57 protein-coding genes and 1 pseudogene (1 of these 58 only partly in view) are annotated in these 54627 nt (G+C 68.8%); 24 read left to right on the top strand and 34 right to left on the bottom strand.

Features of this window, described 5'->3' with window-relative positions:
- Positions 1-851 (top strand): energy transducer TonB (locus Q0C12_RS03510; protein ID WP_290886267.1); only part of this gene is annotated, 851 nt, incomplete at its 5' end.
- A gap of 76 nt (positions 852-927) precedes the next feature.
- On the opposite strand, the gene Q0C12_RS03515 is transcribed toward Q0C12_RS03510, so the two are convergent.
- On the bottom strand, positions 928-2163 hold the full coding sequence (locus tag Q0C12_RS03515) for an acyl-CoA dehydrogenase family protein (RefSeq protein ID WP_290886270.1): 1236 nt from the start codon (positions 2161-2163) through the stop codon (positions 928-930).
- A 152-nt stretch (positions 2164-2315) separates the two neighbouring features.
- Here Q0C12_RS03515 and Q0C12_RS14865 point away from each other — a divergent pair, with 152 nt between their 5' ends.
- Genes Q0C12_RS14865 through hemC form a run of 4 tightly spaced genes read left to right on the top strand, consistent with a single transcriptional unit; the run spans position 2316 to position 4913 of the window.
- Positions 2316-2501, top strand: a complete 186-nt coding sequence (locus Q0C12_RS14865; protein ID WP_343212430.1) for a hemin uptake protein HemP — start codon at positions 2316-2318, stop codon at positions 2499-2501.
- A gap of 52 nt (positions 2502-2553) precedes the next feature.
- The gene (locus Q0C12_RS03525) at positions 2554-3225 is read left to right on the top strand and encodes a dienelactone hydrolase family protein (RefSeq protein WP_290886273.1); all 672 of its coding nucleotides are present in this window, start codon (positions 2554-2556) and stop codon (positions 3223-3225) included.
- Between the two features lie 31 nt (positions 3226-3256).
- Positions 3257-3991, top strand: a complete 735-nt coding sequence (locus Q0C12_RS03530; protein ID WP_290886275.1) for a LytTR family DNA-binding domain-containing protein — start codon at positions 3257-3259, stop codon at positions 3989-3991.
- 13 nt (positions 3992-4004) lie between these two features.
- Entirely contained in the window at positions 4005-4913 is a 909-nt protein-coding gene (gene hemC, locus Q0C12_RS03535; RefSeq protein ID WP_290886278.1) for a hydroxymethylbilane synthase, read from the top strand.
- A 33-nt stretch (positions 4914-4946) separates the two neighbouring features.
- Here hemC and Q0C12_RS03540 read toward each other — a convergent pair whose 3' ends face one another.
- The 5 genes from Q0C12_RS03540 to Q0C12_RS03560 are packed head-to-tail and all read right to left on the bottom strand — an operon-like array spanning position 4947 to position 11983.
- Positions 4947-5885 (bottom strand): DmsC/YnfH family molybdoenzyme membrane anchor subunit, encoded by a 939-nt coding sequence (locus tag Q0C12_RS03540; protein ID WP_290886281.1) that lies wholly within the window; start codon positions 5883-5885, stop codon positions 4947-4949.
- Position 5886: 1 nt separating this feature from the next.
- Entirely contained in the window at positions 5887-6636 is a 750-nt protein-coding gene (locus Q0C12_RS03545; protein WP_290886284.1) for a 4Fe-4S dicluster domain-containing protein, read from the bottom strand.
- A complete protein-coding gene (locus Q0C12_RS03550; RefSeq protein ID WP_290886287.1) occupies positions 6636-8414 on the bottom strand; it encodes an SLC13 family permease in 1779 nt (592 codons plus the stop codon). The genes Q0C12_RS03545 and Q0C12_RS03550 overlap by 1 nt, the downstream gene beginning before the upstream one ends.
- Before the next feature lie 2 nt (positions 8415-8416).
- Positions 8417-11296 (bottom strand): molybdopterin oxidoreductase family protein, encoded by a 2880-nt coding sequence (locus tag Q0C12_RS03555; protein ID WP_290886289.1) that lies wholly within the window; start codon positions 11294-11296, stop codon positions 8417-8419.
- Between the two features lie 51 nt (positions 11297-11347).
- On the bottom strand, positions 11348-11983 hold the full coding sequence (locus Q0C12_RS03560; RefSeq protein WP_290886292.1) for a hypothetical protein: 636 nt from the start codon (positions 11981-11983) through the stop codon (positions 11348-11350).
- A gap of 79 nt (positions 11984-12062) precedes the next feature.
- On the opposite strand from Q0C12_RS03560, the gene Q0C12_RS03565 reads away from it, so the two are divergent.
- Positions 12063-13031, top strand: coding sequence for a YafY family protein (locus tag Q0C12_RS03565; protein WP_290886295.1), 969 nt, complete (start codon positions 12063-12065; stop codon positions 13029-13031).
- Positions 13021-13983, top strand: a complete 963-nt coding sequence (locus Q0C12_RS03570; RefSeq protein WP_290886298.1) for a patatin-like phospholipase family protein — start codon at positions 13021-13023, stop codon at positions 13981-13983. Before Q0C12_RS03565 ends, Q0C12_RS03570 begins: the two co-directional genes overlap by 11 nt.
- Positions 13984-14008: 25 nt before the next feature.
- Here Q0C12_RS03570 and Q0C12_RS03575 read toward each other — a convergent pair whose 3' ends face one another.
- The gene (locus Q0C12_RS03575) at positions 14009-14575 is read right to left on the bottom strand and encodes a lipocalin family protein (protein ID WP_290886300.1); all 567 of its coding nucleotides are present in this window, start codon (positions 14573-14575) and stop codon (positions 14009-14011) included.
- A 172-nt stretch (positions 14576-14747) separates the two neighbouring features.
- On the opposite strand from Q0C12_RS03575, the gene Q0C12_RS03580 reads away from it, so the two are divergent.
- Positions 14748-15122 carry a hypothetical protein gene (locus Q0C12_RS03580; protein WP_290886302.1) on the top strand — a complete coding sequence of 125 codons (375 nt, stop codon included), beginning with the start codon at positions 14748-14750 and terminating at the stop codon, positions 15120-15122.
- Here the strand turns inward: Q0C12_RS03580 and Q0C12_RS03585 are convergent.
- A complete protein-coding gene (locus Q0C12_RS03585; protein ID WP_290886304.1) occupies positions 15067-16566 on the bottom strand; it encodes a RimK family protein in 1500 nt (499 codons plus the stop codon). The two genes, Q0C12_RS03580 and Q0C12_RS03585, sit on opposite strands and share 56 nt — an antisense overlap.
- A gap of 67 nt (positions 16567-16633) precedes the next feature.
- On the opposite strand from Q0C12_RS03585, the gene rimI reads away from it, so the two are divergent.
- The 3 genes and pseudogenes from rimI to Q0C12_RS03600 all read left to right on the top strand — a co-directional run bounded on the left by rimI (position 16634) and on the right by Q0C12_RS03600 (position 21543).
- On the top strand, positions 16634-17122 hold the full coding sequence (rimI, locus tag Q0C12_RS03590) for a ribosomal protein S18-alanine N-acetyltransferase (protein WP_290886306.1): 489 nt from the start codon (positions 16634-16636) through the stop codon (positions 17120-17122).
- A gap of 196 nt (positions 17123-17318) precedes the next feature.
- Positions 17319-19340, top strand: a pseudogene (locus Q0C12_RS03595) (prolyl oligopeptidase family serine peptidase); the annotation flags it as partial.
- A 1-nt stretch (position 19341) separates the two neighbouring features.
- Positions 19342-21543, top strand: a complete 2202-nt coding sequence (locus Q0C12_RS03600) for a S9 family peptidase (protein ID WP_290886308.1) — start codon at positions 19342-19344, stop codon at positions 21541-21543.
- A gap of 109 nt (positions 21544-21652) precedes the next feature.
- Here Q0C12_RS03600 and Q0C12_RS03605 read toward each other — a convergent pair whose 3' ends face one another.
- Complete coding sequence (locus Q0C12_RS03605; protein ID WP_290886310.1) at positions 21653-22297, bottom strand: hypothetical protein; 645 nt, start codon at positions 22295-22297, stop codon at positions 21653-21655.
- Between the two features lie 45 nt (positions 22298-22342).
- Here Q0C12_RS03605 and Q0C12_RS03610 point away from each other — a divergent pair, with 45 nt between their 5' ends.
- Genes Q0C12_RS03610 through xerC form a run of 4 tightly spaced genes read left to right on the top strand, consistent with a single transcriptional unit; the run spans position 22343 to position 24947 of the window.
- Positions 22343-22471, top strand: a complete 129-nt coding sequence (locus Q0C12_RS03610; RefSeq protein ID WP_290886313.1) for a lipoprotein — start codon at positions 22343-22345, stop codon at positions 22469-22471.
- Positions 22468-23319, top strand: a complete 852-nt coding sequence (gene dapF / locus Q0C12_RS03615; protein WP_290886316.1) for a diaminopimelate epimerase — start codon at positions 22468-22470, stop codon at positions 23317-23319. The genes Q0C12_RS03610 and dapF overlap by 4 nt, the downstream gene beginning before the upstream one ends.
- Before the next feature lie 43 nt (positions 23320-23362).
- Positions 23363-24040, top strand: a complete 678-nt coding sequence (locus tag Q0C12_RS03620; protein WP_290886321.1) for a DUF484 family protein — start codon at positions 23363-23365, stop codon at positions 24038-24040.
- A 4-nt stretch (positions 24041-24044) separates the two neighbouring features.
- A complete protein-coding gene (xerC, locus tag Q0C12_RS03625) occupies positions 24045-24947 on the top strand; it encodes a tyrosine recombinase XerC (protein WP_290886325.1) in 903 nt (300 codons plus the stop codon).
- Positions 24948-24974: 27 nt separating this feature from the next.
- On the opposite strand, the gene Q0C12_RS03630 is transcribed toward xerC, so the two are convergent.
- From Q0C12_RS03630 to Q0C12_RS03655, 6 genes are all read right to left on the bottom strand, one after another.
- On the bottom strand, positions 24975-25328 hold the full coding sequence (locus Q0C12_RS03630) for a DUF971 domain-containing protein (protein WP_290886326.1): 354 nt from the start codon (positions 25326-25328) through the stop codon (positions 24975-24977).
- Between the two features lie 9 nt (positions 25329-25337).
- On the bottom strand, positions 25338-25931 hold the full coding sequence (locus Q0C12_RS03635; RefSeq protein WP_290886329.1) for a hypothetical protein: 594 nt from the start codon (positions 25929-25931) through the stop codon (positions 25338-25340).
- On the bottom strand, positions 25928-26473 hold the full coding sequence (locus tag Q0C12_RS03640) for a sigma-70 family RNA polymerase sigma factor (protein ID WP_290886332.1): 546 nt from the start codon (positions 26471-26473) through the stop codon (positions 25928-25930). Before Q0C12_RS03640 ends, Q0C12_RS03635 begins: the two co-directional genes overlap by 4 nt.
- Positions 26474-26559: 86 nt before the next feature.
- Positions 26560-27897 (bottom strand): ATP-dependent protease ATPase subunit HslU, encoded by a 1338-nt coding sequence (gene hslU, locus Q0C12_RS03645; RefSeq protein ID WP_290886335.1) that lies wholly within the window; start codon positions 27895-27897, stop codon positions 26560-26562.
- Complete coding sequence (gene hslV, locus Q0C12_RS03650; RefSeq protein ID WP_290886338.1) at positions 27897-28436, bottom strand: ATP-dependent protease subunit HslV; 540 nt, start codon at positions 28434-28436, stop codon at positions 27897-27899. Before hslV ends, hslU begins: the two co-directional genes overlap by 1 nt.
- An 80-nt stretch (positions 28437-28516) precedes the next feature.
- Positions 28517-28870, bottom strand: coding sequence for an ArsC/Spx/MgsR family protein (locus tag Q0C12_RS03655; RefSeq protein ID WP_290886342.1), 354 nt, complete (start codon positions 28868-28870; stop codon positions 28517-28519).
- Between the two features lie 43 nt (positions 28871-28913).
- Here Q0C12_RS03655 and ubiE point away from each other — a divergent pair, with 43 nt between their 5' ends.
- A complete protein-coding gene (gene ubiE / locus Q0C12_RS03660; protein WP_290886343.1) occupies positions 28914-29672 on the top strand; it encodes a bifunctional demethylmenaquinone methyltransferase/2-methoxy-6-polyprenyl-1,4-benzoquinol methylase UbiE in 759 nt (252 codons plus the stop codon).
- A 147-nt stretch (positions 29673-29819) separates the two neighbouring features.
- Here ubiE and Q0C12_RS03665 read toward each other — a convergent pair whose 3' ends face one another.
- Positions 29820-31508, bottom strand: a complete 1689-nt coding sequence (locus tag Q0C12_RS03665; RefSeq protein ID WP_290886345.1) for a GspE/PulE family protein — start codon at positions 31506-31508, stop codon at positions 29820-29822.
- A gap of 172 nt (positions 31509-31680) precedes the next feature.
- On the opposite strand from Q0C12_RS03665, the gene Q0C12_RS03670 reads away from it, so the two are divergent.
- From Q0C12_RS03670 to Q0C12_RS03690, 5 genes are all read left to right on the top strand, one after another.
- On the top strand, positions 31681-33558 hold the full coding sequence (locus Q0C12_RS03670) for a M1 family metallopeptidase (RefSeq protein WP_290886347.1): 1878 nt from the start codon (positions 31681-31683) through the stop codon (positions 33556-33558).
- Position 33559: 1 nt separating this feature from the next.
- Positions 33560-34516 carry an alpha/beta fold hydrolase gene (locus tag Q0C12_RS03675; RefSeq protein WP_290886349.1) on the top strand — a complete coding sequence of 319 codons (957 nt, stop codon included), beginning with the start codon at positions 33560-33562 and terminating at the stop codon, positions 34514-34516.
- Positions 34517-34521: 5 nt separating this feature from the next.
- Positions 34522-36045: an alpha/beta hydrolase gene (locus Q0C12_RS03680; protein ID WP_290886352.1), complete on the top strand. Its 1524-nt coding sequence runs from the start codon at positions 34522-34524 to the stop codon at positions 36043-36045.
- A gap of 76 nt (positions 36046-36121) precedes the next feature.
- Positions 36122-36631 (top strand): DUF1993 domain-containing protein, encoded by a 510-nt coding sequence (locus Q0C12_RS03685; protein ID WP_290886355.1) that lies wholly within the window; start codon positions 36122-36124, stop codon positions 36629-36631.
- Positions 36632-36772: 141 nt separating this feature from the next.
- The gene (locus Q0C12_RS03690) at positions 36773-37270 is read left to right on the top strand and encodes a hypothetical protein (protein ID WP_290886356.1); all 498 of its coding nucleotides are present in this window, start codon (positions 36773-36775) and stop codon (positions 37268-37270) included.
- A gap of 177 nt (positions 37271-37447) precedes the next feature.
- Here Q0C12_RS03690 and Q0C12_RS03695 read toward each other — a convergent pair whose 3' ends face one another.
- Entirely contained in the window at positions 37448-39169 is a 1722-nt protein-coding gene (locus tag Q0C12_RS03695) for a M28 family peptidase (RefSeq protein ID WP_290886359.1), read from the bottom strand.
- 62 nt (positions 39170-39231) lie between these two features.
- Positions 39232-39957 carry a hypothetical protein gene (locus tag Q0C12_RS03700; protein ID WP_290886361.1) on the bottom strand — a complete coding sequence of 242 codons (726 nt, stop codon included), beginning with the start codon at positions 39955-39957 and terminating at the stop codon, positions 39232-39234.
- Positions 39958-40091: 134 nt separating this feature from the next.
- On the opposite strand from Q0C12_RS03700, the gene gpmI reads away from it, so the two are divergent.
- From gpmI to Q0C12_RS03715, 3 genes are read left to right on the top strand one after another with little or no spacing between them, the layout of a single operon-like run.
- Positions 40092-41636, top strand: coding sequence for a 2,3-bisphosphoglycerate-independent phosphoglycerate mutase (gene gpmI, locus Q0C12_RS03705; protein ID WP_290886364.1), 1545 nt, complete (start codon positions 40092-40094; stop codon positions 41634-41636).
- A complete protein-coding gene (locus Q0C12_RS03710; protein ID WP_290886367.1) occupies positions 41633-42793 on the top strand; it encodes a peptidoglycan DD-metalloendopeptidase family protein in 1161 nt (386 codons plus the stop codon). Before gpmI ends, Q0C12_RS03710 begins: the two co-directional genes overlap by 4 nt.
- Positions 42794-42813: 20 nt before the next feature.
- On the top strand, positions 42814-44079 hold the full coding sequence (locus Q0C12_RS03715) for a S41 family peptidase (protein WP_290886370.1): 1266 nt from the start codon (positions 42814-42816) through the stop codon (positions 44077-44079).
- A 9-nt stretch (positions 44080-44088) separates the two neighbouring features.
- On the opposite strand, the gene Q0C12_RS03720 is transcribed toward Q0C12_RS03715, so the two are convergent.
- The 16 genes from Q0C12_RS03720 to Q0C12_RS03795 form a co-directional block, all read right to left on the bottom strand.
- The gene (locus tag Q0C12_RS03720; RefSeq protein WP_290886373.1) at positions 44089-44649 is read right to left on the bottom strand and encodes a hypothetical protein; all 561 of its coding nucleotides are present in this window, start codon (positions 44647-44649) and stop codon (positions 44089-44091) included.
- Positions 44650-44733: 84 nt separating this feature from the next.
- Entirely contained in the window at positions 44734-45432 is a 699-nt protein-coding gene (locus Q0C12_RS03725; protein WP_290886376.1) for a class I SAM-dependent methyltransferase, read from the bottom strand.
- A 103-nt stretch (positions 45433-45535) separates the two neighbouring features.
- A complete protein-coding gene (locus Q0C12_RS03730; RefSeq protein WP_290886379.1) occupies positions 45536-45826 on the bottom strand; it encodes a DUF3817 domain-containing protein in 291 nt (96 codons plus the stop codon).
- Positions 45827-45834: 8 nt separating this feature from the next.
- Positions 45835-46308, bottom strand: a complete 474-nt coding sequence (locus tag Q0C12_RS03735; RefSeq protein ID WP_290886381.1) for a hypothetical protein — start codon at positions 46306-46308, stop codon at positions 45835-45837.
- 90 nt (positions 46309-46398) lie between these two features.
- Entirely contained in the window at positions 46399-46812 is a 414-nt protein-coding gene (locus Q0C12_RS03740; protein ID WP_290886383.1) for a hypothetical protein, read from the bottom strand.
- A 3-nt stretch (positions 46813-46815) separates the two neighbouring features.
- Positions 46816-47211: an MAPEG family protein gene (locus tag Q0C12_RS03745; RefSeq protein ID WP_290886386.1), complete on the bottom strand. Its 396-nt coding sequence runs from the start codon at positions 47209-47211 to the stop codon at positions 46816-46818.
- Positions 47212-47380: 169 nt separating this feature from the next.
- Entirely contained in the window at positions 47381-47830 is a 450-nt protein-coding gene (locus tag Q0C12_RS03750; RefSeq protein ID WP_290886388.1) for a GNAT family N-acetyltransferase, read from the bottom strand.
- Positions 47831-47980: 150 nt separating this feature from the next.
- The gene (locus Q0C12_RS03755; RefSeq protein WP_290886390.1) at positions 47981-48277 is read right to left on the bottom strand and encodes a hypothetical protein; all 297 of its coding nucleotides are present in this window, start codon (positions 48275-48277) and stop codon (positions 47981-47983) included.
- A 19-nt stretch (positions 48278-48296) separates the two neighbouring features.
- Positions 48297-48701, bottom strand: a complete 405-nt coding sequence (locus Q0C12_RS03760; RefSeq protein WP_290886392.1) for a hypothetical protein — start codon at positions 48699-48701, stop codon at positions 48297-48299.
- Between the two features lie 146 nt (positions 48702-48847).
- Complete coding sequence (locus Q0C12_RS03765) at positions 48848-49432, bottom strand: lysozyme inhibitor LprI family protein (RefSeq protein WP_290886394.1); 585 nt, start codon at positions 49430-49432, stop codon at positions 48848-48850.
- A 535-nt stretch (positions 49433-49967) separates the two neighbouring features.
- Positions 49968-50327 (bottom strand): hypothetical protein, encoded by a 360-nt coding sequence (locus Q0C12_RS03770; RefSeq protein WP_290886396.1) that lies wholly within the window; start codon positions 50325-50327, stop codon positions 49968-49970.
- 55 nt (positions 50328-50382) lie between these two features.
- Positions 50383-50994, bottom strand: a complete 612-nt coding sequence (locus Q0C12_RS03775) for a hypothetical protein (protein ID WP_290886398.1) — start codon at positions 50992-50994, stop codon at positions 50383-50385.
- Positions 50995-51076: 82 nt separating this feature from the next.
- A complete protein-coding gene (locus Q0C12_RS03780) occupies positions 51077-51505 on the bottom strand; it encodes a hypothetical protein (RefSeq protein ID WP_290886400.1) in 429 nt (142 codons plus the stop codon).
- Positions 51506-51814: 309 nt separating this feature from the next.
- The gene (locus Q0C12_RS03785; protein WP_290886401.1) at positions 51815-52123 is read right to left on the bottom strand and encodes a hypothetical protein; all 309 of its coding nucleotides are present in this window, start codon (positions 52121-52123) and stop codon (positions 51815-51817) included.
- A gap of 58 nt (positions 52124-52181) precedes the next feature.
- Positions 52182-52457: a hypothetical protein gene (locus Q0C12_RS03790; RefSeq protein ID WP_290886403.1), complete on the bottom strand. Its 276-nt coding sequence runs from the start codon at positions 52455-52457 to the stop codon at positions 52182-52184.
- 1892 nt (positions 52458-54349) lie between these two features.
- Positions 54350-54627, bottom strand: partial view of an immunity 53 family protein gene (locus Q0C12_RS03795; RefSeq protein ID WP_290886405.1) — the 3' portion only. 34 nt of this gene lie beyond the right edge of the window; the window shows 278 of its 312 coding nt (coding positions 35-312); its start codon lies off the right edge, out of view; its stop codon occupies positions 54350-54352.

Below are 54627 nucleotides of genomic sequence, written 5' to 3' on the forward strand. Positions count from 1 at the left end.
CCGCGCCGGCCGCTGCCACGCCGGCCCCGACCGACGAAGCCGGCCTCCGCGAGGCCGTGCGCGAGGCCACCTCGGCCCAGCGCGTCTACGCGCCGGCCGGCGACAACGCCATCGAGTACTACTTGGCGCTGCGCGACCTGCGCCCGAACGACAGCGCCGTTGCCACGGCGCTCATGGAGCTGTTGCCTTATGCCGTGATCGGCAGCGAGCAGGCCGTGGGCCGCGAGGACTTCGCCGAGGCGCGGCGGCTGCTGGGCCTGATCGAGCGCGCCGATGACAGCGCGCCCGCACTGTCGCGCCTGCGTGAGAGCATCGCGGCGGCCGAAGCCAACGCCGCGCGCCGGGTGATCGCCGAGGCCGAGGCCGCGAAGCTGCGTGAGCAGCAGGCCGCGGAGCAGGCCGCGGCCGCCGAGCGCGAGCGGCAGTTGGCTGAGCAGGCCGCCCGGCAGGCGCCGACGGCCGCTGCGCCCGTGGCGGCGACACCGGTTGCGCCTCCGTCGGCGGCGTCCACGCCACCGGCGCCTGCTGCGGCACAGCCGCGGGTGTCGGCGAACGGCATCGGGACTGAAGTCCCTCCCACACGGGTTGCGGCGCCTGCCGCGCAGGAGCCGCGGCTGATCAGCGCGCCGCCGCCGCGCTATCCGCTGACCGCGATGCGCCGCAAGCTCGAAGGGCAGGTGACACTGGAGTTCACGGTGGAGCCCGATGGCAGCGTGTCGTCGCCGCGCGTGGTCAGCGCGACGCCCGAAGGCGTGTTCGACGAAGCGGCACTCGTGGCCGTGTCGCGCTGGCGCTTCGAGCCGATGCCGCGCGCGGTGACGACGCGCCGGCAGCTCCAGTTCAAGCCTTGACCAAAGCGGTCAGTCGCTGAAGGCCTGACCGAGGGCCGCAGCGCAAATCACAAGGCGCCAGGCCGAGCCGAGGGCTTCAGCGGTCGCGCTGGGCCGAAGCCTTCAGCTCGAGCTTGGCGATGGTCGCGTTGTGCACTTCGTCCGGCCCGTCGGCCAGCCGCAGCGAACGGGCGGCGACGTAGAACTGCGCCAGCGGGAAATCGTCGCTGACGCCGGCGCCACCGTGGGCCTGGATCGCCCAGTCCACCACCTGCTGCGCCACCTTCGGTGCGACGACCTTGATCATCGCGATCTCGCGCCGCGCGACCTTGTTGCCCACGGTATCCATCGCCTGCGCCGCCTTGAGCGTGAGCAGGCGCGCCTGTTCGATCAGGCAGCGCGACTCGGCGATGCGCTCGTGCCACACCGAGTATTCGCCGATCGGCCGCCCGAAGGCCACGCGCGTTCGCACGCGCTGGCACATCAGCTCCAGCGCGCGCTCCGCGAGGCCAATCAGCCGCATGCAGTGGTGGATGCGGCCCGGCCCCAGCCGGCCCTGCGCGATCTCGAAGCCGCGGCCTTCGCCGAGCAACAGGTTCGACGCCGGCACCCGCACGCCTTCCAGCGCGATGTCCATGTGCCCGTGCGGCGCCTCGTCATAGCCGAACACCGTGAGCGGCCGGATCACGCGGATGCCCGGTGAGTTCGACGGCACCAGGATCATCGACTGCTGGTGATGCACGTCGGCCGCCGGGTCGGTCTTGCCCATCACGATGAAAAGCTCACAGCGCGGATCGCCGGCGCCCGACGACCACCACTTGTGGCCGTCGATCACGTAGTCGTCGCCGTCGCGGCGGATGGCGCACTGGATGTTGGTGGCGTCCGACGAAGCCACCTCTGGTTCGGTCATCAGGAAGGCCGAGCGGATGCGGCCCTCGAGCAGCGGGTCGAGCCAGCGCGCCTTCTGCTCCTCGGTGCCGTAGCGCTCCAGCGTTTCCATGTTGCCGGTGTCCGGCGCCGAGCAGTTGAACACCTCGGGCGCCCAGGGCACGCGGCCCATCACCTCGCACAGCGGCGCGTACTCGAGGTTCGACAGCCCCTCGGGCGCGCGCTCGGACCGCGGCAGGAACAGGTTCCAGAACCCGCGCTCGCGCGCCAGCGGCTTGAGCTCCTCGATCACCGGGTTCGGCGTCCAGGGATTGCCGGCGGCGCGGGCCCTGTCGGCCTCGGCGCGGTAGCGGGCTTCGTTGGGATAGATGTGCGCGTCGAAGAAATCGCCCAGGTCGCGCAGCATTGCCTGCACGCGCGGGGAATAGTTGAAGTCCATGGCCATCCTGCGGAGTCGGGGATTCGCCAGGCCCGGCAGGGGCTTGCGGCGACTGCGGCCAGCCTAGGCCGCGCGGGCGAAGGCTGGCAAGGCCGCCCGGCTTGACATGCAAATGCGAACCATTATCATCAAAACCGACCCCCGTCCCGGAGCCCGCCATGAACCTGCCGCCCTTGCCCGCCCAGGCCAAAGCGCCCACCGCCGAATCCGTCGCCGCCGACCTGCCGCTCGCCTTCGACAGCCGCGAGCTGCTGCGCGGCGTCCGCGAAGTGCTGATCCGCCACGCCGGCCAGGTCTACCGCCTGCGCCACACGCGCAACGACAAACTCATCCTGGTGAAGTAAGGTCGCGCGCGCTGGGCATAATGGCGCGTCCCGCCACTGCCCGAAGCGCACCATGACCCTGCTCGAAACCGTCGAACACCAGACCGGCCCCGAACCGCGCTGGTCCATCCTCTGGCTGCACGGCCTCGGCGCCGATGGCCATGACTTCGCGCCGATCGTGCCCGAGCTGCTGCGCGCCGGCTGGCCGGCGCTGCGCTTCGTGTTCCCGCATGCGCCGGTGCGGCCGGTGACCATCAACAACGGCGCCCGCATGCGGGCCTGGTACGACATCCGCAACCTCGAGATCGACCAGCGCGCCGACGAGCAGGGCGTGCGCGAATCCATCGCCCAGGTCGAGGCGCTGGTCGCGCGTGAAGTCGAGCGCGGCGTGCCACCGGAGCGCATCCTGTTGGCCGGCTTCTCGCAAGGCGGCGCCATCGCGCTGGCCGCCGGCGTGCGGCGCGAGGCGGCGCTGGGCGGCCTGGTCGCGCTGTCCACCTACCTGCCGATGGCCAGCACCACCGCCGCCGAGGCGACGAAGGCCGGGCTGGGCACGCCGGTGTTCATGGCCCACGGCCAGCACGACCCGGTGGTGCCCGAATCCCTGGGCCAGCGCAGCCGCCAGGCGCTGCAGGCGCTGGGCATGGCCATCGACTGGCACGCCTACCCGATGCCGCACAGCGTCTGCGCCGAGGAGATCCGCGACCTTGGCGACTGGATGCACCAGCGCTTCCTCGCGGGCTGAACGCGGCGCGGGCCTCGGGCATACTTCCCGCATGAAGCTCCTGCTCGTCGACGACGAACCGCTGGCCCGCCAACGCCTGGCCGCCATGCTGCGCGAGCACGGCGACCACGACCTGGTGGGCGAAGCCGGCAACGGCCGCGAGGCGGTCGAGATGGCCGAGGCCCTCGGCGCCGAGTGCGTGCTGATGGATATCGCCATGCCGGTGATGGACGGGCTGGAGGCCGCCCACCACCTTGCCGGCCTGGCCGCCCCGCCCGCCGTCATCTTCTGCACCGCCTTCGACCAGCACGCGCTGGCGGCCTTCGAAGCCGCCGCGGTGGATTACCTGGTCAAGCCGGTGCGCGGCGAACGCCTGGCCGAAGCGCTGGAGCGCGCCCGTCGCCAGCTGGCCGCGCGCGAGCCCGCGCCCCGGCTGCCGGCCGACGCCGAGCGCCGCCGCAGCCACCTCAGCGCACGCCTTCGCGGCAGCCTGCGCCTGATCCCGGTCGAGGACATCCACTACCTGCAGGCCGAGGAAAAATACGTGGTCGTGCACCACGCCCGCGGCGAGGACCTGATCGAGGAATCGCTCAAGTCGCTCGAGGTCGAGTTCGCCGACCGCTTCCTGCGCATCCACCGCAACTGCCTGGTGGCCAACGACGAATTCGCCGAGCTGCGCCGGTCGCCCGACGGCCAGGTGCACGCCATCCTGCGCAATTCAACGACCCCGCTCGAAGTCAGCCGGCGCTGCCTGCCGCTGCTGCGCGAGCGGCTCAAGCATCTGTGAGGGGAGAGACCCGATGCCGACCATCCGCCTGGCCACCCGCGAAAGCGCGCTGGCGCTGTGGCAAACCAACCACGTCGCCGAGCGCCTGCGTGCTGCCCATCCCGGGCTCGAGGTCGAGCTGGTGCCGATGACCACGCGCGGCGACCAGGCCATCGACCAGCCGCTGGTCGAGATCGGCGGCAAGGGCCTGTTCCTGAAGGAGCTCGAGGTCGCGATACTGGAGGGCCGCGCCGATGCCGCCGTGCACTCGCTCAAGGACGTGCCCATGGAGCTCGACGGCCCGTTCGAGCTGCCGGCCATCCTCGAGCGCGCGAATCCCTTCGATGCCTTCGTGTCGGTGAAATACGAAGCCTTCGAGGAGCTGCCCTACGGCGCGAAGGTGGGCACGTCCTCGCTGCGCCGCCAGGCCCTGCTCAAGGCGCACCGCCCCGACCTGGTGCTGGTGGACCTGCGCGGCAACGTCAACACCCGCCTGGCCAAGCTCGACGCCGGTGACTACGACGCCATCGTGCTGGCCTGTGCCGGGCTGGAACGCCTGGGCATGGGCGATCGGATCCGCGAGCGGCTGTCCGCCCCGCGCTTCATCCCGGCCGCGGCGCAGGGCGCGGTGGTGGTCGAGTGCCGCGCGGGCGACGCCGCCATTCGCGACCTCGTCGCCGTGCTCGACCACGCTGAAACCCGCGCCTGCGTCAGCGCCGAGCGCGCGATGACCCGCGCCCTGGGCGGCAGCTGCCACGTGCCCATCGCCGCCTTCGCCACGCTCAACAAGGACCGCATGTCGCTCGAAGGCCTGGTGGGTGACGCCAAGACCGGCCAGACCGTCCGCGGCTACGCCAGCGGCCCGATGTCGGAGCCGGAGAAGCTGGGCACCCAGGTCGCCGACATGCTCGTCGCCCGCGGCGCCGACGCCCTGCTGCCGTAATGGCTGAGGCAGGGACAAGGTGAGCGACGGGATTCAGTAGTACAGCATCACCACGTGCTTCGCCTCGGCGAAGAACAGCCAGCGTTCGACCGCCGCGCCCAGCATCACCGACACCGCCGCGATGCCCATCGGCCAGGCCGCCGCCACGTGCGGCAGCAGATACACCGGCAGTGCGCACAGCGCCGGCACGACGGCAAACAGCACCAGCGCGATCATCCGCAGCCGCCTCGCGTGCTTGCGCGCCAGCACGTGGCCCATCTCGGTGGTGAGGTAGTTGGCTTCGGTATGCGGACGCTCGAACACGGTCGCCACGCGATCGGCCGGCAGGCCCAGCGCCGAGGCGCGCGTGGCCGGCAGCGGGTCGCGATCGATCGCGCGCCAGTAGCCGCGCTTGAGCCAGGCCAGCAGCAGCGACGACACGATGATGGCCATCCCGCCGATGTTCCAGAGCTCGCCGAACGCCGCCAGCAGCAGGGCCAGCAGGATGCCGCCGGTATGCAGCGCGAACAGCAGGTACACCGGGACGACCCGGCGGTTGGACCAGGCCGGGATCGGCCGCAGCGACGCGTAGATCATCGCCGTGCAGGCCACCGTGGCCAGTGACAGCAGGGCGAGCAGGGCCAGCAGCATCGGCCCCATCGCCTTGAGCGCATGCGAGCGGGTCAGCGCGCCGACCAGCAGCGCTACGAACGGCAGGTAGCAAGCCAGCGCCAGCACGCCCTCGCGCGACAGCCAGCTGCTGCGCCACTGGCTGAAGGCCCGCCACGCGCGCAGCGGCTTGCCCAGGTGCAGGGTCGAGCTGAGCAGGCCCGCCGTTACCAGCACGAATCCAAGCAGCATCGCGAAGCCATGCCCGGCCAGCGCGCCATGCCCGCCCGGCGACCACCACAGCGACAGCGCGGACCAGAACCACAGGCCATAGCCCGCGCCCGACAGCGTGGTGAAGAAGATGACGGAGAAGGCCGGATGCATGTCAGCGACTCAGCGCGCGGTCGAGCCAGCGCAGCAAGGGGTTGAGCTTTGAGGTGTCGAGCGTTTCCTCCGGCGCGGCCTTCGCCTCGCCCGGCGGGCCAGCGCGGCGCTCGCGCTGCGGCAGGTAGCGATTCACCGGCGCGTAGCCCAGCTCGGGCATCAGCGCCACGCCGCCGCGTTCGACCACCAGCTTCGACACCGCGGACTCGGGATCGCCGAGGTCGCCGAAGTGGCGCGCCTTGGTCGGGCAGGCCTGCACGCAGGCCGGCTGGCGGGAGGCCTCCGGGATGGTCTCGTTGTAGATGCGGTCCACGCACAGGGTGCATTTCTTCATCACGCCCTCGACCGCGCTGTACTCGCGCGCGCCATAGGGGCAGGCCCAGCTGCATAGCTTGCAGCCGATGCACTTGTCCTCGTCCACCAGCACGATGCCGTCTTCGGCGCGCTTGTAGCTGGCACCGGTGGGGCAGACCGTGACGCAGGCCGGGGTCTCGCAGTGCAGACAGCTGCGCGGGAAGTGCAGGGTGGTCGCGGGCTGCGCGGCCGTCGCTTCCACTTCGTAGGAATGCACGCGGTTGAACCAGACGCCGAAGGGGTCCTTGCCGTAGGGCTGCTCGTCGGTGAGCGGCCCGGCGATGCCGCCGGCGTTCCATTCCTTGCACGACACCGCGCAGGCATGGCAACCGACGCAGGTATCGAGGTCGATGACCAGGCCGAGCTTCTTCTTTCCGGGAGGGGCGAGCGTGGTCATCAGAACGGGAAGAACCTCGGGATGAAATAGACCGCCATGCCCCAGAACAGCAGGTTCAGCGGGATGCCCATCTTCATGAAGTCCACGAAGCGGTAGTTGCCCGCGTTGTAGACCATGGTGTTGGTCTGGTAGCCCACCGGCGTGGCGAAGCTGGTGGAGGCGGCGAACAGCACCGCCACCAGGAAGGGCGTCGGGCTCACGTCCATGGACAGCGCCGTCGAGTACGCGATCGGCGTGATCAGCACGGCCGCGGCGTTGTTGCTCATCAGTTCGGTCATCAGGGCGGTGATCAGGTACACCGCCGCCAGCACGGCCAGCGGCCCGAAGCCGCCGACCCAGTTCACCGAGAAATCGGCCACGCCCTGGGCCAGGCCCGACTTTTGCATGGCGATGCCCAGCGGCAGCACGCCGGCCAGCAGCACGATCACGCGCCAGTCCACGGCCTGGTAGGCCTGGTCGTTGCCGATGCAGCGCGTTGCCACCAGCGCGATGCCGCCCAGGATGGACGAGGCCACGATCGGCAGCCAGCCCAGGGCTGCGGCGCCGATCGCGGCGGCCATGATGCCGATCGCCAGCAGCGCCTTGCTGCGCGGCGGGTTGGCTTCGCCGCGTTCGTTGAGCACCACCAGGTTCTGGTTGGCGCGGATGGCGGCCAGCTCGGCGCGCGGGCAGAGCAGCAGCAGCACGTCGCCGACGTTCAGGCTGACGTCCTTGATCTTCTCGCGCAGCACTTCGCCGCGGCGATGCACGGCCAGCACGGTGGCGTTGTAGTTCCACTGGAAGTCGAGCTCGCGCAGGCTCAGCCCGATCAACCGTGCGCCCGGCGCGACCATGGCTTCGACCAGCACCTGGGCCGCATCGCCGTCTTCGCCCGTGAACTGGCTGTCCTGCAGCTTGAACTCCGGCTCGAGCTCGAGCTTGGCGCTGTCCTTGAGCAGCTTGAGCTTCTCCCAGTCGCCGCGCACCAGCAGCACGTCGCCCTCGCGCAGCAGCTCGGCGCGCGGGGCCCAGTGCTTGTCCTCGCCGCGCAGCAGCTCGAGCACGTACACCGAATGCTTCTCGGCCAGCTGCGAGGTGGCCACCGACTTGCCGATCAGCGGCGAGTCCGGCATCACCCGCAGCTCGGTGATGTACTTGCCCAGCTCATAGGTCTCGGTGATGCCCGAGGGCGGGTGGTGCGGCAGCAGCCAGCGCCGGAACACCATCAGGTACACGAAGCCCGCGGCCATCGTCACCAGGCCCAGCGGCGCGAAGTCGAACAGGCCGAAGCCGGGATGGCCCAGGTCCTTGGCCAGCGAGTTCACCAGCAGGTTGGTCGAGGTGCCGATCAGCGTACACACGCCGCCCATCTGCGCGGCGTACGACAGCGGGATCAGCACCTGCGAGGGCGAGCTGCGGTTGGCCGCGGTCGCCGCCAGCACCAGCGGCAGGAACACCGCCACCGCCGCCGTGTTGTTGACGAAGGCCGAGATCGGCCCGACCACGAACATGATCAGCAGCATGAACAGCCACGGCCGCTTCACCCGTCCGAACAGGCGGCCGATCGACAGCAGCGCACCGGTGTGCGCGAGCCCCGCGCTGAGCACGAACATGGCCGCCACCGTGATCGTCGCCTCGCTGCTGAAGCCCGACAGCGCCTCGGCCGGCGTCACCAGGCCCAGCACCAGCAGGCTGGCCAGCACCAGCATTGCCACCACGTCCACGGGCAGCTTCTCGGTGACGAAGAGCGCCACCGCGCCCACCAGCACCACCAGCGTCAGCAGGGCATCCATTTCCATGTTCAGGGCTTCCTGAAGCCGGCGCCGTAGCGTAGCGGCTGGTTGTCGTCGGGGCCGGCGCCGAGCGCCGGGAACTGGGGCAGGCTGGCCTCATGCGCACCGGCCTTGTGCAGCCGCACGCGCAGGTCGAACCAGGCGGCCTGGCCGGTCACCGGGTCGGCGTTGGCGTAGTCGCCGCCCGGCAGCTGGTCGGAGATCAAATGGTTGAGCAGGAAGCCCTTGCGCGATTCCGGTGCGTCAGGCGACAGCTTCCAGGCGCCACGCCGCTTGCCGATCGCATTCCAGGTCCACACCGTGTCGGGCTGCACGTTGCCGGCCAGGCGGCATTGCACCGTTATGCGGCCGTGGTGCGAATCCACGTGCACCCAATCGTCGTCCGCCAGCCCGTGGCGGGCCGCGGTGTCGGGGTGCAGGTAAAGGAAATTGCGCGCCGTGATTTGCCGCAGCCAGGCGTTCTGCGAACCCCAGGCGTGGTACATGAAGGGCGGCCGCTGCGTCACGGCACTGAGCGGGTAGTGCTGCAGGTCCAGGCGCGCGCCTTCGAAGGGTTCGTACCAGGTCGGCAGCGGATCGAAGTAGCGCGCCACGCGCGCGCGCTCCGCCTCGGGCGGCTGCACCGGGCCGTGGCCTTGCGCCGCGAGCCGGAACTTCTGCAGCGTTTCCGAATACAGCTGCAGCACCACCGGCTCGGCCTTGGCGATGAAGCCCATCGACTGCGACCACTGCAGGTAGTCGCGGTTGGCCATCTTGAAGTAGCGGCCGGCGGCCGGCACCGGCGCCTCCCAGAAGCCGCCGTGGCTGCGGTAGCGCTCAAGCTGGTGCGGGTTCGGCGGCCCCTTGCCGTGCTGGGTGCCGTCGCCGCGCCAGCCGGCCAGCAGGCCGACGCCGGGCGCGCGCTCGTGGTTGACGATGTAGTCGGCGTAGTCGGCGTAGCGTGGCGTGCCGTCGTCCTTTAGCAGGGCCGGCAGGCCGATGCGCGCGCCCAGGTCGAGCAGCACCGACTGGAAGCCGCGCACGTCGCGGCCATCACGCTGCGTGGCGGCGTCGAGCACCGGGTGCCGGATGGCATCGGCCGCGTGGTCGGCGTCGGAGATCGGGCGGTCGAGCAGCGAGATCGCGTCGAAGCGCTCGAGGTAGGTGGTGTCGGGCAGCACCAGGTCGGCGTACGCCACCATCTCGCTCGAGTAGGCATCCGAGTAGATGATCTTCGGGATGCGGTACTCGCCGCTGGCGTCCTTGTCGGTCAGCCACTGCTGGGTCTCGGCGGTGTTCATCGCCGAGTTCCAGCTCATGTTCGCCATGAACAGGAACAGCACGTCCACCGGCTTCGGGTCGGCGGCCCAGGCGTTGCGGATCACGGTGTGCAGCATGCCGTGCACCGCCAGCGGGTAACGCCACGAGTAGGCGTGGTCGAGCCGGCGCGGCTGGCCCTCGGCATCCACCAGCAAGTCTTCCGGGCCGTGGATGAAGCCCAGCGGTGGGGCGTCGAGCGCGCCGTTGGGCTGGCGCGCCTTGCCCGGCCGGTTCGCCGGCGGTATCGGCCGCGGGAATGGCGGCTGGTAGCGGAAGCTGCCCGGCGTATCCACCGCGCCCAGCAGCAGCTGCAGCAGGTGCAGCGCGCGGCAGGTGTGGAAGCCGTTGCTGTGGGCGCTGATGCCGCGCATCGCGTGGAAGGAGACCGGGCGGCCGATCATCTGCTCGTGGCGCACGCCGTGGCTGTCGGTCCACGGCTGGTCGATCACGCAGGGCACGTCGAAGGCGGCCGCGGCCAGCTCGGTGGCGATGCGGCGGATGGTCGCGGCCGGCACGCCGCAGCGCTCGGCCACGGCGTCGGGCGCGTACTGCGGGTCGAGGTAGCGCTCGGCGACGAGCTGGAACACCGGCACCGCGCGGCGGCCGTCGGGCAGCTCGAACTCGCCGACGATGGCGGGGCTGATGCCGGTGGATTCGGCGGGAGTGGGGCGGCCCTCTCCCCAACCCTCTCCCCTCGGGGGAGAGGGGTTGGGGAGAGGGCCGCTCTTCGCCTTGTCCCAACACAACGCCTTTCCCTCGGCATCCCGCGCAAACAGCCCGTCATCCGCCCCGCCCGGATTCCGCACGACCAGCCAATGCGCATTCGTGTACCGCACCAGGTAGTCGAGGTCGACCTTGTCCGCCTTCAGCAGCTCATGCACCAGCGCGAACGCGAACAGCCCATCCGTGCCCGGCCGGATCCCGATCCATTCATCCGCGATCGCGCCGTAGCCGGTGCGCACCGGGTTCACCGCCACCACCTTGGCACCGCGGCCCTTGAGCTTGCCCAGGCCCAGCTTGATCGGATTGGAGTCGTGGTCCTCGGCGACGCCCCAGAGCATCAGGTACTTCGAATGCTCCCAGTCCGGCTCGCCGAACTCCCAGAAGCTGCCGCCCAGCGTGTACAGCCCGCCCGCGGCCATGTTCACCGAGCAGAAGCCGCCGTGCGCGGCGTAGTTGATGGTGCCGTACTGCTGCGCCCACCAGCCGGTGAGCGCCTGCGACTGGTCGCGGCCGGTGAAGAACGCCAGACGGTCGGGGTCGCGCTCGCGGGTCTCGCGCAGCCAGCCGGCGGCCAGGGCCAGGGCCTGGTCCCATTCGATCTCGCGGAACTTGCCTTCGCCGCGCTCGCCCACGCGCAGCAGCGGCTTGTCCAGCCGGGCCGGCGAGTAGTGCTGCATGATCCCGGCCGAGCCCTTGGCGCAGAGCACGCCGCGGTTCACGGGGTGGTCGGGGTTGCCCTCGATGTAGCGGACCTTGCCCTCGCGCAGGTGCACGTTGATGCCGCAGCGGCAGGCGCACATGTAGCACGTGGTCTGTTTGACCGCGTCGCCGACGGGCTTTTGCAGTTCGAGCACGGGATCCGACATGGCGTCATTGTGCCGGTCGCGGCCGTCCGCGGCGAGGGCCGCGGCGCGCCGTCACTCCGGCGGCAGGATCCGGATCGCGCTGCTGTTGTAGTCGGAATAGCGGATTTCCGAACGTGTCGGCTGGCCGCCCTGCTGGCTGCTGACGTCGAGCCCGAGGATCAGCCGGGTCTTGGCGGACACCCAGGCCACGGTGGTGGCTTCGTCGCCGCCCGCGGCCGCGGCGGGCGCGCCCGGCATGGCCGAAGGCGGGGCCACGGCCTGCAGGTAGCGGAACTTGCGCACCGGCTCGCCGTCCAGGCTGTCCTCGCCCAGGTCCTCGACCAGCAAGCCGTCCTGCAGTTTGCGCAGGAAGGCTTCGTCGCGGTACTGCGAGGTCAGGCTGTCCATCGCCATCGGCAGCTTCATGGTGCGGCCGCCGATCTGCATGTAGCCAGAGTCGCCGATCACGACCGTGGTCGGGCCGTTCGGGATGCTGACGCGGTAGCGGTCGGGTGCCTGGAACTCGAGCCGGGTGATCGAGCGGCTCGGTTCAAGCAGGGTGATTTCGGCGCGGAAGCTTTTCACGGCAAGGAAGGCCTGCCAGGCCTTGAAAAGTTCGTCCCGGGCGTCGTCGGCGCGGGCGGCGGCGGGGGCCAGGGCGAGCAGCAGGGGCAGCAGGGCAAGCGACACCAGGAGGCGGCGGGGCATGGGGGGACTGTCCTTCGCTTGGAGGCAGGATGCGCCGATGCCATTCTAGGCACACCCGCGAACGAACTGGAATGAACCGATGGACCGCTACGAGCGCATCCTGGCCCTGCACCGCAGCCTCAAGACCGCCCGCTACCCGGTGCCGATCAAGGGGCTGATGGAGGAGCTGGCCTGTTCGCGCGCCACGCTGTACCGGGACATCGCCTTCCTGCGCGACGCGCTGGGCGCGCCGATCGAGAGCGAAGGCGAGGGCAGCATCCGCTACGACCAGAAGGAAGCCGAGCGCTTCGAGCTGCCGGGCCTGTGGCTGAACTCCGACGAGCTGCACGCGCTGCTGGCGGCGCACCAGCTGCTCGACCGCACCGGCCAGGGCGTGCTCTCGAGCGCGCTGGCGCCGCTCAAGGGCCGCATCGAATCGCTGCTGGCGCAGCAGGCCGGCGGCAAGCGCTGGCCGGTCGAGCGCGTGCGCGTGATCGCCAGCGGCGTGCGGCGCCGCGACGAGCTCGCCTTTCGGCTGGTGGCCAGCGCGGTGCTGGAGCGCCGGCAGCTGGCCTTCGACTACCTGGCGCGCTCGACCAACGAGCGCACGCATCGCACGGTGTCGCCGCAGCGGCTCACGCACTACAAGGACAACTGGTACCTGGACGCCTGGGACCACGACCGCGAGGGGCTGCGCAGCTTTTCGGTCGATCGCATCCAGCACGCCAAGCTGCTCGATGGCGCCGCGCGCGACCTGCCCGACGCCGACCTGAACCAGCACCTGGCCTCGAGCTACGGCATCTTCTCGGGCACGCCCAAGGGCATCGCCACGATCGTGTTCTCGGCCAAGGCGGCGCGCTGGGTGGCCGACGAGCACTGGCATTCGAAGCAGGAGGGCCGCTTCCTGCCCGACGGCCGCTACGAGCTGAAGCTGCCCTACAGCCACGCCAAGGAGCTGCTGATGGACGTGCTGCGCTATGGCGCCGACGCCGAGGTGGTGGCGCCGGAGGCATTGCGCCAGCAGGCGCGCACGCTGCTGCAGCTGGCGCTGTCGTCCTATGAGCGTTGAGGCATCCGCACAGCCGGCGGCACCTGGCAAGAACGTCGCGCTGGTGCTGGGCGCCGGCGGTGCCCGCGGCATCGCCCACGTCGGCGTGATCCAGGCACTGGAGGCGCGCGGCTACCGCATCGCCGGCATCGCGGGCTCGTCGATGGGTTCGCTGGTGGGCGGCATTTATGCCGCGGGGCGGCTCAATGAATACAGTGAGTGGGCGCGCGGGCTGGAGCGCGGCGACGTGCTGCGGCTGCTCGACTTCGCCTTCGGCTACCCTGGCCTGATCCGCGGCGAGCGCGTGATCGGTGCGCTGCGCGAGCTGGTCGGCGAGCACCTGATCGAAGAGCTGACGATTCCCTACGTCGCCGTTGCCACCGACCTGGTGCGGCAGCGCGAGGTGTGGCTCACGCGCGGCAAGCTGTTCGACGCGATCCGCGCGTCGATCGCCATCCCGATGGTGTTCACGCCGCACGTGTTCGACGGCCGCGAGCTGGTGGACGGCGGCCTGCTTTCGCCGGTTCCCATCGCCGCCACCCGTGCGATGCGCGCCGACCGCGTGATCGCGGTGGACGTGAACGGCCCGGTGAGCTGGGCCAACCCGGGCCTGGAGCCAAGGCACGAGGAAATGGCGGCCGGCCACGGCAGCGACGACGGCGCCGGGTCGCCCGATGACGACGGCCCCGCCACGTTGCGCGAACGCATGGCCGCGATCTGGGAAGGACTGGCGAAGTCCGGCAATGGCAACGCCAAGCCCGAGAAGAGCCGCGGCGTGATGGACCTGATGTCCCGCTCGCTCGACACCATGCAGGCGCACATGTCGCGCGTGCAGCTGGCCCAGGACCCGCCCGACCTGCTGATCCAGATCTCCCGCGAAACCGCCACCTTCTACGAGTTCTGGCGCGCCGCCGAACTCGTCGAAAAAGGCCGCGAAGCCGCCGAAAAAGCCCTCGACGCCGCCCGCCTGTGAATCAAATGAACCAGGTTCATTTGATTCACTGGAAGCCGGGTTGGCCGAGTTGTGACGGGAACTGCGGCACGCGCTGCAGCTTCGCTGGGTCGTAGCCGTAGGCGGCGAACTTCGCGCGAAGTTGCTGGTACTGCGCGTCGTCCATCGCCTGCTCGCGGGCGAAGATCCAGGCCAGGTTGCGCTTGGGGTGCCCGATCAGGGCCCAGGAATAGTCCGGGGCGACTTCGAGGATGAGGTAATCCGCCTTCACCAGCCCGCCGAAGAACGCGATCTTCCACTGCGCGTTGTTGGTGCCCGGCACCACCGTGGCGACGCCGTTCATCGTCTTCTCGGGCTTGTCGAAGGCCTTGCGGTAGGCATAGACGTTGCCGATGCGGCCGTCCGGGCGCAGGTCGTAGATGTCGGCGGTGGCCAGCTTCCCGTTCTCGGCGAAGTAGGGAATGTTCGCGATCACCCACCAGCGGCCCATGTAGCGGTCCAGGTCGACGACGGCGTTGGTGGTCAGGGGCGGCATGGCGGTTCCTCCGGTGCTGGCGCAGGCGGCGAGCAGCAGCAGGCCGGGCAGGAGCAGTAACAGCGCGGCGCGGCGCATGGCGTGCCTCCGTTTGGGATGTGCCCCGAGGCTGCGCCCCCCTTCCTGAAGCTGGCGTCAAAGCGAGCCCCTGTAGGAGGGACTTCAGTCCCGAACATCCCACCGGGACCAATCTCGACCCGTGAGACACCGCCCCGGCACGCTCTCCCCACGCCCACCGGAGATCGCCCGCATGCCCCGCCTCCAAGCCCTCGCCGCCCGCCCCGAACCCGTCGACCCGGTGCTCGCCCGCCTGCTCTGGCAGTGGCTGGCGCTGGGCCTGTTCGCCATCGCCGGGCTGGCGATGTTCCGCGGCCAGGTCCCGGGCGCGCTGGCCTTCTGGCTGCTCGCGGCCCCCGTCACCGCCCTGCTCACGCTGTATCGCCAGGTCCTGGCGACGGCGTGGCGTGCGCGCCTCGTCCGCGCCACGCCACGCCGCCGCCCCCAGCCAATGAACCAGGTTCATTCGCGGACGCGGGGCCAGGCCAGGAACCCGGCGCCGCGCTATCGGCTCAGTCGCGGACGCCGAGCCGCTTCCGCTCCAGCCGCCGCAGGAACTCCGACATGATGCGGCGGTAAAGGTCCTCGCCCAGGTAGGCGTCTTCCACGCCGGCATCGATGCTCGGGTTGTCGTTGACCTCGATGATGACGGTGCGGTCCTTCACCACCTTCAGGTCCACGCCGTACAGCCCGTTGCCGATGGCATTGCTGGCGCGCGTGGCCAGGCGCACCACTTCCGACGGCGCCTCGCGGATCGGCAGCGTCTTGAAGCCGCCGGACCGCACCGTGCCCTTGGCCGCGCCCGCCTTGGGTGCGTGGTCGTAGATCTGCCAGTGCCCGCGCGACATGAAGTACTGGCAGGCGTACAGCGGCTCGCCGTCCAGCACGCCGACGCGCCAGTCGAACTCGGTGTACAGGTATTCCTGCGCCAGCAGCAGCGCCGTCTGCTGGAACAGCTGGTCGGCGGCGGCGCGCAGCTGCTCGACCGTCTCGACCTTGTGGATGCCGCGGGAGAACGACCCATCCGGGATCTTCAGCACGATCGGCAGCCCCAGCAGGTCGGGGAGGGCGGCCAGTTTCTTCGCATCGTCGCGGAACACGATCTCGGTGCGCGGCGTCGGCAGCTTGCGGCTGCGCAGCCGGTCGTTGAGATAGATCTTGTTGGTGCAGCGAAGGATCGACACCGGGTCGTCCATCACCACCATGTCCTCGCGGTCGGCGCGGTGCGCGAAGCGGTAGGTGTGGTTGTCGATGGCGGTGGTTTCGCGGATGAACAGCGCGTCGTACTCCGCCAGCCGCGCGAAGTCGCGCTTTCCGATCGGGTCCACCTCGATGTCCAGCTCCTTGCCCGCCTCGATGAACTGCTTGAGCGCCTTCTTGTTCGACGGCGGCATCACCTCGTTCGGGTCCTGCAGCATCGCGAGGTCGTAGCGGTACTTGCGCCGCGCCCGCGGCTTGCGCCACAGCTTGCGGCTGAAGGCGTCGAGCGCGTTGGCGAAGGCGTCCTCCTGGTCGTCCGACAGCGTGTGCAGGCCGGCCGGCTTGATCGCCGCGATCTGCCACACGCGCTGGCGCTCGAACTCGATCCTCAGCACGGGGCAGGGGAAGGTCTCGAACACCTGCTGGGCCAGGTCCTCCAGCGGCGCGTAGTTGGTGCGGCCGAAGTAGACCAGCAGCCCGAAGTCGCTGGCGTCGCGCGAACCTTCGGGCAGGAACTTGCCCAGCTGCGTGTTCAGGTCCTCGATGTCGATGCCATAAAGCGAGCGGCGGCGCAGGTCGTTGATGGTGCGCACACTGGGAATCACCTTGTGCCCGCGCGCCTCGGCCAGCAGGGAGACGTAGTAGCCGGTGCCCATGTACTTGTAGCTGCGGCACAGGTTGATCACCTGGGTGCGTTCGCCCTCGGCGCCGACATCGCCGCGCAGGTAGTCGGCGGCGGCCACCACGTTGTCGGAAGGGTAATACGAGCCCCAGTCGGAGGGCTTTTCGACGACGATGACAAGGCGGCTCATGGCGGTAGCGCGGCGCGGGGGTGGCGCGAGTGTGAGCCTTCCCGCGAACCTTGGATAGACTGGCCCGATGCCGCCGCCCCTCCGCCTCCGCACCGCCCGCGCCGCCGACCTGCCGGCGCTGCTGGCGCTGGAGCAGACCTTCCCGGGCGACCGGATGTCGGCGCGGCAGTTCCGCCACCACCTGGCCAGCCCGCGGGCCCGCTGGCGGGTGGCCGAGGCGGGCGGGCGGCTGCTCGGCTACGCGCTGGTCCTGCTGCGCCGCGACAGCGACCGCGCCCGGCTCTACTCGATCGCGGTGGACCCGGCCGCCCGCGGCCAGGGCCTTGGCCGGCGCCTGCTGGCCGCCGCTGAAAAAGACGCCGCCCGCGCCGGCCGCACCGCCATGACACTGGAAGTCCGCCAGGACAACCCCGCCGCCAACGCGCTCTACCAGTCCGCCGGCTACCGCCGCCTGGCCGCTCTCCCGGCCTACTACGAAGACGGCGCCCCAGGCTGGCGCTACATCAAGCGCACCACCCCAAATGAACCCGGTTCATTTGCCAGAAGCAGCAAATGAACCGGGTTCATTTGGGGTGGGGACCGTGACTTTGGGCCTACGGCGGGTTCACGAGGGGGCGTGGTAGCGTCCGGGGCTTGCCTCACTTCCGGGGAACCACCCAATGCGCCTGACCACCCTCGCCTGGCTCACCGCCGGCGCGCTCTCCCTCTCGCTGCCCGCCGCGGGCCAGAATCCGACCATGCACACCACTCCCGACGACCCGCACCTCTGGCTCGAAGACGTCGAGGGCAAGGAAGCGTTGGACTGGGTCCGCGCCCGCAACGCCGTCTCCGAGAAGCAGCTCGCCGGCGACCCCGGCTTCGAGGCGCTGCGCACGAGCCTGCTCGAGGTCCTCGACTCCGACGCGCGCATCCCCTACGTCGGCAAGATGGGCGACTACTACTACAACTTCTGGCGCGACAAGAAGAACCCGCAGGGCGTCTGGCGCCGCACCACCCTGGCCGAGTACCGAAAGGACGCGCCGCAGTGGGAAGTGCTGCTCGACATCGACGCGCTGGGCAAGGCCGAGGGCGTGAACTGGGTCTGGGGCGGCGCCGACTGCCTGCGTCCTGAGTACGACCGCTGCCTGGTCTCGCTCTCGCGCGGCGGCGCCGACGCCGACGTGACCCGCGAGTTCGACGTCTCCGACAAGGCCTTCGTCGAAGGCGGCTTCTCCCGCCCCGAGGCCAAGGGCCAGATGGGCTGGATCGACATCGACACCGTCTACATCGGTACCGACTTCGGTCCCGGTTCGATGACCAGCTCGGGCTACCCGCGCATCGCCAAGGAGTGGAAGCGCGGCACGCCGATGGCCGAGGCCAAGGTCGTGTTCGAAGGCCAGGACGAAGACATCTCGGTTGGCGCCTACCGCGACGACACCCCGGGCTACGAGCGCGACTGGGTCTACCGTGGCCTGACCTTCTACACCAGCGAACTCTACCTGCGCGGCAAGGACGGCGGCCTCACCAGGCTCGACCTGCCCGACGGCGCCCAGAAGGGCGCCTTCCGCGAATGGCTGAGCGTCGAGCTGCGCCAGCCCTGGACCGTCGGCGGCAAGGAGCACGCGGCCGGCAGCCTGCTCGCGATCCGCCTCGACGATTTCCTGAAGGGCGACCGCGACTTCGACGTGCTGTTCGCGCCGACCGCCAACACCTCGCTGGCCAGCAGCAGCGTCACCAAGGACCACGTGTTCCTGAACGTGCTCGAGGACGTCAAGAACCGCATCTACGTGCTCACGCCGGGCAAGGACGGCTGGAAGCGCGAGCCGCTGGTCGGCGCGCCGGCCTTCGGCACCGTCGGCATCAGCGCGGTGGACGCGGACGAGTCCAACGACTACTTCATGACCGTCACCGACTACCTGACCCCGACCTCGCTGCTGATGGGCACCGTCGGCAAGAAGCCGGAAACCCTGAAGCAGCTGCCGGCCTTCTTCGACGCCAGCCAGCACGAGATCAACCAGCACTTCGCCACCAGCAAGGACGGCACGAAGGTCCCGTACTTCATGGTCTCGCGCAAGGACCTGCCGCTCGACGGCGACAACCCGACCTTGCTCTACGGCTACGGCGGCTTCGAGGTCTCGCTGACCCCGGGCTACTCGGCCGGCGTCGGCCGCGCCTGGCTGGCCGATGGCGGCGTGTACGTGGTCGCCAACATCCGCGGCGGCGGCGAGTACGGCCCGCGCTGGCACCAGGCCGCGCTCAAGGAAAACCGCAACAAGGCCTACGAGGACTTCGCGGCCGTGGCCGAGGACCTGATCGCCCGCAAGGTCACCCGCCCCGCGCGCCTGGGCATGCAGGGTGGCAGCAACGGCGGCCTGCTGATGGGCAACATGACCGTGATGTACCCGCAGCTGTTCGGCGCCGTGGTCTGCCAGGTGCCGCTGCTGGACATGCAGCGCTACCACAAGCTGCTGGCCGGCGCGTCCTGGATGGCCGAGTACGGCGATCCGGACAGGCCGGAGGAGTGGGCCTTCCTGCGCAAGTACTCGCCGTACCACAACGTCGGCAAGGACGTGGACTACCCGCCGGTGCTGTTCACCACCTCCACCCGCGACGACCGCGTGCACCCGGGCCACGCCCGCAAGATGATGGCGCTGATGGAGTCGCAGGGCCACGACGTGACCTACTACGAGAACATCGAGGGCGGCCACGGCGGCGCCGCCAACAACGCCCAGTCGGCCTACATGGGCGCGCTGGCCTACACCTTCCTCAAGCAGAAGCTGTTCAAGGACAACTGAGATGACCACCCGCCTGCTGCCCTTCGCCGCGAGCCTGCTCGCCGTCGCCCTGGCCGGCTGCTACTCGCCGCCGGCCGAGCCGGAGGCGGGCACCGACGCCGCCACCGTCGCCCCGGCCGTCCGCTCGCCGAGCGCGCTGGCCGAGCTGCCGCCCGCGCCCGTCGCCGCCACCAAGCCCTACGAAGTCAAGGCCCCGCACGGCGCGGCCCGCAACGACGAGTACTACTGGCTGCGCGACGACAAGCGCGAGGACCCGGAGATGCTCGCCTACCTCAACGCCGAGAACGCCTACACCGACGCGGTGCTGCAGCCGCTCGAGGCGCTGGAGGAAACCCTCTACAACGAGCTGGTCGGCCGGGTTAAGCAGGACGATTCCTCGGTGCCGTACTTCGAGGACGGCTACTGGTACTACACCCGCTTCGAGACCGGCAAGGAATATCCCATCTACGCCCGCCGCAAGGGCAGCATGGATGCCGAGGAGCAGGTGCTGTTCGAGGTGAACGAGCTCGCCGCCGGCAAGAGCTTCTACCAGATCGGCACCTACGAGATCAGCCCCGACGACCGCCTGGTGGCCTACGCCGAGGACACCAACGGCCGTCGCCAGTACACCGTGCGCATCAAGGACCTGGCCACCGGCGAGCTGCTGCCCGACGTGATCACCGGCGTCTCGGCCAACCTGATGTGGGGCGACGACGGCCGCACGCTCTATTTCGTCGAGAACGACCCGACCACCCTGCTCACCAAGCGCGTGAAGGCACACGTTCTCGGTGGCGACGTGGCGAAGGCGAAGCTGGTGTACGAGGAGGCCGACGAGACCTTCTACATGGGCATCGGCCGCACCCGCTCCGACGACTACCTGTGCATCAGCGTCTCCAGCACCGTCTCGTCCGAGATGCGCTGCACCGAGGCCGACGCGCCGGGCGAGTTCAAGGTGTTCGCGCCGCGGCAGCGCGATTTCGAGTACAACGCCGACCACTACGACGGCCGCTGGGTGGTGCACACCAACTGGGACGCCACCAACTTCCGCGTCATGACCCTGGCCGACGGCCAGCCCTGGGGCGACCGCGGCCAGTGGCAGGAGCTGGTGCCGCATTCGCAGGACGTGCTGATCTCCGGCGTCACCCTGTTCAAGGGCTTCATGGCGATCGGCGAGCGTTCGGGCGGCCTGCAGCGCGTGCGCATCCGCCACGACGACGGCAAGGAAGAGTTCGTGCAGGCCGAGGAGAGCGCCTACGCGATGGGCGTGTCGGTCAACGCCGAACCCGAGACCGACTGGCTGCGCTACACCTACACCTCGCTCACCACCCCGGCCAGCACGTTTGAAGTGAACGTGCGCACCGGCGAGCGCAAGCTGCTCAAGGAGCAGCCGGTGCTGGGCGGCTTCGACAAGGCCAACTACGTCACCGAGCGCCTCTGGGCCACGGCCCGCGACGGCACGAAGGTGCCGGTGTCGGTGCTCTACCGCAAGGGCTTCGAGAAGAACGGCCAGGCCGCGCTTTACCAGTACTCGTACGGCTCCTACGGCAACAGCTCGGACCCGGGCTTCAACGCCAACGTGATCAGCCTGGTGGACCGCGGCGCGGTGTATGCCGTGGCCCACATCCGCGGTGGCCAGGAAATGGGCCGGCAGTGGTACGAGGACGGCAAGCTGCTCAACAAGGTCAATACCTTCACCGATTTCATCGACGTCACCGACTTCCTGGTCAAGGAAGGCTATGCCGCGCCCGACCGCGTGGCGGGCATGGGCGGCAGCGCCGGCGGCCTGCTGATGGGCGCGGTGGCCAACATGGCGCCGGAAAAGTACAAGGTGCTGGTGGCGCACGTGCCGTTCGTCGACGTGGTGACGACCATGCTGGACGAGTCGATCCCGCTCACTACCAATGAGTTCGACGAGTGGGGCAACCCGAAGGACCCGGTGTTCTACGACTACATGCTGTCGTACTCGCCGTACGACCAGGTCGCGGCCAAGGACTACCCGGCGCTGCTGGTCACCACCGGCCTGTGGGATTCGCAGGTGCAGTACTTCGAGCCGGCCAAGTGGGTCGCCCGCCTGCGCGCGAAGAAGACCGATGGCAATCCGCTGCTGTTCCGCACCAACATGGAAGCCGGCCACGGCGGCAAGTCCGGCCGCTTCCAGCGCTACCGCGAGCGGGCCGAGGAATATGCGTTCGTGCTGGACCAGCTGGGGCTTGTGCAGCAGTAAGTGTTTGAACGCGGATCAAGGCGGATGGACGCCGATCAAAGCGGATGAAGCGGTTTGATTTCTTGAGGGGCTTCCCGGCGACGGGGAGCCCCTTTCCTTTTTTGGCCAGTTACCACCCCGCCTGGTCCAGCAGGGCCGCGGTGGCGGGGTCGGCGGGTTTGGCGACGAGGCCGCCGCGGGGGTTTACGTAGACCTGGTAGGTCGCGCCGTCGAGCATGGGCAGGTAGGCGGCGCTGCCCCAGCGGGCGTCGGCGATCGGCAGGTTGGCCAGCCAGCGCTGGCGGAACTCCCAGAAGTCCCAGTCGCCGCGCAGGTCGTGCACGCTGCGCTCGGCGGTGAGCTCCTGCTTCGGGTCACCGTAGCGGCCCGACAGGCGTTCGAAGCGATGGACCGGCGGCACGCCCGCCAGCTGGCCGGGCAGGGTCCAGCGGATGACGCGGGCATCGAGCTGCCATTCGTCGCCGAGCAGTTCCAGCGTGCGCGGCGCCTCGTCGCCCAGCACCAGCGTGGCTTCGTAGCGCTGCGGTGCGAGCTGGCGCAGGCTGATGGTCGCCGCCGGCACGTCTTCCAGCAGCCAGGCGTACTGGCGCAGCAGGCCGCCCAGGCCGGCCAGGCCCAGGGCCACCAGCACCAGCAGCGTGCCGACGCCGCGCAGCAGCCACTTGCCGCCGCCGCGGGTCTTGCGTGTCCAGGCCACCACGCCCACCAGGAAAAGCACCGCCGCCACCGCCCACAGCCAGGCCGAAATCGCCATCGTCCACCCCACGCGCCAGAACCTGCCCCGGACTATACTCGCGCCATGAAGACGACCCGCCTCGCCCTGCTGCTGTTGAGCCTCGTCCTGGTCGCCGCCTGCGGCACCAAGGGCGACCTGGTGCCGCCCCCGGCGGACGCGCCGCCCGCCAAGGCCGAAACGCCCGCGGCATGAGTGCGTCCCGCCCGCTGCATTTCTCGAAGATGCATGGCGCCGGCAACGACTTCGTCGTGATCGACCTGCGCGGCGGCCAGCCCGCCCCGCCCGCGGCGCTGGTGCGCACGCTGGGCGACCGCCACTTCGGCGTCGGCTTCGACCAATTGCTCACCATCGAGGACACCGACGTCCCCGGCTGCGTCGCGCGCTACCGCATCTGGAACGGCGACGGCTCGCCCGCGCAGCAGTGCGGCAACGGCGCCCGCTGCGTCGCCGCCTGGCTGCGGCGCGACGGCGCGGCCACCGGCCCGCGCTTCCACATGGACAGCCCCGCGGGCGTGATCGACGTCGAGTGCCTGCCTGAGGGCCGCTATTCGCTGGGCATGGGCCGGCCGGTGTTCGCGCCGGCGAAGGTTCCGTTCCACGCCGCGACCGACGCGCCCGTGCACGTGCTGGCGGTCGAAGGCAGCCCGCTGCGCTTCGGCGTGGCATCGATGGGCAACCCGCACGCCGTGATCGAGGTCGACGGCGTGGACGCGGCGCCGGTGCACCGGCTGGGCCCGGCGCTGCAGGCGCGGCCGGAGTTCCCCGAAGGCGTCAACGTCGGCTTCGCGCAGGTGATGGCGCGCGAACGCATCCGCCTGCGCGTGTTCGAGCGCGGCGCCGGCGAAACCCTGGCCTGCGGCAGCGGCGCCTGCGCCGCGGTCGCGGTGCTGGTGCGCCAGGGCCGCGTGGATCGCGCGGTGCAGGTGGAGCTGCCGGGTGGCACGCTGGCGATCACCTGGCCCGCCGACGACGCGCCGATCACCATGGCCGGACCTGCCACCTTCGTGTTCGAGGGCGAATTCGCCGTCGCCACGCCATAATGCCGGCATCGCCCGGAACGACCCGCCGTACGAGAGGCCCCCGATGATCGAAGAGAAGAACGAGCGCCTGAGCGCCCACGAGGTGGCGACCTTCCTGCGCCGCCACCCGAAGTTCCTGGGCCAGTTCCCGGACCTGGCGCTGTCGCTGGTGGTGCCCAAGGACGAAGGCCAGGCCGCCTCGCTGGCCAGCTACCAGCTCGACGTGCTGCGCGACAAGAACCGCGAGCTCACCCGGCGCCTGAACGAGCTCTACGCCAACGCGCAGGAGAACGAGCGCCTGACCGTGCGCACGCACCAGCTGAGCCTGGCGCTGATGCGCGCCGGCTCCGCGGCCGACACGCTCAAGGCGATGGTGGCGGTGCTGGGCGAGGACTTCCAGGGCGAGATCGTGCGGGTGGTGCTGTTCAAGCCGGTCGCGGGCCTGCAGGCCGAGTGGCTGCAGGTGGTGGGCGAGGCCGATCCGGCGCTGGTGCCGTTCCGCGATTTCCTGGCCGGCAACGAGCCCATTTGCGGGCGCCTGAACCAGGACAAGCTGGCGCTGCTGTACGGGGACGACCAGGCCCGCGCCGCCTCCGCAGTGCTGCTGCCGCTGCCGGGCGTGGGCATGCTCAGCGTCGGCAGTTCGGATGCCAACCGGTTCTTCCCGGGCATGGGCACGCTGTTCCTGCGCCTGATGTCGGAAGCCCTGGTCACCGCGCTGGGCCGCTACGCGCGCGACTGATGCCGTGAGCGCCGACGCGCCGCTGCAGCCGGGCATCGAGGCCTTCCTTGGCTACCTCGCGGTGGAGCGGCGGCTGTCGGCGAACACGCTGGACGCCTACCGCCGCGACCTTGGCGACCTGGCCACGTGGATGGACGCGCAGGGCCTCACCGACTGGCGCCGGCTGAAGCAGGAAGCGCTGCGCAGCTACGTCGCCGGCGCGCACCGGCGCGGCCTGTCGGGCAAGAGCCTGCAGCGGCGGCTGTCGGCGGTGCGCAGCTTCTACCGGCATTTGAACCGCAGCGAGAGTTCGGAGCTGAACCCGGCGCTGGGCCTGCGCGCGCCGAAGTCGCCGCGCAAGCTGCCGCAGGTGCTGGATGCCGACGAGATGACGCGGCTGGTGGAAGTGCCCACCGACGGCCCCGAAGGGCTGCGCGACCGGGCGATGCTGGAGCTGTTCTATTCCTCGGGCCTGCGGCTTTCCGAACTGTGCGGGCTGCGCTGGAGTGCACTCGACCTGGCCGATGGCCTGGTGACCGTGCTCGGCAAGGGTGGCAAGAGCCGCGTGGTGCCGGTCGGAAGCCATGCGCGCGATGCGCTGCAGGCCTGGCGCGAGGCGTCTTCGCCGGGGATCGGTGCGCACGTGTTCCCGGGACGCAGCGGCGGGCCGGTCAGCCCGCGCACCGTGCAGCAGCGCCTGCGCAAGCTGGCGATGCAGCAGGGCCTGTTCAAGCGCGTGCATCCGCACCTGCTGCGCCACAGCTTCGCCAGCCACGTGCTCGAGTCCAGCGGCGACCTGCGCGGCGTCCAGGAACTGCTCGGCCACGCCGACATCGCCACCACCCAGATCTACACCCACCTCGACTTCCAGCACCTGGCCAAGGTCTACGACGCCGCCCACCCCCGCGCCCGCCGCAAAAACAAATGAACCAGGTTCATTTGTTTTTGGCTTTCCCTAGCGGGAAAGGGCGGCTGCTTCGAGCGCGGCCAGGTAGGCTGCCCAGCGTTGGTCGTGCTCGCGGCCCAGCTGGTGCAGCAGGCTCCAGCTGAAGATGCCGGTCTCGTGGCCGTCGTCGAAGCGCAGCAGCACGCCGTAGTTCCCCATCGGTTCGATCGCGCGCACGTTGACGTTGCGCTTGCCGGCCACCAGCACCTTCTGGCCGGGACCGTGGCCCTGCACCTCGGCGCTGGGGGATTCCACCCGCAGGTACTCGCAGGGCAGGCGGAAGCGGCTGCCGTCGTCGAAGGCGACTTCGAGGGCGTGCGAGGCGCGGTGCAGGATCAGGTCGGTGGGGCGGGGCGTGCTCATGCCGCCATGTTACGGCCCGCGCAGCTGTTCGCGCAGGCCGGCCAGCTTCTGCAGGCGAGCCCGCGCCAGGGTGCAGCGCCGGAGACCATACAGGCCGATGATCGGGATCAGCACCAGGTTGGCCAGGGTGGCGCCAACCAGGCCACCGATCTGGTCGTCGGACCACATCGCCTGCATGCCCACCAGCATCACCCCGTAGACCAGCACCCAGATCCCCAGCACCGACCACAGGCCCAGTCGCCAGTAGTGCAGGGTGGTCGTGCAGCGACGGGACTCCACGTCGACCAGCGCCTCCACGTCCAGCCCGGATTCGCTCCACTCGCGACGGCGCAGCCAGATCACGTAGGCCTGGTAGGGCACGATCAGCAGGGCCAGGCCGCCGAACAGCCAGGTTTCCATCGGCGTGGCATCCGGCTGGAAGGCGATCCAGCCCACCAACAGCACCGTCAGGGCGGCGAACAGCGTCTCGAGCACCAGCATGCCGCGCAAGCGCCGGCCCTGCTGCGCCGCCTCGGCGCGCAGCGCGTCGACGTCGATGGTCGGCACCGCCTGGCCGCGCCAATCCGAGCCCATCGCGTCCCAATCCTTCATCGGCCCGTTCATGCGGCGTCTCCCAGCCATTCGTTGAGTTGCCGGCGCGCGCGCGACAGGCGCTGCGTCACCGTGTTCTCCTCCAGCTTCAGGGTGTCGCCGATCTCGCGCTGCGAGAACCCTTCCAGCGCCAGCACCACCACCTGGCGCTGCCCGAGCGGCAGCGCCCGCACCGCGGCCAGCAGGTCCTTCCGGCGCTGGTGCGCCTGGGCGTGCTGGAAGGGGTTGGCGTCGGGGTCGGCGTGCTCGTCGTGCAGTTCGTCGCCGCGGGCGCGCTTCTCGCGGGCCAGGTGGTCGATGGCGCGGTTGTGGGCGACCCGGGCCAGGAAGGTGCGCAGCGAAGCGTCGCCGCGCCAGCTCGCCAGGGCCTTCCAGACCGCCAGGCTGATTTCCTGCAGCAGGTCGTCGCGGCGCGCGGGTTCGGACTCGTAGCTGCCGGCGATGCGGGCCAGCATCGGCCCGTGTTCACGCAGCACGGCTTCTATGTCGGGCGTGGCCAGGGGCATGGCGGACTCGGCGCGGGAGGGACTGGGGGCAAGGGCGGCGGCGGGCATGTCGGTTTCCATCCGGTCTTGAACCCATAGTCCGGGCCGCCCGCGAAAACCTGACATCCGGCCAAAAAATGAACCGGGTTCATTTTTTACAGGATGTAGCGGCTGAGGTCGGGGTCCTGGACGGCGTCGCCCAGCTGGGCGTCGACCATGGCGCGGTCGACCATCAGGGACAGGCCGCCCTTGTCGGGGGCCTCGAAACTCAGTTTCTCCAGCAGCTTCTCCAGGACGGTGTGCAGGCGGCGCGCGCCGATGTTCTCCTGCCGCTCGTTGACCAGGAAGGCGATCTCGGCCAGGCGGTCGATGGCGCCCGCGTCGAAGCCGATGTTCACGCCCTCGGTGGCCAGCAGCGCCATGTACTGGCGCACCAGCGCGTTCTTCGGCTCGGTCAGGATGCGCTTGAAGTCCTGCTGGCTCAGCGCGCCCAGCTCCACCCGGATCGGGAAGCGGCCCTGCAGCTCCGGGATCAGGTCCGACGGCTTGGCCAGGTGGAAGGCGCCCGAGGCGATGAACAGGATGTGGTCGGTGCGCACCACGCCGTACTTGGTGCTCACCGTGCTGCCCTCGACCAGCGGCAGCAGGTCGCGCTGCACGCCCTCGCGGCTGACGTCGCCGCCGCCGATCGCGTCCTTGCGCTTGGCCACCTTGTCGATCTCGTCGATGAAGACGATGCCGTTCTGCTCGCAGGCTTCGATCGCCTTGACGCGGATGTCGTCCTCGTTCACCAGCTTGCCGGCCTCTTCCTCGACCAGCAGCGGGCGCGCCACCTTCACCGCCAGGCTGCGCGCCTGCGCCTTGCCGCCGCCCAGGTTCTGGAACATCGCCCGCAGCTGCTGGCCCATTTCCTCCATGCCGGGCGGCGTCATGATGTCCATGCCGCCCGGGGCCTGGCTGAGCTCGAGCTCGATCTCGCGATCGTCCAGTTCGCCGGCGCGCAGCTGGCGGCGCAGCTTGGCGCGGGTTTCGTTGTCGCCGTCGGCCGGGGCCTCGACCGCGAAGCCGGGTCCGCGGCGCCGCGGCAGCAGTGCATCCAGGATGCGGTCCTCCGCACGCTCTTCGGCCTGGGTGCGCACGCGCGCCTTGGCCTGCTCGCGGAACATCTTCACCGCGCCATCGGCCAGGTCGCGGATGATCTGCTCGACGTCCTTGCCGACGTAGCCGACCTCGGTGAAGCGCGTCGCTTCCACCTTTACGAACGGCGCGTTGGCCAGTGCCGCCAGCCGGCGCGCGATCTCGGTCTTGCCGACGCCGGTGGGGCCGATCATCAGGATGTTCTTGGGCATCACCTCGTCGCGCATGGCCGGATCGAGCTGCATGCGGCGCCAGCGGTTGCGCAGGGCGATGGCCACGGCGCGCTTGGCCTCGTTCTGGCCGATGATGTAGCGGTCGAGCTCGCCGACGATCTCGCGGGGGGTCAGTTCGGACATCAGAGTTCCTCGATCACGAGGTTGCGGTTGGTGTAGATGCAGATGTCGCCGGCCACGTTGAGCGAGGCCTCGGCGATGGCGCGGGCCTCGAGCTCGGTGTGCTGCAGCAGGGCGCGCGCCGCGGCCAGCGCATAGGGGCCGCCGGAGCCGATCGCCACCAGCCCGTCCTCGGGCTCGATCACGTCGCCGTTGCCGCTGATGATCAGCGAGCTGTCCTTGTCGGCTACCGCCAGCAGCGCCTCGAGCTTGCCCAGGCGCCGGTCGGTGCGCCATTCCTTGGCCATCTCGACCGCGGCGCGCAGCAGGTGGCCGTTGTGCTGGCCCAGCTTGGCCTCGAACACCTCGAACAGCGTGAAGGCATCGGCCGCTGCGCCGGCGAAACCCGCCAGCACCTTGCCCTCGGCCAGGCGCCGCACCTTGCGCGCGTTCGACTTCATCACCGTGTGGCCAAGGGTGACCTGGCCATCGCCGGCCACCACGACGCGGTCGCCGCGCCGGACGGAGAGGATGGTGGTGGCGTGGAAAACGTTCGGGTCCATGCGGGCTCCTGGTCGTGAACCCCAGTTCTGGGGTCGGCCCCGTCGAAGGACAAGCGCCGCTCCCCCTGTAGGAGGGGCGGCTACAGGAGGGCCAGCAGGGCCTCGGTGGGGCGGCCAATGACGGCGCGGGTGGCCGACTCCAGCACCGGCCGCTCGATCAGCCGCGGATTCGCGGCCAGCAGGGCGGCCCATTCGGCGGCCGGGCGTTCATCCTGCGGTGACAAGCCGAGGGTCGCGGCCTCGTCCTCCTTGAACCTCACCAGCCGGCGCGGGTCGCCGCCCAGCCTGGCCAGCAGGGCCAGCACGGCGGCGGGCGAGGGCGGCTCGGCCAGGTAGAGCACGGTCTCGGGGGTGACGCCGCGGGAGGCCAGCAGCGCCAGCCCCTCGCGGGACTTGCTGCAGCGCGGGTTGTGCCAATAGCGAAGGGTTTGCATGCGTGAATGATGTCATGGCGCCGGCGGTGCGATAATCCCGACCATGGACAAGACCCCCGAAAGCGGCACCACCCACTTCGGCTTCCGCGACGTGCCGGTGGCCGAGAAGAAGAAGCTGGTCGGCCAGGTGTTCAGCTCGGTCGCGCAGCAGTACGACCTGATGAACGACCTGATGTCGCTCGGCATCCATCGGCTGTGGAAGCGTTATTTCGTCGGCACCTCGGGCGTGAAGCGCGGCGACCGCGTGCTCGACCTGGCCGGCGGCACCGGCGACATCGCCGCGCTGCTGCACGAGCGCGTCGGCGACACCGGCAGCGTGGTGCTCGGCGACATCAACGCGGCGATGCTCGGCGTCGGCCGCGACCGCCTCACCGACCGCGGCCTGGTGCGCGGCCTCGAGTACGTGCAGCTCAACGCCGAGGCGCTGCCGTTCCCGGATGCCAGCTTCGACCTCGTCACCATCGCCTTTGGCCTGCGCAACGTCACCGAAAAGGCGAACGCGCTCAAGGAAATGCACCGCGTGCTGAAGGTCGGCGGCCGCGCCCTGGTGCTCGAGTTCTCGCAGGTCAAGCCTGAGTGGTTCCGCCCGGTCTACGACTTCCATTCCTTCAAGGTGCTGCCGCGGCTGGGCAAGCTGTTCGCCAACGACGCCGACAGCTACCAGTACCTGGCCGAGTCGATCCGCAAGCACCCGCCGCAGGACGAGCTGAAGGCGATGATGGCCATGGCTGGCTTCGAGCGCACCGACTACCGGAACCTTAGCGCCGGCATTGTCGCCATCCACTCGGGCTACAAACTCTGAAGCAATTGAACCAGGTTCATTTGATTCGGAATCGAGAAACGGTAAAGAGGAACTAGGAACTAGGAACTAGTAAGAGCGTCTTGTCTCACCCTACTAGGTGCCAGTTCTTCTTTACTAGTTCCTATCTACTAGTTCCTGTCGTCCCGCTCAATCCGCCCGCACCCGCCAAGCCTCCCCCAGCGAAATCAGCCCCTCGCGGGCCAAGGCCACGGCCGCCTGCGTGATCGGCACCATGCCTTCCTCGATTGCCGTTCGGTGGATCGTGTCGGCCTCGGCGCCGGGGACGATCAGCGACTGGATGCGCGGCGTGACCACCATGAACTCGTACACCGCGCGCCGCTTGAACACGCCCAGCCCGTCGCAGTGCGAGCAGCCGCGGCCGACGTGGAAGACCTCGTCCGCGCCCACGCCCAGCACGCCGCGGATGTGGGCATCCACCTTCTCGACGTCCCGGCAGTGCTTGCAGGTCAGCCGCACCAGCCGCTGCGACATCACCGCCAGCAGCGACGCGCGCAGCAGGTAGGCCTCCACGCCCAGGTCGAGCAGGCGCGTCACCGTGGTGGCCGCGGTGTTGGTGTGCAGCGTGGACAGCAGGAGGTGGCCCGTGAGTGCGCTCTCCACGGCGATGCGGGCGGTCTCCTCGTCGCGGATCTCGCCGACCATGATCACGTCGGGATCGTGGCGCAGGAAGTTGCGCATCGCGCTGGCGAAGGTGAAGCCGGCCGCACGGTTCACCTGCATCTGCTGGATCTCGTCGATGTAGAACTCGACCGGGTCCTCGATGGTGAGGATGTTGATGCGCTGCTTGCGCAGCTCCAGCAGCATCGCGTAGAGCGTGGTGGACTTGCCGCAGCCAGTCGGGCCGGTGGTGAGGAACATGCCGTGGCTGCGGCCCATTACGTCGGCGATGCGCTGGCGGTCGGCGGCGCTCAGGCCCAGCTGCGCCAGGTCCCAGAGGCTTTCATTGGTGTCGAGCAGGCGGATCACCACCGATTCGCCGTACACCGCGGGCAGCACCGAGATGCGCAGGTCGACCTCGCGGCCGTCGTCGAGGGTGAAGGTGGTGCGGCCGTCCTGCGGCTTGCGGTGCTCGGCCAGGTTCATCGCGCCCAGCACCTTCACGCGGCTGGTCACCGCTGGATGGGGGCTGCGCAGCAGGCGGCGCACCGGCACCATCTCGTCGTCGATGCGGTAGAGCACCTCGGTGCCGTGCTCGCCCGGGCGCAGGTGGATGTCGGACGCGCGGCGGGCCACGGCCTCGCTGATCAGGCCCTGCACGATGCGCACCACCGGCTTCTCGCGCGACAGCCGCTCGGCCTCCTGGATGGTAGTCTCGCGGCCGCTGGCGCCGGGGTCCAGACCCAGCTGGTGGGCGACGTCGCGGTCCTCGACCTTGTCGTAGTGCTCGGCGATCGCCTCGCGCACGTCGCGGGCCGTGGCCACCAGCGGCAGCACGCGCTGGCGGCACAGGAAGTCGAGCGTCGCCAGCGAATCGGGGTTGCCCGGGTCCTCCATCGCCACCGTCACCACACCTTCGAACAGCTTCAGCGGCACCGCCCGCAAGCGGCGCACCACCTCGGGGCGCAGCAGCGCGGTGGCATCGGCACCGGGCGGCAGGTCCCTCAGCCGCACCAGGGGCAGGCCGAGCCGGGCGGCCAGCCGGTAGGCGCCCTCGGTGCAGTCGTCGCCCAGCGCCAGCCAGGCCGCGAGCGTGAGCTGGCCGTTGGGCGCCTGCCAGGAATGCCCGCCGGCGGCCACGTCCTTGACGTAGGCGGCCAGGGTGGTGGCATCGGCGATCAGGTGCGGGGCGCGGGGCGGGTGGCTGGCGGGTTCCATCCGGTCCTACCGGAAAGGATTTCCCGCAGTATCCGGCCGTCACCGGGTCCGGAACTTGAGGCAAGTCATGCCAGAAGCCCGCCCCGGGGGCCGACCGGGTGTCCCGGGGGTGAAACCGGGCGTGCCGCCCCGCCTGCGCTAGAATCCGGGGGTCCTGTCAGTGGAATTGACCATGCCCCGCCTCGGCCTCCTGCTCGCCCTCCTGATCGCGTCCGCCCCGGCCTTCGGCCAGGACCGCCGCAGCGACGAGCATTCCTACGCCCAGCCCGACAAGGTCCGCATCCGCGACCTCGCCCTCGACCTCGCCGTCGACTTCGAGAAGCGCCAGCTCACCGGCAGCGCCACCCTGGGCCTCGAGTGGGTGGACCCGGCCCAGCGCGACCTGGTGCTCGACACCCGCGACCTCGCCATCGCCGCGGTCGAAGCCCGCAACGGCAAGCGCAAGTTCCGCGAAGTGCCCTTCGTGCTGGCCGAACGCGACGAGCGCTTCGGCAGCAAGCTCACCATCACCCTACCGCGCCAGTACGAGCAGGTGCGCATCCGCTACGCCACCTCGCCCCAGGCCTCGGGCCTGCAGTGGCTGAGCCCGGCGATGACCGCGGGCGGCAAGACGCCCTTCATGTTCAGCCAGTCGCAGGCCATCCACGCCCGCAGCTGGGTGCCGCTGCAGGACACGCCCTCGGTGCGCTTCACCTACACCGCGCGCATCCGCACCCCGGCCACCGTGATGGCGCTGATGAGCGCCGACAACGACCCGGCCGCGGTGCGCGACGGCGACTACACGTTCTCGATGCCGCAGGCCATCCCGTCCTACCTGATGGCGATCGCCGCCGGCGACCTGGTGTTCAAGCCGATCTCGGCCCGCGCCGGCGTCTGGGCCGAGCCGCAGACCCTGGACAAGGCGGTGAAGGAGTTCGAAGACACGGAAGAGATGATCCAGGTCACCGAGTCGCTCTACGGCCCCTACCGCTGGGAGCGCTACGACCTGCTGATCCTGCCGCCCTCGTTCCCGTTCGGCGGCATGGAGAACCCGCGCCTGAGCTTCATCACGCCCACCGTGATCGTCGGCGACAAGTCGCTGGTGTCGCTGATCGCGCACGAGCTGGCGCATTCGTGGTCGGGCAACTTGGTCACCAACGCCAGCTGGAAGGACATGTGGCTCAACGAGGGCTTCACCAGCTACGTCGAGAACCGCATCGTCGAGGCGCTGTACGGCAAGGCGCGCGCCGACATGGAGTTCGTGATCAGCCGCAACGGCCTGCTCGACCAGCTCAAGGACCTGCCGCCCGAGCGCCAGGTGCTGGTGCTGCCGATGCGCGGCGGCAGCGACCCCGAGGACGCGCTGGGCGCGGTGGCCTACGACAAGGGCGCGTGGTTCCTGCAGTTCCTCGAGCAGCGCTACGGCCGCGAGGACTTCGATGCCTTCCTGCGCGCCTGGTTCGATGCGCATGCATTCCAGAGCGCCGACAGCGACCAGTTCCTGGCCTTCCTGAAGTCCAACCTGATGGCGAAGCGGCCCGGCGTGGTGTCCGAGGCCGAGGTGATGGAATGGCTGAGCGCGCCGGGCGTGCCTGCGTTCGCACCGCAGACTGCTTCGCCGCGCTTCGATGCAGTGGATGCCGCGCGGGCATCGTGGCTTGAACAGCGCGCGGCCGCGCGCGAACTCGACACGGCGGCGTGGACCACGCAGGAATGGGTCTACTTCCTGGAAGGCCTGCCGGAAATCCTGGACGCCGAGCGCCTGGTCGAGCTCGACCAGGCCTTCCGATTCACCGGCACCGGCAATGGCGAGCTGGCCCAGCGCTGGTATCCGCTCACCGTGCGCAGCGGCTACTTCGAGGCGCGGCCGGCGATGTCGCTGTTCCTGCGCAAGATCGGCCGCCGCAAGCTGGTGATGCCGACCTACGACGCGCTGTCGAAGTCGGAGGAAGGCCTGGCCTTCGCCACCCAGGTCTTCGCGATGGCGCGCCCGGGCTACCATCCGATCACCAGTGCCTCGGTCGAGGCCCTGCTGGCGCGCGCCCGCGCCGCGCAGAAGACCCCGGACTGACGTGCCCAAGCCACGCCCCGGCACCCGCAAGATCGTCATCGCCACCTCGCTCGGCCTCGCGCTGGGCGCGGTGGGTTTCGCCGCGACCGCGCCCGAGCGCGTACTCGAGGCCGAGTTCGCGCGCCAGCGCTGGCTGGCCAAGGCCGGCGTGGCCGAGTACGACGTCGCCGGCCATCGCTGGGTGGTGCTCGAGTCGGGCCGTGACGCCGGCAAGCCGCTGCTGGTGTTCGTGCACGGCTTCACCGGCAGCAAGGAGAACTGGCTGCCGCTGATGCGCGAGCTGGCGAAGACGCACCGCATCATCGCGCCCGACCTGCCGGGCTGGGGCGAAAGCGACCGCCACCACGACGGCGACTACGGCCCCGTGGCCCAGGCCGAGCGCCTGGCGCAGTTCATCCGCGCGCTGCCCGAGCGGCCGGCGCTGGTGGTCGGGCATTCGATGGGCGGGCAGATCGTCGGCCTGATGAGCGCGCGCAACCCGGGCCTGGTCGACCGCATCAGCCTGATGTCGTCGGCCGGCGTGCGCTACGAAGAAAACGCCTTCGCCAACGCCGTGCTGGCCGGCGAGAACCCGTTCCAGGTGACCACGCGCGCCGAACTCAAGCGTTACCTCGGCATCGTCTTCGCCGACCCGCCGTTCGTGCCCTGGCCGGCGAACGAAGCGCTGGTGCGCCGCCGCCGCGCCGACGCCGGGTTCGAGCAGCGCGTGCTCGACGGCATCGGGCGTGGGCCGGATGCCTTCGCGCTCGAGGCCGAGCTGGCCAACATCCAGGCGCACACGCTGCTGCTGTGGTGCCGGGATGATCGCGTGATCGACGTCAGCGCGGCCGAGGTCTTCCATCGCGGCCTGGCGCGCAGCCGCACCGTGATCCTGGCCGGCTGCGGCCACATGCCGATGATGGCGCAGCCGCGCCTGGTGGCCGACGCGATCGCCGGCTTCATGGACGGGCCGGGCTGAGGGCCTTGCGCCGCGGTTTCGCCAGCGGGATCCATCCGGGCTGGCGGGTGCTGCGCTTCGTATTGCTGGCCTGGCTGGTGGTCACGGTCCTGGTCGTCCTGGGCAGCGCGTTCAGCGCCCGCGCTTTGCCCGATCTTTCGCCCTGGCACCGCTGGACGTTCGAGAACGAGCCCGGCGCCGGCCAGTTGCGCGACATGGACTGGGCCGGCTACCTGCGCGCCGAACAGGCGGTGTTCGAGGAATTGCGCGCGCACCTGGCCGCCGAGCCGCGGCCGGGCCGCTACCGCTACGAAACGCAAAGCCCGCTGGGCGCGCGCGACGGCGCCACCGACTGGAACCGCAGCCAGCTGCTGTCGCCCGAAGGCGAGGTGCGCGGCGCCGTGCTGATGCTGCACGGCATGAGCGATTCGCCCTACAGCCTGCGCCACCTGGCCGAGGTCTACCGGGCGCGCGGCTTCGTGGTGCTGATTCCGCGCATGCCGGGCCACGGCACCGCGCCCTCGGGGTTGCGCAGCGCGCAGTGGATGGACTGGCTGGCCACGGTCGAGCTGGCCGCGCGCGAGGTGCGCGCCCGCATTGGTGACGACAAGCCCTTCCACCTCGTGGGCTACTCCAACGGCGCGGCGCTGGGGTTGAAGTACGCGATGGATCGCGCGGAAGAAGGCGACGGCGCCGCGCTGCCCGTGCCCGACCGCCTGGTGATGGTGTCGCCGATGATCGGCATCGGCCGGCTGGCCGCCTTCTCGCGGCTGATGCCGCTGCTGGGCTGGATGCCGTACTTCGAGAAGTCGCGCTGGCTGGACGTGCAGCCGGAGTTCAACCCGTTCAAGTACAACTCCTTCCCGGTGAACGGCGTGCGCCAGTCCTGGCTGCTGGTCGGCGCGGTGCAGACGCAGCTGCTGCAGCTGCGGGCCACGGGCCGCAGCGACCGGCTGCCGCCGATCCTGGCCTTCCAGTCGGTGCTCGACGGCACGGTGAGCACGGAGGCGGTGGTGCGCAACCTGTTCGACCCGCTGCCGGCCAACGGCAGCGAGCTGGTGCTGTTCGACATCAACCGGCAGGGCGTGCTGGCGCCGATGTTGCGCCGCTCCGCGAGTGCGATGCTGGACGACCTGCAGCCGGGCGAGGCCTTCGCCTACCGGCTGACCGTGGTGGGCAACGTGGACGCCGACTCCGCCAACGTGGCCGAGCGCCGGCGCGAGCCCGGCCAGCGCGAGGCCGTGCTGCGGCCCCTGGTTTTCATGTATCCGCCGAACGTTTATTCGCTCTCGCACGTGGCGCTGCCGTTTCCGCCGGACGACCCGCTGTACGGCCTGTCGCCGCGCACCGACGAGGACTTCGGCATCCGCCTGGGCAACCTGGCCCTGCACGGCGAACGCGGCGCCCTTTCGGTCGGCACCGACCAGCTGCTGCGCCTGGGCAGCAACCCCTTCTACGGCTACCTCGCCACCCGCATCGACGAAGCCATCGAAGCCGACCTGCCGCCCCAGCAAATGAACCAGGTTCATTTGCGGGTTTGGCAGGATTGACTGTTTCCAGGGGGCGGCCTGACCGGGGCGCCGGGCGCGCGTAGGATGGCGGCTCCTTCCTGCTTTCGAGCCGCCCATGACTGTTTCCCTTTACGCCGCCTCGGTGCCCGTGTTCCAGCAGATGCTCGGCGGCCTGTCCGACGTGCTGGCCAAGGCCTCGGCCCATGCCACCGAACGCAAGATCGACCCGGAGGCCTACCTGAAGCTGCGCCTGTTCCCGGACATGTTCCCGCTGGTCCGCCAGGTGCAGATCGCCTGTGATTTCGCCAAGTCGGTGTCGGCGCGCCTGGCGCAGGCCGAGGTGCCGGCGTGGGAAGACAACGAGGCCAGTTTCGACGACCTGCAGGCGCGCATCGCCCGCACCCGGGACTTCATCGCCGGCCTCGATGCCGCCGCGTTCGAAGGCGCCGACGCGCGCGAGATCGTGCTGCGCCCCGGCACCCCGAAGGAAAAGCGCCTGACCGGCCAGGCCTACGTCCTGGCCTACGGCCTGCCGCAGTTCTTCTTCCACGTCACCACCAGCTACGCCCTGCTGCGCCACGCCGGCATCGAGATCGGCAAGCGCGATTTCATGGGCCGCTACTGACGCACGGGGCCCCCGCGGCCTGCCCGGCCTCGCTTCTGCGTTGGTGTTGACGACCGACGGTGCTGGCGCAGGTTTGCCCGCCACCGTCGGCTGCCCTGTCCCGGGGCCCGAACCAACCACCAAGGACCGAACGCCCGCGCCATGAAAATCCTCCCGATCGCCCTCGTCTTGTCCGGCCTGCTTTGCGTCCCGGCGCTGCAGGCCCAGTCGCGCACCGCGCCAACCCCCGACCGCACGGCGCCCGGCTCGGCCGACGTCGTGCTGCGTGATTCGTTCCTGCGCCTGCCCGCGCGCCGGGTCAGCAGCGCCACGCAGGCGAAGAAGTATTCGCTCGGCGGCGTCGCAATGGATTTCACCGAAGTGGTGGAGAACGTCGACGTCGCCCCCAGCCTGGAGGCCAAGGCCGTCGGCTGGGTGTACAAGCAGGCGACGCCGCAGACCCCGGCGTCGGAGTCCTACGTGGTGCGGGTCACCAACAAGAGCCCGGCCGCGCTAAACACCTCGGCCTATGTCGCCGTGCTGGTGACCGCCGTGCCGATGACCCATCTCAAGCTGCCGCCGAATGAGCAGGAGAAGTTCCGGGTGGTGCTGGGCTCGGCGGGTGAAACCATCCCGCCCCCGTTCGCGGGCAACAGCTAGCGGGAGTTCAAGTTCTTCCAGCAGCTGAAGCTTCCCGGTGGTTTCGGTACATTCAATACCTCGTATTTCTCCAAGCGCTTCGAGGTCTACCTGGTCACCGATCCGATCATGGAGAAGTAGCCACAAAAAAGGCCGCCCCGGTGGGCGGCCTTTTTCTTGTCAAGACACCGCGAACGATCAGTTCGCAGCCTCGCCACGCGACGCATCGCGGGCGGCCTTGAAGGCATTGCCCTCGACGTAGTTCGGCCAGGCCTCGTTGCCGGCCAGCTCGCGGCCCACGCCGTACAGCGCCATCAGGTCCTGCACCACGCCGCGCAGGTCCCAGTTCGGATCGAACTCGTCGGCGGGCTTGTGGTAAAGCACGCTGCCATAGTTGGCCTGGATCTCGCGGCCGTAGTCCACGCCTTTCTCGACGTGGTCGATGCCGCCCTTGGCGTACAGCGCCGGCACGCCGAACTTGGCGAAGCTGAAGTGGTCGGAGCGGAAGAAGAAGCCCTTCTCGACGCCGTCCTCTTCCACCAGCACGCGGCCCTGCGCCTCGGCGATCGGGCGCAGCACTTCATCCAGCTCGCTGTTGCCCAGGCCGATGACCACGAAGTCCTTGGTCGGGCCCACGACGCTCATCGCGTCCAGGTTCACCACCGCCACCGTGTCCTTGAGCGGGATCACCGGGTTGGCCGCGTAATACTTCGAGCCCAGCAGGCCCGACTCCTCCAGCGTCACCAGCAGGAACACCACCGAGCGCGCCGGCTTCGGGTCCTGCACGGTGAAGGCCTCGGCGATCTCGAGCACGCCGGCCACGCCGGTCGCGTTGTCGATGGCGCCGTTGTAGATGTGGTCCTCGCCTTCGCCGGCCGCTTCCGCGCCGTGCGCCGCGCCGTGGTCACCCAGGTGGTCCCAGTGCGCGGTGTAGACGATGGCCTCGTCCGGGCGCTCGCTGCCGGGCAGCTTGGCCAGGATGTTGCGCGACGAGCTTTCCTTGATCGTCGAGTTCAGCGTGGCCGAGAAGGTGGCGTCGCCCAGCGGCACGGCCTTGAAGCCCGGCACGTTGGCGGCGGCGCGCATCGCCTCCAGATCCAGGCCGGCGTCGGCGAACAGCTGCGTGGCCACTTCACCGGTGATCCAGCCCTGCATCGGCAGGCGCGGCTCCGGGTCGGCGCTGGCGGGCAGGTCGTACTGCGCGCCCGACCAGCTGTTCTTCACCACGTCCCAGCCGTAGCCGGCGCCGCTGTCGTCATGGATGATCAGCGCGGCGGCGGCGCCCTGGCGGGCGGCTTCTTCGTACTTGTAGGTCCAGCGGCCGTAGTAGGTCATCTTCTTGCCGCCGAAGAGCTCCTCGCTGCCGGCGTGGTAGCCCGGGTCGTTGACCAGCATCACGACGGTCTTGCCCTTGACGTCCAGGCCGGCGTAGTCGTTCCAGCCGGCTTCCGGCGCGTTGACGCCGTAGCCGACGAACACCATCTCGCTCGCGTCGACCTTCACTTCCGGCTGCGCGGTGCGGGTGCCCAGCGCCATCTGGGTGCCGAAGGCGAGCGGGCGGGCCTCGCCGTTCACGCCGATCACGGCGCTGGAGGTCGATTCATCGGCCGTGGTCTCCACCATCGGCACGTCCTGGAACCAGCTGTCGCCGTTGCCCGGCTGCAGGCCCAGGCGCTGGAACTGCGCGACCAGGTAATCGGCGGTCATCTGCTCGCCCGGCGTGCCCGGGGCGCGGCCGCCGAACTCATCCGAGGACAGCACCTTCACGTGCTGCGCGAAGTCCTCGGCCGAAATCTCGGGACCAAAGCCATGCTCGACCGGCGGCGCGACGGCCACCGGCGTCGCCTCCGGCTCAGGGGTCTTGCTGCAGGCCGCCAGCGCCAGCGCCGCGGCCGCGAAGATCAGGGTACGTTTCATCACAAGGGTTCCTCCACAAGGGGAACCCCGATTCTACGCCAGCAAATGAACCAGGTTCATTTGATTTAGTCCCGCGGGGGGAGGGCGTCGGTGAAGGACTGGGCGGTGGCGCCGGTGATGGGGCCGGTCTTGGCAGTGGGGTGCACGAACAGCTCGACGGCGTGCTCGAACACCAGCGAGCCGGCAACCACCGAATTCGCGCCGATCACGATCCGCGGCACGCGCTTGTCCTCCGACTTCCACCAGCCGCCGGTCGGCTTCTCGACCAGGATGCCGCCATCGATGCGGGCGCCGCCCGACAGCACGATGTCGCCGTTGGTGGTGGTCACGTCGCCGCCGATCCGGGCGCCGCGCAGGGTGATCGCGCCGTTCACGTTCTCGACGTCGCCGCCGACCTCGGCCTGTTCTGCCAGCTTGATGCCGCCATTCACCGCCTCGATGTCGCGTTCGACCCGGGCGCCGCGGGCCAGCCGGATGCCACCGTTCACCGCCTCGATCGAGCCCGCCGTGGCCTCTTCGCCCAGGCTGATGCCGCCGTTGACGGTCTCCGCGCTGCCCACGCGCGCCTTGTCGTCGATGGTGATGCCGCCGTTGACCGTCTCGGCGCTCTCCACCTGTGCGCCCTCGCGGATGGTGATGCCGCCATTGACCGATTCGAGCGAACCGTAGGCCTGGCCGGCCCGGGCCGTGATGCCGCCGAACACCTTGTCGATGTCCTGCTGGGCCAGCGCCGGGCCGGCGGCCAGGGCCAGGGAAAGGGTGATCAGCGAAGCGAGGGTGCGAACGCGCATGGGGTGGCTCCTTGGGGATTCCCTGCTGGGATGCGCCGGCGGCGGCGGGGGTTTAAAGCCGGTTCAAGGCCGGGCGGGCCCAGCCTGCGCCGCGGGGCTACAATTTGCCCGTGCCTAACGTCCCGGAGTCGCCCGTGCCCGCCGCCCAGAATCGCCCCAAGCCCCTGCTGCTGCTGATCCTCGACGGCTGGGGCCACCGCGACGACCCGGCCGACAACGCCCTGGCCCAGGCCCGCCTGCCGAACTGGCGCCGCCTGCTGGCCGAGTGCCCGCACACCCTGGTCCACACCGAAGGCAAGCACGTGGGCCTGCCGGACGGCCAGATGGGCAACTCCGAAGTCGGCCACATGAACATCGGCGCCGGCCGCATCGTCTACCAGGACCTCACCCGCGTGGACGCCGCCATCGAGGACGGCAGCTTCTTCACCAACCCGGAGCTGGTCGCGGCCTGCCGCGCCGCCAAGGCCAACGGCGGCGCCCTGCACCTGATGGGCCTGCTTTCGCCCGGCGGCGTGCACAGCCACGAGGAACACCTGTTCGCGATGATCGAACTGGCCCGCCGCGAAGGCGTGGCCGACATCGCCGTGCACGCCTTCCTCGACGGCCGCGACACCCCGCCGCGTTCGGCCGAGCCCAGCCTCGCGCGCCTGCTGGCCGTCTGCGCCGCCGGCAATGGCGATGCCCACGTCGCCACGATCAGCGGCCGCTACTACGCCATGGATCGGGACCAGCGCTGGGACCGCGTCGAGCGCGCCTACCGCGCCATCGCCGAAGCCGAAGCCGACGACACCGCCTCCGACGCGCTCACCGGCCTGCACGCCGCCTACGGCCGCGGCGAGAACGACGAGTTCGTGCTGCCCACGGTGATCAGCGGCGGCCGCGCCATGCGCGACGGCGACGCCGTGGTGTTCATGAACTTCCGCGCCGACCGCGCGCGCCAGCTCACCAGCGTGTTCGTGTCGCCGCAGTTCAGCGGTTTCGCGAAGCCGCGCCCGATCGCGCTGTCGCGCTTCGTCTGCCTCACCGAATACGACGCGTCGCTGCCCGCGCCGGTGGCCTACGGCCCCGAGGACCTGCGCAACACCCTGGGCGAAGTGCTGGCCGCGAACCGCCTGACCCAGCTGCGCATCGCCGAGACCGAGAAGTACGCCCACGTCACCTTCTTCATGAGCGGCGGCCGCGAGGCCCAGGTGGACGGCGAGGACCGCGTGCTGATCCCGTCGCCCAAGGTCGCTACCTACGACCTGCAGCCGGAAATGAACCTGCCCCAGCTCACCGCCCGCCTCACCGACGACATCCGCTCGCGCAGGCACGACGTCATCATCTGCAACGTCGCCAACCCCGACATGGTCGGCCACAGCGGCATCCTGTCCGCCGCGATCAAGGCCGCCGAGGCCGTGGACGATGCGCTCGGGGCCATCCGCGGCGCCCTGCGCGAAGTCGGTGGCGAAATGATCGTCACCGCCGACCACGGCAACGTCGAGATGATGCGCGACCCGGAAACCGGCGAACCGCACACCTCGCACACCGTCGGCCCCGTGCCCCTGGTCTACGTCGGCCGCCCGGCCAGCCTGCGCGCCGGCGGCGCCCTGCGCGACCTCGCGCCCACCGTGCTGCACCTGCTGGGCATCACGCCGCCGCCGGAGATGACCGGCCGCTCGCTGGTGACGCTGGCTTGATCCGCCTCGCCGCCTTGCTCACCGCCGCGCTGCTGTCCGCGGCGCCCGCGGCATTCGCCCAGGGCGCGCCCGAGCGCGCGCGCCAGGAAGCCGAGGCGCAGAAAAAGCTCGAAGCCCTGCGCGCCCAAATCAAGACGATCACCGCCGAGCAGCGCAGCGTCGACGCCGAGCGCGGCGAGGCCACCCGCGAGCTGCGCGCCGCCGATGCCACCGTGTCGGAAGCCGTGCGCGCCCTGCGCCGCACCGAGGCCGGCATCGCCACCCAGGAGCTCGAGCTGCAGCAGCTCGAGGCCCGCCAGGCCGAACTCGAAATCGGCCTCGCCGACCAGCGCGAGGCGCTCGCCGCCCTCGTGCGCTCCGCCTATGCCCTCGGCCGCCACGAACAGCTCAAGCTACTGCTCGCGCAGGACCGCATGAGCGACCTGGCCCGCGTGCTGGCCTACCACCGCTATTTCCAGGCCGACCGCCAGCAGCGCATCACCGGCCTGATGGCCGAGCTGCGCGAGTTGGCCGCCGTCGCCCAGCAGATCACCGACCAGCGCCAGATCCTCGAGGCCGCGCGCGCGCAGCAGCAGACCGAGCTGGCCGCGCTCGAAGCGCAGCGCGGTGAACGCGCCGGCGTGCTGGCGGCACTGGAAGCCCGCTTCAAGGACCGCGCCGCGCGCCTGGCCACGCTGGGCCGCGACGAGAAGTCGGTGCTCAAGCTGCTCGAACAGCTGCAGGACGCGGTCGCCGACATCCCGCGCCAGGTCGACGACAACCGCCCCTTCGCCACCCGCCGCGGCCAGCTCGGCCGCCCGCTGGCCGGCAGCGTGCTCGCCGCTTTCGGCGGCCGCCTGCCCGATGGCCGCACCAGCGACGGCCTGCTGATCGCCGGCACCGCCGGCGCCGAGGTGCGCGCCGCCGCCCCCGGCCGCGTGGCGTATTCGGACTGGCTCAAGGGCTACGGCCTGCTGGTCATCCTCGACCACGGCGACGGCTGGATGAGCCTGTATGCCTTCAACGATGCCCTGCTCAAGGACGTCGGCGACTGGGTCCGCGGCGGCGAGCCGCTGGCCACCGTGGGCAGCTCCGGCGGCCAGGGCCGCCCCGGCCTGTACTTCGAGCTGCGCCGCAACGGCCAGCCCCAGGACCCCAAGCCCTGGCTCCGCCCCTGAACTGGCGCATAATCCGGGCCATGCGCCCCCACGTCCTCCTGCTGGCCCTGCTGCTCCCCGTCGCCGCCTCCGCCCAAGCGCCCGCGCCCTCCGCCGCGCCCGAAGCGATGCCGCTGGACGAGATCCAGCGCTACGTCGCCGTCTACCGCGCCATCAAGGAAGCCTACGTCGAGCCCATCGACGACCAGACCCTGATGAAGGCCGCCCTGCGCGGCCTGCTCGCCGACCTAGACCCGCACAGCGCCTACCTCGAGAAGGAAGACGCCGACGAGCTCACCGAGCAGACCGAAGGCGCCTATTCCGGCGTCGGCGTCGAGATCGAACAGCGTCCCGACCGCAGCCTGCTGGTGGTCGCGCCGATCGATGGCACCCCGGCCCAGCGCGCCGGCCTGCGCGCCGGCGACATCATCGTTGCCATTGACGGCCAGGCCCTGGCCTCCGAGGGCGCCGACGCCGCCAGCCGCGAGCTGCGCGGCCCCGAGGGCACCCAGGTCACCGTCACCTACCTGCGCATGGGCGAGCCCGCCCCGCGCGACCTGGTGATCACCCGCGAAACCATCCGCATCACCAGCGTCAGCAGCCGCCTGCTCGAGCCCGGCTACGGCTACCTGCGCATCGCCAACTTCCAGTCCGACACCGGCCCGCAGGTGCTGCGCCAGCTGCGGGCGCTCAACGCGCAGGCGGAAGGCGGCCAGCTCGCCGGCCTGGTGCTCGACCTGCGCAGCAATCCCGGCGGCCTGCTCAACGCCGCGGTGGAAGCCGCCGATGCCTTCCTCGACGACGGCCTGATCGTGCGCACCAAGGGGCGCCTGGTCTATTCCAACGCCAGCTTCCACGCCAAGCCTGGCGACCTGCTCAAGGGCGCGCCCGTGGTCGTGCTGGTGGACGCCGGCACTGCGAGCGCCGCCGAAGTATTGGCCGGCGCGCTGCGCGACCACCGCCGCGCGCTGCTTATGGGCAGCCGCACCTTCGGCAAGGGCTCGGTGCAGACCGTGGTGCCGCTGGAGAACGGCGATTCCATCAAGCTCACCACCGCGCGCTACTACACGCCGCGCGGCCGCTCGATCCAGGCGCGCGGCATCCGCCCCGACGAAGTGATCCGCGGCGAAACCAGCCGCGACCTGCGCGAACAGGACCTGCCGGGCCACCTGCGCGGCGACCAGGAAACCGGCGATGGCTTCGCGATGGGCGAGGTGATCGAAGGCGACGAGGCCGTGGCCAAGGCCCTGGCGAGGCTCAAGCTGCCGATGCGCTGGAGCGCCGCGCGCGACAGCGACCAGCACTGAGTGCGACGTTCACCCGGGGCAGCGCTGCGCGGGCGCCACCGGGACCTCGCGGCCGGGCTCGACCAGGTCCGTGAGCTCCACCAGGCAATCGCCCGCGTCCGCGTCCGTGCGCGCCACCAGCTGGTACTGCGCGTTCGAGGCGGGTAGCACGCGGCGGTGCACGTGGCAGCTGTACTGTGTCCCGCGCTGGGTCCAAGTGTTGGAGTAGGTGATTACGGCCGGTTCGTTGGCCTGCAGAGTGACTTCAGTGGAGACCAATCCGGCCGGCGGCTGGCCCGACATCCCCAGCTTGCGGTCGTGCAGGTACCCGTAGTCCTTCAGCGAAAAGGCCGCGTACAGCGCCACGCCGGTCTCGGGCCGGGTGAAATCGGCGCAGTCCGAGCCGGGCGTGATGCGCACCACGCCCTCGGCGCTCAAGCGGACCCGGGCCACGCCGTCGACCGCTGCCGGGCCGGCGTAGTCGCGGTAGAACATCGCGGCTTCGGCGGTGGATTGCTTGAAGTTGCCGCAAGACGCGAGCGCGAGGGCGGACAGACCGGTCAGGAGCGCGGCAGGCAGGCGGAAGGCCATGGCAGGACACCGTGTGGACGACGGCCGGGAGTTTCCCGCAAGGCCCCGCGAAGCCGGCGTGATCGCGCGTCACCGCCGCAGGCGTCAGCCGCCCGGCGTGCACACCATCAACAGGGAAAGCGGTCGGCCGGTTTCCGGGTGGCTGGGCTCGCGCAGCGCCTGCACCGCGAAGCCCGCCGTCGCCAGCGCCGCCTGCCACGACGCCAGCGTGCGGAAATACCACGGCATCGCCTCCGGAAACACCTGCGCGCCGAAACCCTCGAAGGTCTCGAGCCGCCAGCCGTCGCGATAAGGTTCCTCGCCGCAGGCACCCCAGGGGTGCACGGTCTGCACCACCAGCCGCCCGCCCGGCGCCAGCAGGCTGCGCACCGCCTGCAGCAGCGGCGCCAGGTCTTCGTCCAGCAGCGCGAAATTGCAAGCCACGGCGTCGAAGCGCCCCAGCGACGGCGCCGCGTCCGCGAGGTCCTCGTAGGCCATGGCCTCGAAGCGCCCGCCGCCGGCCGCGCGCGCCGCGTCCACCAGCGGCCGCGACACGTCGATGCCCACCGCCTCGATGCCCCGCGCGCTGAGCGTGCGGCACAGCCAGCCTTCGCCGCAGCCCACGTCGAGCACGCGCCCCGGTTCGCTTTCCAGCAGCGCCGCGACGACGGCCTCGTCGGTCGCCAGCCGCCGGCTTTCGATCAGCCCGTCGCGAACCGCCCGGGTCCAGGCCTCGGCGTTCTCGAACCAGCTGCGGACCAGGCGCTCGCGCGGCACGTCAGTCGGCCTGGTGGCGCGAAGCATCGGACGGACGATCGGACATGCGAGCCTCAGGAATGGCCGGGATGGAAATTGCCGTCCGCTTCGGACGTGGGCGCCAAGCGTACTACCGGCGAAGCCCGTCGCGTTACCCCGCGGGTTGCGCCAGCTCGCGCCGTAGCCGGGCGTCCACCCACAGGAAGCCGAACGGCACCACCGAACACAGCAGCGCCAGCAGCCAGACGCCCACCGACCAGCGCCGCACGTGGCTGACCGCCAGCGACACCACCACGTAGGCCAGCCACAGCACGCCGTGCGCCATGCCAACCGGCCAGACGAAGTCGTGGCCGAACTGGTACTTCGCCGGCATGGCGATGAACAGCAGCGTGATCAGGGACAGGCCCTCGAGCACGCTGAGCAGTCGGAACGCCTTGAGCATGGGCGCGTTCACGGCTTGCGCTTGCGCTCCCACGGCGCCGCCAGGCAGATGTCCGGCAGCGTCTCGTGCATCTCGAAGAACTGGTACGCAAACTGGCCCGACTCGTAAACCTTCACCAGCACGCGGATTTCGCGCTCGACGTGCGGCACGCCCTCCTGGTCCTGGATCTTCATCCGTTGCATCACGCGCATCGCCTGACGATCGGCGGTGGGGTTGCCCGTCTTGCGGATGACCGTCGTCTTGCGCGTGTGGCCCTGGTCGGTCAGCGTGGTCTGCAGGCAGACGAAGGCCGGGTTGCGGCCCTTGCCGGGCTTGTCATCGGAGGACACCACGACGCCCCGCAGGTCGGCGACGGCGCCCGACGTGTCCGGGGCAGGGACACCCTCGGACTGTGCGGCAACGACCCCGGAGAACACCATCGAGGCGACGACCAGCACCGTGGCAAGACGCTCGCGCGACGGGCGGGGATTGAACTTCTTCACGTGCAGGTGCTCCGGAGGGCGAGACGAGACCGGAACTTACGACGACTCGCCGCAGCGCCGCAACCGGCGAAAAACTCTCGGTCGCGTCGGCTAGCCGAAGCCGATCGCGTAGAACAATCCCGCGCCCAGCCCCAGCGAGGCCACCCCCATCAGCGGCAGGAAGCGCAGCGCCTGCGGCACGGTGCGCTGCGCGAACGCCTGGTGCCGGCGCCAGGGCACCAAGGCCAGCACCAGCGTGGTTCCCACGAGCACCCAGCCCACGAACGTGAACGCCTGCGTCCACGGCATGGCGGGTGCGTGCACCAGCAGCGCGCCGCCCACCAACAGGCGCAAGGCCAGCTCAAGGTAGTGCAGGCGCGCCGACCCGGCGTGGCCCTGCAGGAAACCCCGCACCCAGGCGGGCCGCACCAGCGCGCACGCCCCGAGCCCGACCAGGTAGGCGGCGGTGAGCGCCAGCACCACGACTGACATCGCGCCTGAAATTGCCTGGATGTCGATCGCCATTGGTCAGCCCCTCGTCCGAAGTACGACCACCCACAGCCCGAGCACGGCCAGGAAGTTGATCGTGAACACCAGCCCACGCAGCCGGACGTTGCGCGTGAGGATCTGCACGATGCCGTGCGCGATGCGGCCCGCCACGAACAGCCAGGCCAGCGCCAGCGCCACCGGGCTCGGCGGATGGGGCAACAGGGCCAGGCAGGCCGCGAAGAACAGCAGCGGCCACTCGAACTGGTTCGACAGGTTCGCGCTGATGCGGGGTTCGAATACCCCGAACGGGTTGCTGCCGTCCGCCCGTCGGCCGATGCCCCAGATCGCGGGCGCGCGCGCCACCGTCAGCAGCACGTAAAGAAAGGCCGCATAGGCGACTTGCGCGGCCATGGGCAGGATCAAGGAATGCGTCATCGGGTCAGGCCATGCAGGGAAGGTCGCCGGTTTCGGGCGTGTGGCCGCGGATGTGGGGAGGATGGGCGGCCGCGGACCATGCCGGTCAAAACGAATTCGCCGCCTTCGGGACGACGAAGTACCCGATGTAGAACGCCAATCGTGGTCGGTAAAAGGGCGGCGGACCTGTTCACTGGGCCAGTCCCCCGGGGGGGAGGTGGCAGCGCATGTGCAATACCGATTCCTCGGCGTGGTCCGGCACGAAACCGAGCCTCGCGTAGAGGCCCATCGCTGGGTTCTCGGGATATACGCGCAGCTGGACCACGCGGTAACCCCGGGCGGCCGCCATTTGCTTGACCTGTTCGATGGCCCAGGAACCGATGCCCTTGCCCTGGAACCCTGGGGCGATCTGTATGTCCCGGATCGCCAGGGCATCGCCCTCCGGCAGCAGTCGGATGTACCCGCAGCAGTGCTCGCCGTCATCAATCGCCAGGTTTTCGAACTCCTTCCAGCTCAGGCGAAAGCGCTCGGTGTCCCACGACACCCCCCGGGACGCGCGATAGCTGGCCATGTTGCCCCGGCTGAGCGCCTCGGATGCCGCCAGCTCGCTTGCCTCGGCGGGACGCAGCGATAGATTCATTGCCAACAGTGACCACGGTGGCGCCAGGGGCGTTGGTTTGGATGATAGATCAGGTTCAATCCTCCAGTGCCCCGGTCGGCAGGTGATCGGTGCCTGTTTGCCCTTGGAAAAGGGGCGCGCACCGCCGGGGGCTTCGGCCCGGACGATGGGTCAGGGCTCCGCCGCCGCGCTACCCACCGGCCGACGGCGAACCCACCAAACCACGCCGAAAAGAATCGAGATCACGAGGAAGGCAAGCAGCGGAACAGCTAGCAGGCTGGCCTGGTCATGGTGGACGACCAGGCGCTGGGCATCGAAGTAGCGCCCCTGTTCGTTGAACAGGCCCCGGTACGGCCAGTAGAGCGAAAAGTACAGGTAGCCAAAGACGGCCGCGGACGCGCCCGATGCCAGTGCCGCGGCCAAGAGCAAGGCCTGCGGGATGCGGCGACGACGCTGCGTTGGCTTCAAGGATTCCTCCTGCGGGCGGCTAACTTGGCCGGGCCTGGCCAACGGCGTTGGCGTGCTTCAGCAACCAGGCCACGGGAATGAACGTCAGCCAGATGCTGAAATAGAAAACCGTCAAATACCAATGGGACTTCAGGAAGCCAGCGCCCAACCCAAGATACCAGCCGCAATACAGTGCATCGTAAATGGCGAACGGAACCGTGTAGTAGACCGAAAGCCAGAACGCCCGCGAGAATCGAATCTCTTCCCGGCAACGAACAAGCACTAGGACAGCGTAGAGCGAAAACGCGACGGACAGGAACGTGCAGACAACACCCATGATGAGTGTTGAATACTGTTGGAAATAGTCGGGCAAGCCGGCAATCCAGAAGACGAGCCACACGGCACTGGCTTGCAGGAACAGGGCGATATGCTTCCTGGGGTTCATGAACTGGGTCTCATGCCTTGGTTGGGTCGTGCCGGAGGCGTCGGTCTGCCTGGCAAGCCAGGTGCTCGCCGGCGCCGCCGGATGAGAATTGGCTCGGCTTCACCAGGGTCTACTCCTGGGGCTGGCGCTTGATCCATGCCGCCAGGTCATCCGGACGCTGAGGTATCCAGGGCCTGATCATTGTCAAAACTGCCCGGCAAAGACAGGGGGCGAAAGTATGGCGGGTGCGGGGAGAACGGCGGTCTTCTCCATGGGGCCTGATGACAGGCATGAGCGGAGCCGGTTGGCAGGCGAACCCTGCCAGATAGCGTCCTCTCGACGGCGTGGGCGGGGCCCAGCATGCCCGCGCCCCGGTAGAGCAGCTCTTTCAGGTAGTCGACTCGCTCTTTGGTGACTCGACTCATGCAGCGCAAAAAAGAGATAGAGAGTGTCCCTCCATGGACGGACTGCTCAAAGCTGCACGTTTTCTCGCGATAGAGAATCCAGGCGCGCTGGGCGCCAATCAACTCGGTGCGCTCCAGTGAGAATTCCATTGACTTCCACTGGTCAAGAAGCTTTTCGAAGGTCGCGTCGAGCTCAGAATCCAGGCCCTTGAGGTCGCCTTTCAAAAGGCAGGACTCCTGAAGCGTGCTTCCGTCCGCAAGGCCATCGCACTCAGGCCTGGGCGCGTCTTCTGCATTCGACACTGCCGCCGCGGCCAAAAAGATCAATCCGGGGATCCAAAAATGCATTCTTGCGCTCCAACGGTTGCGTAAAGCGCGCCGAAGGCGTCGGCGTGAATGATCAGTCAGGCCTCTGTCGGCGCCTATGGGTGCAAATATACCGCGCGCCCATCACGATTGAGATGATGGCGGCTGCATAGGTGTGAGGAGTTCCGGCACCGCGAACAACAGCAAATGCGAAGGCGCCAGTCCCAAGCACGACAAGAACGTACGCTGCCGCAATCAGCGCGCGAGGACTCGATCTCATGGGCGGGGATTTGAGAGTCTTGTAGAGACTCCAAAGAACCAGGCAACAAGCGACTGCTGAAACGACTGAGAGCGTCAGAAGAATTGGGTCTGGTGGGTGTGATCTGAGAGCGGCCCCCCATATGAAGTACGAAGCAATTCCAAGGGCAAGTGCCAGGATCGACACGAGCAGCGCGCCTAGGGCGCGCTCCCCGGGCGTTGCGTCTCTGTCGAGCTGGTATCGGTTCATGCCGCCAAACGCCTAAGTTAAGCCGCGCCGAAGGCGTCGGCTTGAATGATTGGTTAGGCCTCGGCCGGACTAGCAAGTCCAGTAGACCCGGTTCTCTAGATCGATGACTTCCGGCCCGCCGCTACAACCCCCGACGTCAGAAAGCGATCGATCTGCCTCCTCCCGGCCGATGATCCATTGTTCTGACGCGGCATGCCACATCAGCGTGCCTACATCGAGGACGCCGGCAGGAAATGGGTCTGATGCCTTCGGGTTCACAACTACGACGTGGGATCCATTGACGTGAACGGTGAGGCGAATGCTCGGAATGGTCGGGTGCTCGGCGAACCGATGCGTGAACTCGTACTCGCCCGACGCAATCGGAATGGGCGGATCTGGCGCCGCCATGCACCCAGCCAGGCTAAGTAACGCAACTGCGAAGATCTTCATCCGAGGCCTAACGCCTAAGTTAAGCCGCGCCGAAGGCGTCGGCTTGAATGATTAGTTAGGCCGCATCCTCTACGACCACCCGAACTGCGTCAATACACGAGGGAATGACGGAGAAGGGCAGTGGGTTGGCAGCATAGACATTCTCGTAGATGGTCACGCGCGGCCCGTCGGCGCCGCGCGTCAGGTGCCCCACGGCGCCAAAGGAAGTGTTCGCGTCAGGGCGCAATCGGGCGTTTCTTCCATAGACAGGGTTGCCAGCTTTCCCGTCAAGGATGTGAACCGTCAGCTCGCCGTACATTGCGCAAAGGAAATCGTGTGGCTCTGTCCCGAACAGCTGCCATGGGTCCGCAGCGTTGTATATGAGGAGGATTGTTGGCTGTCCGGCGCGCGAGGCGACCTGCAGTTGCTTTCGAGCTTCCGAGATCTTCTGCCTTACGTGGGAGCCGACTGTTCGTGAACTAACGCTTGACTGGTTGAAGCCCCGAAGGCTCTCAATTTGTTTGATCTCGACGGCAATCGAGTGGTCAATTAGCCGCAGACTGAAATCGGGGGTTTTGCCGACCTCCGTCGGGACGCGGTCCACGACCAGATTGTTGTGACGACAGAACTCGCTAAAGAGACGCTCAGACTCTGTTTGGGTGTCCAGTCCTGGCCGGATCGTCGTCATGCGGCCTAACACCTGAGTTAAGCCGCGCCGCGAAGCGGCGTCGGCTTGGACGAATTGTTAGGCCGCAGTCCCACTACCCAACTTACGGCGATGCTGGCTGAGATGCCTTGGAACCGAGTTCTTGCGCTAGGAGGGGGGCGAGGTCTCTACCCCCGGTCACCGGAGTCGCCTTGGCGCACATGTCCGTGGCGGGGCCACCCAGCCATTGCTCGTACGGGTCCGTCTTGATGGTAGCGAAATCGGCCCACTCCGCCTTTGCTGCGGTGCCGATATGCACCTGCCCACAAAGCATGTAGCTGCGCGTACCCGTATCCGTCTCGCGGAAGCGCAGGTTCACCTGCCGAAAGCCGTCCGGCTTTGGACCGTGAGACGCGAAGTCGGAAACCGTGTACGCGACGATGGCGTCCTCTAGGCCCTCAACATAGGAGTTGTTTCCTTGCGCGGCCGCGACTGTGGAGGCGCTGAGCAGCAGTGCGAGAGCCAAGGGGCGGAGCTTGAAAAGCTGCGGCATCGGGACTGTCCGTTATGGTGGAGTAAAGCAGCTGTGGGCGCGCCGCAGACGTTTCAATGCGGCCTAACGCCTTAGTTAAGCCGCGCCGAAGGCGTCGGCTTGAATGATTGGTTAGGCCAACGCTAAGCCACGGACCGCATGCCTGCAAGGGCGAGGAAGCCGTGGCCCCGAGGCCAGAAGCATCGGACGCCAACGACAAGGTGCTCTGGACATAACGTGGACAAGTGAGCCGATCCTGCCGCCGAGAGCTCTGTATGCGTAATGGTGGCGCGGGCCGGGGAGCCCTGCAGTGATTTGGCGCAGGGATGGTTAGGCGCCAATTGCGTGACCTACGAATAGCAAGAAGAAGTAGAGGACCAGCAGCGAAAAGGTCGCTCGCATGGCGTAGCGAATGAAGAAGTTGTGCCAGCGCTTGCGCGCTGCCGGATCTAAGGTGGAGAAATATGCGTCTACGTACTTGTCAATGAAAGTATTGAGTAGGACGTGTCTCAGGCTGTAGGTAACCTTGATCTCACGATCTCCGAGAGTGGGGAGGACGAGAAACGCATACAGCAGCCAGAAGATGATCTGGATCGCGATCAGGCTGCTGAAAAGAAGCTGGAGAATCGAGTCAAGCATCAATTGGCGCCTAACGCCTTAGTTAAGCCGCGCCGAAGGCGTCGGCTTGAATGAATAGTTAGGTGCCAGCCGAGGCCCCGGGAGGCAGCGAGCACGACTCCAGCAGCTTTCCCTTGTACTCGAGCAGGATCATGCCAAAGGCACCACTCTCGTACGTTTCTACCAAAACGTAACCAGTTTGCGGGTCGTAAGTCTTGCCACGCTCGCGCGTGACACTAAAGACGCGAACCAGTTTGAGGGCGTAACGATCAGATGCGGAGTTTCCGGATGTGACCGCCACAGAACTGTCTGTGGTGTGGCCGTTGGCTTTAATAGTCGTCTTGACGCAAGTCATGGCTGGGGTCGCGCCAACGCCAGGGCTGCCAGCAGTAGCTGTTACCAACAGTAGGAAAAGAAGCATCGTGCGGCACCTAACGCCTGAGTTAAGCCGCGCCGAAGGCGTCGGCTTGAATGATTAGTTAGGTCGCAACGCCGCGAATGAGCGCTGCGGCTATGCAGCCCAACAACAGCGCCCCTAGGAGCTGCTGGAGGCGGACCTGACGGTGAACGGATTGGTGTAATGGGCTAAAGAATGCATTGGATGTCGGAATCGACCCGAATCGAAGCAGGTTGACGAGGACGCTTATTGGCGAGCTTCCGGGGCTGAATGTACGAAACGCTTCGCCGCTAAGTTGGCCAAGCTCAACCGCCTTACGCACTCTTCTAGTCAAGATCTGATCATTGACTAGCAATGCAATAAGCAAGGCGATAGATATGTAGTAGAGGAGGTTCATTGCCTGTTCTGCCGACCTAACGCCTTAGTTAAGCCGCGCCGAAGGCGTCGGCTTGAATGATTGGTTAGGCAGCGGTCGGCGAGAATGCCGGCGTGCCGTACTTTGAGTGCCACCTACGGTAAAGCTTGAACGCAACCCACCACATGAAGGCGCCGGCCAAGCCAGCGAAGTAGTAGCCGCCAAGAGCCGTTGGGGCGTCTGCGAGGATACTTCTTATCACTTCGTCAGGGAGTGGCGCAGCCAGAGCTCGCCGAAGTTCTTGATAAGCAGCATTAGCTGCGAAGAGACTCCAGTTAAACAAAGCGATACCTGCGAAGCCAAGAAGCAGGATCATCGATACGCGTAGCTGGGCCATAGCTGCCTAACGCCTTAGTTAAGCCGCCGCCGCCGCGGAAGCATGGCTACTTGCGTGTACCGATCCGGCGGTCGGCTTGAACGTGTTGTTAGGCCAACGCTAAGCCACGGGCTCTACGCCGGCAAGTGCGAAGAAGTCGTGGCCCCGAAGCTGGCGCCAGCAAACGCGAGCGATAAGCCGCCCGACTGCTCGGCCCAAGCCGTATCCGATCCGGCCGCCAGGGGCTTGGCGTGCGTGATGGTGGATCGGGGCCAGCGCGTACTGCTGTGAAAGCGGGTGGCGCTAGAAACGCGGGCCGCGGCAGAAGAAGCGAACGGGTGGGCGTGAAGGGCCTAACGCCTTAGCTAAGCGGCGCCGGCCGCGAAAATCACTTGCGCCTGATATTAGGACCGGCGTCCGCTTGAGCGCGATGTTAGGCCAACGCTAAGCCACGGATTGCATGCCTGCAAGTGCGAAGAAGTCGTGGCCCCAGGGCGAGCGGCACCGGACGTCCGCGACAAGCCGCCCTGGCGACCCGGTGGTTGCCGAGACCGAGCCGGCCGGCGTGACCGACCTGTGCGAGAGGGCAGGCCGGGGCCGGCGTGCGCTGCTCTGATGCTTGGCTGAGCCAGAAACGCGAAGAGCCCGCTTGAACAGCGGAGCGCGTGCCGTTGAAGGCCTAACGCCTAAGTTAAGCCGCGCCGAAGGCGTCGGCTTGAATGAATAGTTAGGACCAGCGGAAGTCCCATGCCAGAACGCTTACGACTGCAAGAAGCGATACGACTATAGCCGACGCAGCCAAAGCTAGTTTGTGCGCCATTGAGGTCTCGGGGCCTGGCGCCCAGCGCCCGATAGCTGCGACGAAAATGAAATACGCGCCAAAGAAAAACGAGAGGGCGCAGACCACGAGGATCTCACTGTTTGGCTCCCCCGGATGGTAGTAGCTATTGACCGCCAAAACCGGGTAGTACCGCGCGCAGACGTATAGAAGAGCTGCAGCACAAAGTAGGGCAAACCATCTGTAGGCCTGCCGGATCTTTCTGTGCTCGACGGAGATCGCTCTCATTGGGCCTAACGCCTTAGTTAAGCCGCACCGAAGGCGTCGGCTTGAATGATTAGTTAGGCCGCGGCGTCAGCCCAGCGAAGAAAAATGTTGAGCATTTCATCGAGCTTCAGTGGCCCGCCGCGAGCAGCAAACTTGCCGCCCTCCACTTTGCAGATGATCCATTCGTCGCCGCTGGTCTCAGCCGCCTCGAACATTCCGTAGTGCGTAATCTCGAAATGCTTTCCCTCCAGGGAGGTCCCGACTAGGTCTATATCAAAACTCCACCCGGGGTTGTCCAGCGTTTCGATGCGCACCCCATAACCGTGCTCCCAGTCATCGTTGCACTGAGATA

The organism is Arenimonas sp. (genome assembly GCF_022842045.1).
In the GTDB taxonomy this organism is placed as follows: domain Bacteria; phylum Pseudomonadota; class Gammaproteobacteria; order Xanthomonadales; family Xanthomonadaceae; genus Arenimonas.

What these genes read in the sequence shown, in the direction of transcription:
- Q0C12_RS03515 (WP_290886270.1), bottom strand. Translation starts at nt 2,163, where the DNA reads ATGGCCATGGACTTCAACTATTCCCCGCGCGTGCAGGCAATGCTGCGC.
- Q0C12_RS14865 (WP_343212430.1), top strand. Translation starts at nt 2,316, where the DNA reads ATGAACCTGCCGCCCTTGCCCGCCCAGGCCAAAGCGCCCACCGCCGAA.
- Q0C12_RS03525 (WP_290886273.1), top strand. Translation starts at nt 2,554, where the DNA reads ATGACCCTGCTCGAAACCGTCGAACACCAGACCGGCCCCGAACCGCGC.
- Q0C12_RS03530 (WP_290886275.1), top strand. Translation starts at nt 3,257, where the DNA reads ATGAAGCTCCTGCTCGTCGACGACGAACCGCTGGCCCGCCAACGCCTG.
- hemC (WP_290886278.1), top strand. Translation starts at nt 4,005, where the DNA reads ATGCCGACCATCCGCCTGGCCACCCGCGAAAGCGCGCTGGCGCTGTGG.
- Q0C12_RS03540 (WP_290886281.1), bottom strand. Translation starts at nt 5,885, where the DNA reads ATGCATCCGGCCTTCTCCGTCATCTTCTTCACCACGCTGTCGGGCGCG.
- Q0C12_RS03545 (WP_290886284.1), bottom strand. Translation starts at nt 6,636, where the DNA reads ATGACCACGCTCGCCCCTCCCGGAAAGAAGAAGCTCGGCCTGGTCATC.
- Q0C12_RS03550 (WP_290886287.1), bottom strand. Translation starts at nt 8,414, where the DNA reads ATGGAAATGGATGCCCTGCTGACGCTGGTGGTGCTGGTGGGCGCGGTG.
- Q0C12_RS03555 (WP_290886289.1), bottom strand. Translation starts at nt 11,296, where the DNA reads ATGTCGGATCCCGTGCTCGAACTGCAAAAGCCCGTCGGCGACGCGGTC.
- Q0C12_RS03560 (WP_290886292.1), bottom strand. Translation starts at nt 11,983, where the DNA reads ATGCCCCGCCGCCTCCTGGTGTCGCTTGCCCTGCTGCCCCTGCTGCTC.
- Q0C12_RS03565 (WP_290886295.1), top strand. Translation starts at nt 12,063, where the DNA reads ATGGACCGCTACGAGCGCATCCTGGCCCTGCACCGCAGCCTCAAGACC.
- Q0C12_RS03570 (WP_290886298.1), top strand. Translation starts at nt 13,021, where the DNA reads ATGAGCGTTGAGGCATCCGCACAGCCGGCGGCACCTGGCAAGAACGTC.
- Q0C12_RS03575 (WP_290886300.1), bottom strand. Translation starts at nt 14,575, where the DNA reads ATGCGCCGCGCCGCGCTGTTACTGCTCCTGCCCGGCCTGCTGCTGCTC.
- Q0C12_RS03580 (WP_290886302.1), top strand. Translation starts at nt 14,748, where the DNA reads ATGCCCCGCCTCCAAGCCCTCGCCGCCCGCCCCGAACCCGTCGACCCG.
- Q0C12_RS03585 (WP_290886304.1), bottom strand. Translation starts at nt 16,566, where the DNA reads ATGAGCCGCCTTGTCATCGTCGTCGAAAAGCCCTCCGACTGGGGCTCG.
- rimI (WP_290886306.1), top strand. Translation starts at nt 16,634, where the DNA reads ATGCCGCCGCCCCTCCGCCTCCGCACCGCCCGCGCCGCCGACCTGCCG.
- Q0C12_RS03600 (WP_290886308.1), top strand. Translation starts at nt 19,342, where the DNA reads ATGACCACCCGCCTGCTGCCCTTCGCCGCGAGCCTGCTCGCCGTCGCC.
- Q0C12_RS03605 (WP_290886310.1), bottom strand. Translation starts at nt 22,297, where the DNA reads ATGGCGATTTCGGCCTGGCTGTGGGCGGTGGCGGCGGTGCTTTTCCTG.
- Q0C12_RS03610 (WP_290886313.1), top strand. Translation starts at nt 22,343, where the DNA reads ATGAAGACGACCCGCCTCGCCCTGCTGCTGTTGAGCCTCGTCCTGGTC.
- dapF (WP_290886316.1), top strand. Translation starts at nt 22,468, where the DNA reads ATGAGTGCGTCCCGCCCGCTGCATTTCTCGAAGATGCATGGCGCCGGC.
- Q0C12_RS03620 (WP_290886321.1), top strand. Translation starts at nt 23,363, where the DNA reads ATGATCGAAGAGAAGAACGAGCGCCTGAGCGCCCACGAGGTGGCGACC.
- Q0C12_RS03630 (WP_290886326.1), bottom strand. Translation starts at nt 25,328, where the DNA reads ATGAGCACGCCCCGCCCCACCGACCTGATCCTGCACCGCGCCTCGCAC.
- Q0C12_RS03635 (WP_290886329.1), bottom strand. Translation starts at nt 25,931, where the DNA reads ATGAACGGGCCGATGAAGGATTGGGACGCGATGGGCTCGGATTGGCGC.
- Q0C12_RS03640 (WP_290886332.1), bottom strand. Translation starts at nt 26,473, where the DNA reads ATGCCCGCCGCCGCCCTTGCCCCCAGTCCCTCCCGCGCCGAGTCCGCC.
- hslU (WP_290886335.1), bottom strand. Translation starts at nt 27,897, where the DNA reads ATGTCCGAACTGACCCCCCGCGAGATCGTCGGCGAGCTCGACCGCTAC.
- hslV (WP_290886338.1), bottom strand. Translation starts at nt 28,436, where the DNA reads ATGGACCCGAACGTTTTCCACGCCACCACCATCCTCTCCGTCCGGCGC.
- Q0C12_RS03655 (WP_290886342.1), bottom strand. Translation starts at nt 28,870, where the DNA reads ATGCAAACCCTTCGCTATTGGCACAACCCGCGCTGCAGCAAGTCCCGC.
- ubiE (WP_290886343.1), top strand. Translation starts at nt 28,914, where the DNA reads ATGGACAAGACCCCCGAAAGCGGCACCACCCACTTCGGCTTCCGCGAC.
- Q0C12_RS03665 (WP_290886345.1), bottom strand. Translation starts at nt 31,508, where the DNA reads ATGGAACCCGCCAGCCACCCGCCCCGCGCCCCGCACCTGATCGCCGAT.
- Q0C12_RS03670 (WP_290886347.1), top strand. Translation starts at nt 31,681, where the DNA reads ATGCCCCGCCTCGGCCTCCTGCTCGCCCTCCTGATCGCGTCCGCCCCG.
- Q0C12_RS03685 (WP_290886355.1), top strand. Translation starts at nt 36,122, where the DNA reads ATGACTGTTTCCCTTTACGCCGCCTCGGTGCCCGTGTTCCAGCAGATG.
- Q0C12_RS03690 (WP_290886356.1), top strand. Translation starts at nt 36,773, where the DNA reads ATGAAAATCCTCCCGATCGCCCTCGTCTTGTCCGGCCTGCTTTGCGTC.
- Q0C12_RS03700 (WP_290886361.1), bottom strand. Translation starts at nt 39,957, where the DNA reads ATGCGCGTTCGCACCCTCGCTTCGCTGATCACCCTTTCCCTGGCCCTG.
- Q0C12_RS03715 (WP_290886370.1), top strand. Translation starts at nt 42,814, where the DNA reads ATGCGCCCCCACGTCCTCCTGCTGGCCCTGCTGCTCCCCGTCGCCGCC.
- Q0C12_RS03720 (WP_290886373.1), bottom strand. Translation starts at nt 44,649, where the DNA reads ATGGCCTTCCGCCTGCCTGCCGCGCTCCTGACCGGTCTGTCCGCCCTC.
- Q0C12_RS03725 (WP_290886376.1), bottom strand. Translation starts at nt 45,432, where the DNA reads ATGCTTCGCGCCACCAGGCCGACTGACGTGCCGCGCGAGCGCCTGGTC.
- Q0C12_RS03730 (WP_290886379.1), bottom strand. Translation starts at nt 45,826, where the DNA reads ATGCTCAAGGCGTTCCGACTGCTCAGCGTGCTCGAGGGCCTGTCCCTG.
- Q0C12_RS03740 (WP_290886383.1), bottom strand. Translation starts at nt 46,812, where the DNA reads ATGGCGATCGACATCCAGGCAATTTCAGGCGCGATGTCAGTCGTGGTG.
- Q0C12_RS03745 (WP_290886386.1), bottom strand. Translation starts at nt 47,211, where the DNA reads ATGACGCATTCCTTGATCCTGCCCATGGCCGCGCAAGTCGCCTATGCG.
- Q0C12_RS03750 (WP_290886388.1), bottom strand. Translation starts at nt 47,830, where the DNA reads ATGAATCTATCGCTGCGTCCCGCCGAGGCAAGCGAGCTGGCGGCATCC.
- Q0C12_RS03760 (WP_290886392.1), bottom strand. Translation starts at nt 48,701, where the DNA reads ATGAACCCCAGGAAGCATATCGCCCTGTTCCTGCAAGCCAGTGCCGTG.
- Q0C12_RS03765 (WP_290886394.1), bottom strand. Translation starts at nt 49,432, where the DNA reads ATGCATTTTTGGATCCCCGGATTGATCTTTTTGGCCGCGGCGGCAGTG.
- Q0C12_RS03770 (WP_290886396.1), bottom strand. Translation starts at nt 50,327, where the DNA reads ATGAAGATCTTCGCAGTTGCGTTACTTAGCCTGGCTGGGTGCATGGCG.
- Q0C12_RS03775 (WP_290886398.1), bottom strand. Translation starts at nt 50,994, where the DNA reads ATGACGACGATCCGGCCAGGACTGGACACCCAAACAGAGTCTGAGCGT.
- Q0C12_RS03780 (WP_290886400.1), bottom strand. Translation starts at nt 51,505, where the DNA reads ATGCCGCAGCTTTTCAAGCTCCGCCCCTTGGCTCTCGCACTGCTGCTC.
- Q0C12_RS03785 (WP_290886401.1), bottom strand. Translation starts at nt 52,123, where the DNA reads ATGCTTGACTCGATTCTCCAGCTTCTTTTCAGCAGCCTGATCGCGATC.
- Q0C12_RS03790 (WP_290886403.1), bottom strand. Translation starts at nt 52,457, where the DNA reads ATGACTTGCGTCAAGACGACTATTAAAGCCAACGGCCACACCACAGAC.